The 57331-nt window shown below is 64.7% G+C and carries 49 protein-coding genes and 1 pseudogene (2 of these 50 running past the window's edge); 26 read left to right on the top strand and 24 right to left on the bottom strand.

The genetic code is table 11. The features are described from left to right. Both B9Z01_RS27705 and B9Z01_RS27700 read right to left on the bottom strand, forming a co-directional pair. Positions 1–915: the 5' portion of a type II toxin-antitoxin system HipA family toxin gene (locus B9Z01_RS27705; protein ID WP_085488746.1), read on the bottom strand. 426 nt of this gene lie to the left of the window's left edge; only the first 915 of its 1341 coding nucleotides appear in the window; its start codon is at positions 913–915; the stop codon falls past the left edge of the window. Between the two features lies 1 nt (position 916). Then, the gene (locus tag B9Z01_RS27700) at positions 917–1171 is read right to left on the bottom strand and encodes a helix-turn-helix transcriptional regulator (RefSeq protein ID WP_085488745.1); all 255 of its coding nucleotides are present in this window, start codon (positions 1169–1171) and stop codon (positions 917–919) included. 250 nt (positions 1172–1421) lie between these two features. Here B9Z01_RS27700 and B9Z01_RS27695 point away from each other — a divergent pair, with 250 nt between their 5' ends. The 5 genes from B9Z01_RS27695 to B9Z01_RS27675 all read left to right on the top strand — a co-directional run bounded on the left by B9Z01_RS27695 (position 1422) and on the right by B9Z01_RS27675 (position 7525). Then, on the top strand, positions 1422–2762 hold the full coding sequence (locus tag B9Z01_RS27695) for an NAD(P)/FAD-dependent oxidoreductase (RefSeq protein WP_085488744.1): 1341 nt from the start codon (positions 1422–1424) through the stop codon (positions 2760–2762). Positions 2763–2822: 60 nt separating this feature from the next. Beyond that, positions 2823–3446, top strand: coding sequence for a C39 family peptidase (locus B9Z01_RS27690; protein ID WP_085488743.1), 624 nt, complete (start codon positions 2823–2825; stop codon positions 3444–3446). 127 nt (positions 3447–3573) lie between these two features. Further along, positions 3574–4530, top strand: coding sequence for a bifunctional Delta(1)-pyrroline-2-carboxylate/Delta(1)-piperideine-2-carboxylate reductase (lhpI, locus tag B9Z01_RS27685; protein WP_085488742.1), 957 nt, complete (start codon positions 3574–3576; stop codon positions 4528–4530). A 192-nt stretch (positions 4531–4722) separates the two neighbouring features. Beyond that, positions 4723–6207 carry a glucose-6-phosphate dehydrogenase gene (gene zwf, locus B9Z01_RS27680; RefSeq protein ID WP_085488741.1) on the top strand — a complete coding sequence of 495 codons (1485 nt, stop codon included), beginning with the start codon at positions 4723–4725 and terminating at the stop codon, positions 6205–6207. Positions 6208–6379: 172 nt separating this feature from the next. Then, entirely contained in the window at positions 6380–7525 is a 1146-nt protein-coding gene (locus B9Z01_RS27675) for a nucleoside hydrolase (protein ID WP_085488740.1), read from the top strand. Between the two features lie 91 nt (positions 7526–7616). Here the strand turns inward: B9Z01_RS27675 and B9Z01_RS27670 are convergent, their stop codons facing one another. From B9Z01_RS27670 to B9Z01_RS27655, 3 genes are all read right to left on the bottom strand, one after another. After that, complete coding sequence (locus B9Z01_RS27670; protein ID WP_085488739.1) at positions 7617–8573, bottom strand: LysR family transcriptional regulator; 957 nt, start codon at positions 8571–8573, stop codon at positions 7617–7619. Beyond that, positions 8570–8782, bottom strand: a complete 213-nt coding sequence (locus tag B9Z01_RS36425) for a hypothetical protein (protein ID WP_143809082.1) — start codon at positions 8780–8782, stop codon at positions 8570–8572. The genes B9Z01_RS27670 and B9Z01_RS36425 overlap by 4 nt, the downstream gene beginning before the upstream one ends. A gap of 577 nt (positions 8783–9359) precedes the next feature. Continuing rightward, positions 9360–10412: an NAD(P)-dependent alcohol dehydrogenase gene (locus tag B9Z01_RS27655; protein ID WP_085488738.1), complete on the bottom strand. Its 1053-nt coding sequence runs from the start codon at positions 10410–10412 to the stop codon at positions 9360–9362. A gap of 349 nt (positions 10413–10761) precedes the next feature. Here B9Z01_RS27655 and B9Z01_RS27650 point away from each other — a divergent pair, with 349 nt between their 5' ends. Continuing rightward, a complete protein-coding gene (locus tag B9Z01_RS27650) occupies positions 10762–11730 on the top strand; it encodes an AraC family transcriptional regulator (protein ID WP_085488737.1) in 969 nt (322 codons plus the stop codon). Between the two features lie 14 nt (positions 11731–11744). Here B9Z01_RS27650 and B9Z01_RS27645 read toward each other — a convergent pair whose 3' ends face one another. Continuing rightward, a complete protein-coding gene (locus B9Z01_RS27645; RefSeq protein WP_085488736.1) occupies positions 11745–13223 on the bottom strand; it encodes a sensor domain-containing diguanylate cyclase in 1479 nt (492 codons plus the stop codon). A 234-nt stretch (positions 13224–13457) separates the two neighbouring features. Between B9Z01_RS27645 and B9Z01_RS27640 the strand changes: the two genes are divergently transcribed. Then, positions 13458–14390 (top strand): 2-hydroxyacid dehydrogenase, encoded by a 933-nt coding sequence (locus tag B9Z01_RS27640; protein ID WP_085488789.1) that lies wholly within the window; start codon positions 13458–13460, stop codon positions 14388–14390. A gap of 78 nt (positions 14391–14468) precedes the next feature. On the opposite strand, the gene B9Z01_RS27635 is transcribed toward B9Z01_RS27640, so the two are convergent. Next, positions 14469–15227 (bottom strand): GntR family transcriptional regulator, encoded by a 759-nt coding sequence (locus B9Z01_RS27635; protein ID WP_085488735.1) that lies wholly within the window; start codon positions 15225–15227, stop codon positions 14469–14471. 377 nt (positions 15228–15604) lie between these two features. Between B9Z01_RS27635 and B9Z01_RS27630 the strand changes: the two genes are divergently transcribed. The 8 genes from B9Z01_RS27630 to B9Z01_RS27595 all read left to right on the top strand — a co-directional run bounded on the left by B9Z01_RS27630 (position 15605) and on the right by B9Z01_RS27595 (position 25675). After that, on the top strand, positions 15605–15946 hold the full coding sequence (locus B9Z01_RS27630) for a UxaA family hydrolase (protein ID WP_208626250.1): 342 nt from the start codon (positions 15605–15607) through the stop codon (positions 15944–15946). Between the two features lie 110 nt (positions 15947–16056). After that, positions 16057–17232, top strand: coding sequence for a UxaA family hydrolase (locus B9Z01_RS27625; protein ID WP_085488734.1), 1176 nt, complete (start codon positions 16057–16059; stop codon positions 17230–17232). A 202-nt stretch (positions 17233–17434) separates the two neighbouring features. Then, positions 17435–18772, top strand: a complete 1338-nt coding sequence (gene dctA / locus B9Z01_RS27620) for a C4-dicarboxylate transporter DctA (RefSeq protein WP_085488733.1) — start codon at positions 17435–17437, stop codon at positions 18770–18772. A gap of 42 nt (positions 18773–18814) precedes the next feature. Continuing rightward, positions 18815–19813, top strand: coding sequence for an Ldh family oxidoreductase (locus B9Z01_RS27615; RefSeq protein ID WP_085488732.1), 999 nt, complete (start codon positions 18815–18817; stop codon positions 19811–19813). Between the two features lie 218 nt (positions 19814–20031). Next, positions 20032–22962: a molybdopterin-dependent oxidoreductase gene (locus tag B9Z01_RS27610; RefSeq protein ID WP_085488731.1), complete on the top strand. Its 2931-nt coding sequence runs from the start codon at positions 20032–20034 to the stop codon at positions 22960–22962. Positions 22963–22987: 25 nt separating this feature from the next. Beyond that, entirely contained in the window at positions 22988–23755 is a 768-nt protein-coding gene (locus B9Z01_RS27605; protein WP_085488730.1) for a 4Fe-4S dicluster domain-containing protein, read from the top strand. Between the two features lie 68 nt (positions 23756–23823). Next, entirely contained in the window at positions 23824–24780 is a 957-nt protein-coding gene (locus B9Z01_RS27600) for a dimethyl sulfoxide reductase anchor subunit family protein (protein ID WP_085488729.1), read from the top strand. Between the two features lie 88 nt (positions 24781–24868). After that, entirely contained in the window at positions 24869–25675 is an 807-nt protein-coding gene (locus B9Z01_RS27595; RefSeq protein ID WP_085488728.1) for a Fic family protein, read from the top strand. A 24-nt stretch (positions 25676–25699) separates the two neighbouring features. On the opposite strand, the gene B9Z01_RS27590 is transcribed toward B9Z01_RS27595, so the two are convergent. Both B9Z01_RS27590 and B9Z01_RS27585 read right to left on the bottom strand, forming a co-directional pair. Next, the gene (locus B9Z01_RS27590) at positions 25700–28312 is read right to left on the bottom strand and encodes an adenosylcobalamin-dependent ribonucleoside-diphosphate reductase (RefSeq protein ID WP_085488727.1); all 2613 of its coding nucleotides are present in this window, start codon (positions 28310–28312) and stop codon (positions 25700–25702) included. A 509-nt stretch (positions 28313–28821) separates the two neighbouring features. Continuing rightward, positions 28822–29106 (bottom strand): DUF3331 domain-containing protein, encoded by a 285-nt coding sequence (locus B9Z01_RS27585; RefSeq protein ID WP_085488787.1) that lies wholly within the window; start codon positions 29104–29106, stop codon positions 28822–28824. A gap of 341 nt (positions 29107–29447) precedes the next feature. On the opposite strand from B9Z01_RS27585, the gene B9Z01_RS27580 reads away from it, so the two are divergent. Further along, positions 29448–30542, top strand: a complete 1095-nt coding sequence (locus tag B9Z01_RS27580) for an AI-2E family transporter (RefSeq protein ID WP_085488726.1) — start codon at positions 29448–29450, stop codon at positions 30540–30542. 124 nt (positions 30543–30666) lie between these two features. On the opposite strand, the gene B9Z01_RS27575 is transcribed toward B9Z01_RS27580, so the two are convergent. After that, positions 30667–31539, bottom strand: a complete 873-nt coding sequence (locus B9Z01_RS27575) for an alpha/beta hydrolase (protein ID WP_085488725.1) — start codon at positions 31537–31539, stop codon at positions 30667–30669. Between the two features lie 142 nt (positions 31540–31681). Continuing rightward, entirely contained in the window at positions 31682–32791 is a 1110-nt protein-coding gene (locus tag B9Z01_RS27570; protein WP_085488724.1) for an OpgC domain-containing protein, read from the bottom strand. A 637-nt stretch (positions 32792–33428) separates the two neighbouring features. Between B9Z01_RS27570 and B9Z01_RS27565 the strand changes: the two genes are divergently transcribed. Together B9Z01_RS27565 and B9Z01_RS27560 are read left to right on the top strand one after the other, a co-directional pair. Next, complete coding sequence (locus B9Z01_RS27565; protein WP_085488723.1) at positions 33429–34607, top strand: porin; 1179 nt, start codon at positions 33429–33431, stop codon at positions 34605–34607. A gap of 548 nt (positions 34608–35155) precedes the next feature. Continuing rightward, positions 35156–36139, top strand: coding sequence for a M23 family metallopeptidase (locus tag B9Z01_RS27560; protein WP_085488722.1), 984 nt, complete (start codon positions 35156–35158; stop codon positions 36137–36139). Between the two features lie 560 nt (positions 36140–36699). On the opposite strand, the gene B9Z01_RS27555 is transcribed toward B9Z01_RS27560, so the two are convergent. Continuing rightward, on the bottom strand, positions 36700–37098 hold the full coding sequence (locus tag B9Z01_RS27555; protein WP_085488721.1) for a hypothetical protein: 399 nt from the start codon (positions 37096–37098) through the stop codon (positions 36700–36702). Between the two features lie 367 nt (positions 37099–37465). Here B9Z01_RS27555 and B9Z01_RS27550 point away from each other — a divergent pair, with 367 nt between their 5' ends. The 3 genes from B9Z01_RS27550 to B9Z01_RS27540 are packed head-to-tail and all read left to right on the top strand — an operon-like array spanning position 37466 to position 41518. Continuing rightward, positions 37466–37921: a (2Fe-2S)-binding protein gene (locus B9Z01_RS27550; RefSeq protein WP_085488720.1), complete on the top strand. Its 456-nt coding sequence runs from the start codon at positions 37466–37468 to the stop codon at positions 37919–37921. Position 37922: 1 nt separating this feature from the next. Beyond that, entirely contained in the window at positions 37923–40184 is a 2262-nt protein-coding gene (locus tag B9Z01_RS27545) for a xanthine dehydrogenase family protein molybdopterin-binding subunit (RefSeq protein ID WP_085488719.1), read from the top strand. A 17-nt stretch (positions 40185–40201) separates the two neighbouring features. Beyond that, positions 40202–41518: a c-type cytochrome gene (locus B9Z01_RS27540; protein WP_085488718.1), complete on the top strand. Its 1317-nt coding sequence runs from the start codon at positions 40202–40204 to the stop codon at positions 41516–41518. 9 nt (positions 41519–41527) lie between these two features. Here the strand turns inward: B9Z01_RS27540 and B9Z01_RS27535 are convergent, their stop codons facing one another. From B9Z01_RS27535 to B9Z01_RS27505, 7 genes are all read right to left on the bottom strand, one after another. Further along, the gene (locus tag B9Z01_RS27535; RefSeq protein ID WP_085488717.1) at positions 41528–42181 is read right to left on the bottom strand and encodes an amino acid ABC transporter permease; all 654 of its coding nucleotides are present in this window, start codon (positions 42179–42181) and stop codon (positions 41528–41530) included. A 2-nt stretch (positions 42182–42183) separates the two neighbouring features. Continuing rightward, positions 42184–42963 carry an amino acid ABC transporter permease gene (locus B9Z01_RS27530; RefSeq protein ID WP_085488716.1) on the bottom strand — a complete coding sequence of 260 codons (780 nt, stop codon included), beginning with the start codon at positions 42961–42963 and terminating at the stop codon, positions 42184–42186. A gap of 96 nt (positions 42964–43059) precedes the next feature. Next, positions 43060–43896, bottom strand: a complete 837-nt coding sequence (locus B9Z01_RS27525) for a transporter substrate-binding domain-containing protein (protein ID WP_085488715.1) — start codon at positions 43894–43896, stop codon at positions 43060–43062. Between the two features lie 114 nt (positions 43897–44010). After that, positions 44011–45117, bottom strand: a complete 1107-nt coding sequence (locus B9Z01_RS27520; RefSeq protein WP_085488714.1) for an ABC transporter ATP-binding protein — start codon at positions 45115–45117, stop codon at positions 44011–44013. A 67-nt stretch (positions 45118–45184) separates the two neighbouring features. After that, a complete protein-coding gene (locus B9Z01_RS27515; protein ID WP_085488713.1) occupies positions 45185–46105 on the bottom strand; it encodes an ABC transporter permease in 921 nt (306 codons plus the stop codon). Next, positions 46102–47070 carry an ABC transporter permease gene (locus B9Z01_RS27510; RefSeq protein WP_085488712.1) on the bottom strand — a complete coding sequence of 323 codons (969 nt, stop codon included), beginning with the start codon at positions 47068–47070 and terminating at the stop codon, positions 46102–46104. Before B9Z01_RS27510 ends, B9Z01_RS27515 begins: the two co-directional genes overlap by 4 nt. A gap of 5 nt (positions 47071–47075) precedes the next feature. Then, a complete protein-coding gene (locus tag B9Z01_RS27505) occupies positions 47076–48170 on the bottom strand; it encodes an ABC transporter substrate-binding protein (RefSeq protein ID WP_085488711.1) in 1095 nt (364 codons plus the stop codon). Positions 48171–48667: 497 nt separating this feature from the next. On the opposite strand from B9Z01_RS27505, the gene B9Z01_RS27500 reads away from it, so the two are divergent. Beyond that, positions 48668–49558 (top strand): LysR substrate-binding domain-containing protein, encoded by an 891-nt coding sequence (locus tag B9Z01_RS27500; RefSeq protein WP_085488710.1) that lies wholly within the window; start codon positions 48668–48670, stop codon positions 49556–49558. Between the two features lie 31 nt (positions 49559–49589). Here the strand turns inward: B9Z01_RS27500 and B9Z01_RS27495 are convergent, their stop codons facing one another. Together B9Z01_RS27495 and B9Z01_RS27490 are read right to left on the bottom strand one after the other, a co-directional pair. Then, complete coding sequence (locus B9Z01_RS27495) at positions 49590–50672, bottom strand: calcium:cation antiporter (protein WP_085488709.1); 1083 nt, start codon at positions 50670–50672, stop codon at positions 49590–49592. A gap of 503 nt (positions 50673–51175) precedes the next feature. After that, the gene (locus B9Z01_RS27490) at positions 51176–51535 is read right to left on the bottom strand and encodes a BON domain-containing protein (RefSeq protein WP_085488708.1); all 360 of its coding nucleotides are present in this window, start codon (positions 51533–51535) and stop codon (positions 51176–51178) included. A gap of 549 nt (positions 51536–52084) precedes the next feature. Between B9Z01_RS27490 and B9Z01_RS27485 the strand changes: the two genes are divergently transcribed. Continuing rightward, on the top strand, positions 52085–52714 hold the full coding sequence (locus B9Z01_RS27485) for a DNA-3-methyladenine glycosylase (protein WP_085488707.1): 630 nt from the start codon (positions 52085–52087) through the stop codon (positions 52712–52714). A 332-nt stretch (positions 52715–53046) separates the two neighbouring features. Then, positions 53047–53394, top strand: coding sequence for a DUF4148 domain-containing protein (locus B9Z01_RS27480; RefSeq protein ID WP_085488706.1), 348 nt, complete (start codon positions 53047–53049; stop codon positions 53392–53394). 445 nt (positions 53395–53839) lie between these two features. On the opposite strand, the gene B9Z01_RS27475 is transcribed toward B9Z01_RS27480, so the two are convergent. Continuing rightward, on the bottom strand, positions 53840–54283 hold the full coding sequence (locus tag B9Z01_RS27475; RefSeq protein WP_085488705.1) for a CBS domain-containing protein: 444 nt from the start codon (positions 54281–54283) through the stop codon (positions 53840–53842). A 387-nt stretch (positions 54284–54670) separates the two neighbouring features. Here B9Z01_RS27475 and ribA point away from each other — a divergent pair, with 387 nt between their 5' ends. Both ribA and B9Z01_RS36420 read left to right on the top strand, forming a co-directional pair. Further along, on the top strand, positions 54671–55321 hold the full coding sequence (gene ribA / locus B9Z01_RS27470; RefSeq protein WP_085488786.1) for a GTP cyclohydrolase II: 651 nt from the start codon (positions 54671–54673) through the stop codon (positions 55319–55321). 269 nt (positions 55322–55590) lie between these two features. After that, positions 55591–55719: pseudogene (locus tag B9Z01_RS36420) on the top strand (tyrosine-type recombinase/integrase); the annotation flags it as partial. Between the two features lie 5 nt (positions 55720–55724). On the opposite strand, the gene B9Z01_RS27465 reads toward B9Z01_RS36420, so the two are convergent. Next, entirely contained in the window at positions 55725–56402 is a 678-nt protein-coding gene (locus tag B9Z01_RS27465; protein WP_085488704.1) for an aspartate/glutamate racemase family protein, read from the bottom strand. 59 nt (positions 56403–56461) lie between these two features. Continuing rightward, positions 56462–57331: the 3' portion of an MFS transporter gene (locus tag B9Z01_RS27460; RefSeq protein WP_085488703.1), read on the bottom strand. Its footprint extends 492 nt past the window's final position; only the last 870 of its 1362 coding nucleotides appear in the window; its start codon lies off the right edge, out of view; its stop codon occupies positions 56462–56464.

The raw sequence follows: 57331 nt of genomic DNA, 5'->3' as shown, positions 1-57331 counted from the left end.
ACTCGCCAGCAAGGTTTCGAGGTCCCGGCGCGCGTCGACCGATTGCTGAAGAATCCGCGCAAGATCGCGCACGCCGGGGCCGCCTTCGTTTTCGTATTTACGATGCGACGGCACGCCGTACACCTGGCAGAAATCTTCCTGCGGCAGACGCAGCAGCCATTGGCCGCTCGAATGCATCTGCCGGTCGAAGCGCTCGACGGCGAGCACCCGCTGCTTGCCAAACCTGAGCACTTCCGTATTCGCGACCGGCAGACCGTAGGCGCGCAGAATCTGCAGACACAGCCATTCGTTTTCGACCGACGTGCTGAGGTCGGTGAGCCGGTTGCCGACGAGCCCGAGCGGCAGCTTGAAAATATGCGTGGTCGGCGTCGCGCCGTGCGGCCGCTGCCATTTGCCGTCGTGCCAGAGCAGCGCGGTTTTCTCCTGCGCGCCCGCGAGCGAGATGCGGAAGTCGCCGGTTTCGTCGGGCGCGCCGAGTGCCGGGCTGCCGACCGTTTGCGCGAGCAGCGCCTCGATCTCGTCGTCCGTGAGCGGTGTGCCCTCGATCCGGACGACACCCTGCGGCGTGTCGTCTTCGGCGAGCAACTGGACCGCGCCGACACAATCGCGGCCGATCGCCTGCAGCAGGTCGAACGCCTCGAGCGTTTCGGTCTGGTAGCGCTGCGCAATGCGTTTTCTGATGACGTCGCTGTCGGGCAGCAGGTTGTCGAAGTAGTTGAGCACCCGCGCCCCTTTGTGCGTCATGTTGCCGGGCGTGAACGGCAGCGACAGCGACAGCGGCCGGCCCGCGGGCGAGGCGATCCACGGGAGGTCGTAGGCGAACTCCATCTGTCCGCGTGTGGGCAGGCGCCATACGCCGACGCGCTCGCCGTTGGCCCACACCGACAAGGCCCGTGAGTGAGTAGCGCGCGCCATCTCACCACTCGATGAGCGGCGCCGGTTCCGGGACCGGCTGATTTCTGTCGCGCACCTGCAGTTGCAGACCGTAGGCGCCGCACAGCGCGAGCAACTGGGTGAGGGTGAGCGCGCTCGCGTCGGTTTCGAGCGCCGAAATGCGGCTCTGGCTCACGCCGATGCGCGCTGCTGCTTCGGTTTGCGTGAGGCCGGCCTGCTGCCGGCTGGCCGCGAGCAGTTGGGCCATCTGGTCCGGTTGGGCGATGAGATGAAACATGGCGGATTATCTGTGAGACGAATAAATGCAATTTATGCGTCAAACGAATATTTGTCAAATATTCGTCTCGCAGATATTCGTCAAATATTCGTGTGGCGAATAATTGACGAATGACCGGACAACCCGCTGCGTGCCCGCTGCCGTGGGGTTTCCAGCCCGCGGCATTGCGGACAACCCGCGCGCCTGCGAAGATGACGCCCACACTCAAGATCCGTCCGCCTGATGGCTACGACTCGATGACCACCACTCGATGACCACCACTTACCCGCTGCATTCGAACTTCACTCGCGCCGATCAACCGTTCCCCACTCATGCCGACGTCGTGATCGCCGGCGCCGGCATCATGGGCTGCGCGGCCGCCTATTATCTGGCGCGTCGCGGCCTTTCTGTGGTGGTGCTCGACAAGTCGCGGATCGCCGGGCAGCAGTCGTCGCGCGCGTGGGGCTTCGTGCGCCAGCAGGGCCGCGAAGCCGCCGAGGTGCCGCTGATGATGGCGGGCATCCCGTTGTGGAAAGAACTCGAACGCGAGCTGAATTTCGATCTGGAATGGCGCCAGGGCGGCTGCCTCTACGTCGCGACCGATGAGGAGGACTGGGTCTCGTTCCAGCAATGGATGGACGTCGCGCGCCAGCACGGGCTCGATACGCGCACGCTCGAGCGCCGGCAGATCGATGCGATCGTGACCGGCATGCAAGGCCCCGCGCTCGGCGGCCTCTACACGCCGAGCGACGGCCAGGCCGAACCGCGCCGTGTCGCCGCGGCTTTCGCGGCGCGGGCCGCCGAAGCCGGCGCACTGTTTTTCGAGGGCTGCGGTGTGATCGGCGTCGAGCGTGCGGGCGGCGCGATCAGCGGCGTCGTGACCGAACGCGGGACGCTGCGCACCTCGCGTTTCATCTGCGTGGCGGGGGCGAGCAGCTGGCGGCTGCTCGCAACGCTCGGCCTCGAGTTGCCGCAGCAGGCGGTGCGCGGCACCTGCATGCGCACCAATCCGCTGCCGGCCATTACCGCGTCGACGTTCTGGGGGCACGGCCTCGGCATTCGGCAGCGCGCGAACGGCGCGATCAATCTCGCTGACGACATGCAGGTCGACGTCGACATGACGCTCGGCCATTTCCGCGCGCTCAAATGGTTTTTGCCCGAGCTGTGGAAGCAGCGCGAAAAGTTCAGCTTCCATCTGAACGGCGCCTGTCTGCACGATCTGCGCGAGCGTTTGCCGGGCGGCGTGCCCGAGGCCGAACGGGTGCTGTATCCGCGCGATCCGCAGCCGCAGCCGAACGCGGGCCACGCGCCGCGCGCGCTCGCTAAATTGCGCGCGCTGTTTCCGGTGCTCAAGGACGCCCAGGTGGTCGAAGCATGGGCGGGTTTGATCGACGTACTGCCCGATGGCATTCCGGTGATCGATGCGCCGTCGCAGGTGCCGGGCCTCACGATCGCCACCGGCTTTTGCGGCCATGGTTTCGCGATGGGGCCGATCGTCGGCAAGCTGCTTGCGGACATCAACGATGGCGGCAGCCCGTCGCTCGATCTGTCGGCGTTCCGCTTGCAGCGCTTCTTCGACGGCACGATGCAGCGGCCGCGTAGCATGCTGTAAAACCCGTGCTGTAAAACTTCTCCTCATCCACGAGACCCGCCGATACAACCGCGACGACCCATGACCGAATCCGCACTGCGCCACGCCGGCGTACCGTACTACACGCAATGGGGCAGCCCCGAATGGGTGCGCGACATCGTCGAGCGGCAATGCGATCCGTGCGACGATCCGCACTGGCAGCGCAGCGGTTTCGCCGATCCGCAGCGCTACCGTTTCTGGGCCAGACGGCTGTGCGGGCTCACGTGCCTCGAATCGGCGCTCGACTACTGGCGCATCGATCACGCACCGCGAGCCGCGCTGCTCGACGAAGCCTTGCGGCACGGCGTGTACCGGATGCGCGAGGACGGCGGCGTCGACGGTTTGATCTACCAGCCGTTCGCCCGATGGGCGGGCGCTGCGTTCGGCATCGAGGTCGACGTGCTGCCGCAGGCTTCGCTCGAAGAGATCGCCGCGCGCTTGAATGCCGAGACGCTCGCGATCGTTTCGGTGAGCCCCGAAATCCGCTATCCCGAGCGGCCGAACCAGCGGCAGGGCGGTCATCTCATCCTGCTGCACGGCCGTGATCGCGACGGCGTGTGGTTTCACAATCCGTCGGGCATCGCGCCGCATCAGGCCGACGTGTATCTGCCGTTCGCGACGATGACGCGGTTCTATGCGGGGCGTGGGATGACGCTCATGCGATGATGGCCCACCGGACCGCTCACGAGCAAACGACCCGGCAACGGGCCTCGCCGAGACTCGCCGCTCCCGTGTCCCGCGCCGCTTCAGGCAGCCGAACTCAACCCCTCACCAGGATTGGAACGCCCCGCTCATGACCCGCCCGACCACGCAGATCTTCGACGCCGCCGCCACCGCGCGGCTGATGCCGTACGCAGCGCTTGTCGACGCGCTCGAACGCGCGAGCATCGATTACGCGCAAGAGCGCATCGCGAGCCCCGAACGACTCGTCGTGCCGCTCAACGCAAGCGGCATCATGCTGTCGATGCCCGCCACCGCGCCGGATCTCGCGATCCACAAGCTCGTCAACGTGTGCGCGAGCAACCGCGCGCGCGATCTGCCGACGATCCACGGCCAGGTCATGGCCTTCGACGCCGATACCGGCGAAACGCTGTTCGTCCTCGATGGCCCGACTGTGACGGGCCGCCGTACCGCGGCGATGTCGATGCTCGGCGTCGCGACGTTCACGCAAAACACGCCGCGCGAATTCCTGCTGATCGGCACGGGCACACAGGCGCACAATCATCTCGAGGCGATCGGCGAGCTTTACCCCGACGCGCGCGTATGGGTGCAAGGCAGCGCGCCCGCGCGCGCCGAAGCGTTCTGCGCCGCGCAGCGCGGCAAGGTGCGCGAGCTGCGCGCGTTTACACAACCCGCGCAACCCGTGCAGGGCGGCGCGGCGATTCCCGCTTCGGTCGACGTCGTGATCGCGCTGACCACGAGCCGGCAGCCGGTCTATGACGAGGCGGCGCGCGCCGGACGGCTCGTGATCGGCGTCGGCGCGTTCACGCCGGAGATGGTCGAGATCGGCGCGAACACGCTCGCGGGCAGCGCGCTGTTCGTCGACGATCCGGCTGGCGCGAAGCACGAGGCCGGAGATTTCATCCAGGCGCGCGTGGACTGGGCGCGGGTCGGCGGCATTGCCGCGGTGCTCGGCAATGCCGAACCATTGCCGACGGGGCCGGTGATGTTCAAGAGCGTCGGCTGCGCGGCGTGGGACCTCGCCGCGTGCCGGGTCGCGCGCGAGGTTTTGGCTCACAAAAACCCCTGAAAAACAGGACGCTTTCGCGCCAGATTGGCATCTTGCGCCAACCTGGGGCAGATGTTGCCGTGCAAACTATCTCAAAACGTTGCACCATAGGCGTTTGCCGGAAAAAAACGCCGGCGCGGACTTGCGCTGTTCGTCCCGCTGGCTGCTGATTTTTCATCGATGTCTTTTCCCTTACGACGCTGCGACCGTGCCATGACGATCCAACAAGCTTCCGCCACACCCGAACTGCCGCTCGACATGATCATTTTCGGCGGCACCGGCGACCTGTCGTTCCGCAAGCTGCTGCCCGCGCTCTATATGGCGCATCTGCACTGCAATCTGCCGCCTGACACCCGCATCCTCACTATTGGCCGCAAGCCGTGGTCGCGCGAGGAGTACATCAGCGAATTCATGGAGCAGAAGGCGAAGCCCTTCATCGAGAAGAAGGCGTTCGATGCTTCCGCGTGGGACAAATTTCTCGCGCTCTTCGAATACGTGCGCATGGACGTCGATACGCCCGAGGACTACCAGCGCCTGAAGGAAGCCTCGCGCGAAGGCGTGCGCCGCGTGTTCTATCTCGCAACCTCGCCGGATCTGTTCACGAATATCTGCGAATACCTGACGGCGGCGGGGCTCGTCGACGGTAATTCGCGCGTCGTGCTCGAAAAGCCGCTCGGCCACGATCTCGCGTCCGCGCAGGAAATCAACACGGCGGTCGGCAAGCATTTCAGCGAAGCGCAGATCTACCGGATCGACCACTATCTCGGCAAGGAAACCGTGCAGAACCTGATGGTGCTGCGCTTCGGCAATCCGATTTTCGGGCCGCTGTGGCAGGCGCCGTACATCAAGAGCGTGCAGATCACGGTTGCTGAAACGGTCGGCGTGGGCAGCCGCGCAGGGTTCTACGACAAGACCGGCGCGCTGCGCGACATGGTGCAGAACCATCTGCTGCAACTGCTGTGCATCGTCGCAATGGAGCCGCCTGTGTCGCTCGATCCCGACGCGGTGCGCGACGAAAAGCTCAAGGTGCTGCGCTCGCTGCGGCCGATGACGCCCGAGGACATCGTGCGCGACACCGTGCGCGGCCAGTACACCGCGGGCGCGGTGGACGGCGAGGCGGTCAAGGGCTACCTCGAGGAAGACAACGTGCCGGCGGGCAGCCGCGCCGAAACCTTCGTCGCGCTGCGTGCGCGCATCAACAACTGGCGCTGGGCCAACGTGCCGTTTTTCCTGCGCACCGGCAAGCGGATGCAGAAGAAGCTCTCGGAGATCGTCATCGAGTTTTCCGAGCTGCCGTTCTCGATCATTCCGAGCGGCGGCCGCAACTACGGCAACCGTCTCGTGATCCAGTTGCAGCCGGAAGAGTCGATCCAGCTGCAGATGCTCGCGAAGGAGCCGGGCAGCGGCATGCACATGCTGCCGGTGAGCCTGAATCTGGATCTGCAGCAGGCCTTCACCGAGCGCCGCGCGGAAGCGTACGAGCGGCTGCTGATCGACGTGATCCGCGGGCGCCTCACGCACTTCATGCGGCGCGACGAACTCGAAGCGGCATGGGCGTGGGCCGAGCCGATTCTCAACGGATGGGCGAAGTCGGGCGAGCGGCCGCGCGCCTATACGGCGGGCAGTTTCGGCCCGGCGGCGTCGACTGCGTTGATGACGCGGGAAAACGCGGTATGGGCGGAGGAAGAGTCGCAGTAAGCGGATCGTGGATGGCGTGCCGCAATGCGGCCAGGCAACCTGGCCACGTTGCGGCGGCGCAAGCCGATTCCATGAATGATTCGTTCAGCATGACAATTTGATTTCATCCTGTTTACGCCTATGATAGGTCTCCTTGTCCGCGCGGCTGGCGGCGTTCCAAAGGAGATAATCGATGAGGCGAATTCTCGTGGCATTGACATGGGCAGCAAGCGTCGCAACCGTTCTCAACCTCAGCGCTTGCGGCGGCAGTGATCTGAATGCCCCGGCCGGTCCACCGAAAGTCATCATCGATAGCGACTACAACACGCTCAGCGACGACGGCCAGCTCGGCGTAATGGCCGCGCAATTGCAGGCGCAGGGTTCGCTGAAAGTGCTCGGCATCACCGTCGTGTCCGGCAATCAATGGCTCAAGCAGGGTGTCTCCGATGCGCTGAAATCGGTCGAACGTCTCGGTGTCGAAAAGCAGATCGGCGTGTATGCGGGCGCCAATTACGCGCTCTCGCACGACTTCGCGACGATTCAGGCCGAGTTGAAGGAATTCCCCAGCGGCGACGGTTATCTCGGCGCATGGAACTCGCCCGAGCCGAAATCGGATAGCGACCTCGTCGCGCCGCCGGACGGTTTCGCCACGCACACGAAGGTGCAGAGCGAGAGCGCGGTGGATTTCATCGTCGATTCGGTGAAGCGCTATCCGGGCGAAGTGACGATACTCGCCATCGGCCCGCTGACCAACATCGCGCTCGCGACGCGCGAGCATCCCGAGATCGTGCCGCTGATCAAGCAGATCATCTACATGGGCGGCGCGATCGACGTGCCCGGCAATACCACGGCAACCGCCGAATTCAACTGGTGGCTCGATCCCGAAGCGGCGAAAACGGTCCTGCGTCTGCCGATCAAACAGGTGGTGATTCCGCTCGACGTGACGGACACCGTGCAGATGGACAAGGCGCTTTACGATCGCGTCGCGCATGATCCGACGAAGCAGACCATCATCACGCAACTGTTCAAGACGCTCAACGGCTATGGCTTCGACGGCAAGAACGGCTTCGAGACGAACCCGAACTACACGACGAACATCTGGGACACGCTGACGCTCGCGTATCTGATGCATCCTTCGTTCGCGACGCAGACCGTCGAGGAGTGGGTGGACGTGGATACGAGCTTCGGCGCGAATGACGGCAAGGCCACGGGCTATACGAGTTCGCCGCCGCTGGGTTTGCAGAAGATGACGATCGTCAAGCGCTTTGACAATCCGGCCTTTTTCGATTTCTATGTCGATCTGCTGACGCGGCCGGTGCCGGTCAAGCTACTGGACTGAGACGCGCATATTGCGCGTGTGCCGGGCGCTTTGGCGCACATTGGAGCGCCGCGCGCCTGCAAGCGTGCGCATTGCTGCGCATGCTCCCGCTTCATGCGGGATGCAGGCCGCGTAGCAACTGACGCACGCGCGACAGATCCTGCTCGACATGCCCGGTCTTTTCGAACAGCTCCGCGAGCCAGTCGACGAAGGCGCGCACGCGTGGCGACACGCGGCGGTTTTTCACGTACGCGACCGAGACCGGCATCGGCACCGGTTTCCATTGCGGCAGCACTTCGCGCAGCAGCCCCGAATCGAGGTAGGGCTGCGCGGCGACCCGCGCGGGCTGGATCAGGCCGAGGTCTTGCAGACCGCAGGTCAGATAGGCCTGTTCGTCGCTGACCTTGACGAAGCCTTTGAGCTTGACGCTGAGCGCTTCGCCATCCACTTCGAAATCGAAATCGCATTCGCGGCCGTTATGCGGCGACACGCAGTTGACCGCGACGTGCGCGCGCAGATCGTCGAGATCGACGGGCGCGCCGTGGCGGGCCAGGTAGGCCGGACTCGCGCAGGTCACGTGTTCGAGCGTGCCGAGTTGCCGCGCGACGAGGTTCGAGTCCGGCAATTCGCCGAGCTGGATGCTGCAATCGATTGCTTCGGATACCAGATCGATGGTGCGATTGCTCACGCCGATCGCGAGATCGAGATTCGGGTAGAGCGCGTGAAACTCGTCGAGGGCGGGCAGCACGATGGCGGTTGCGACGGCGTTTGGCATTTCGATGCGTAGGCGGCCGGTCAGGTTGTCGATTGAGTGACGGATGCTGGCTTCCATCTCGTCGATGTCGGCGAGGATTTGGGCGCAGCGTTCGTAATAGGCAGCGCCTTCCGGCGTCACGCTTAGGCGGCGTGTCGTGCGCACGAGTAGTGCGGTGCCTAGCAGTGCTTCCAGGTTCTGGACGATGGTGGTCGCCGTCGCGCGTGGGATGTTCAATGACTCCGCTGCGCGGGTGAAGCTGTTGGTGTCCACGATTCGGATGAATGTGCGCATTGCAGTTATTCTGTCAATCACGGGGCATGCTCCAGTAAAAGTGGTTTTTTTGCATTCGCGGGTGGTTTTTTTTCTGTGTTCTTGTGGTGTTGGTTTTTCCTTGTTTTCTTTGTTCGTGCGGTGTTGGCCTTTCCTTGATTTCTTATTGGTTTATTAGCGTTGCCCCTGTGCGGGGCGGCACCTACTTTCTTTGCGGCTGCAAAGAAAGTAGGCAAAGAAAGCAGCTTCACACCGCCAATTCTTAAGCGGGTCCCCTGGCTCGGAGGGGATAGTGGTGCATCTGGAATCTGTCTCCTCGCGCATTTGCCGTGAGTGACAAGGCAGTCATTCTTCCGGCGGCGCTGCGCGCGCCGAACCCCTGTTCAAAAACCGTCAGTTTTTTCGGCACCTCGCCGAGGCGAAGCCGATGGCCCCCACGGACCAAGGCTCGCCCCACGGGTTTCCCCTGCAGACCCGTCCGCGACGCACGTAGTGCGGAGTGGGAGCGGATGATGGCTTTGTCACCAGCGTGCAATGTGCGGGGGCACAGATTCCAGATGCACCACTGCCTCCTCCAAGCCAGGGGCCCCGCTTAAGAACTGGCGGTGTGAAGCTGCTTTCTTTGCCTACTTTCTTTGCAGCCGCAAAGAAAGTAGGTGCCGCCCCGCACAGGGGCAACGCTAATAGACCGATAAGAAAGCAAGGAAAGGCCAACGCCGCATGAACAAAGAAAAAAACAAAACCAAAGGCAAAAAATAACAACCATAAAACCCGCACGGCCACAGGCATCAAAAACCCAAACCGCGCCGCGCGGGCAAAAAAACCCAGCTACTTCCTCAAAGAATCCAGATCAATCACAAACCGATATTTGACATCGCTCCTGAGCATCCTCTCATAAGCCTCATTAATCTTCTGCATCGGAATAATTTCAATATCAGAAGTAATGCCATGCTGACCACAAAAGTCCAGCATTTCCTGCGTCTCCGCAATACCGCCAATCAACGACCCCGCGAGGCGCCGCCGCTTCAGGATCAGATTGAAGACCTGCGGCGACGGATGATCGTGCTCCGGCGCACCGACCAGCGTCATCGTGCCGTCCCGCTTGAGCAGGTTCAGAAACGGATTCAGATCATGCTGCGCAGCCACGGTGTTGAGAATGAAATCGAAGCTGTTCAGATGCGCTTCCATCTCCTGCGGATTCTTCGAAATCACCACTTCGTGCGCGCCGAGCCGCTTGGCATCCTCGATCTTCGACGGCGACGTCGTAAACAACACGACGTGCGCACCCATGGCGCGCGCAAGCTTCACGCCCATATGACCGAGACCGCCGAGGCCGACGATGCCGACCTTCTTGCCCGGACCCGCGCCCCACGTGCGCAGCGGCGAATACGTGGTGATGCCCGCGCACAGCAGCGGCGCGACGCCGGCGGGGTCGAGATTGTCCGGCACGCGCAGCGTGAACGCCTCGTCGACGACGAGTTGCGTGGAATAGCCGCCGTACGTGATCTGGCCGTCGACGCGATCGACGCCGTTGTACGTGCCGACAAAACCGTTCTCGCAATACTGTTCGAGACCTTCCGCGCAACTCGCACAGGTGCGGCACGAGTCGACCAGACAGCCGACGCCGACGAGATCGCCGGGCTTGAACTTCGTCACGTTCGAGCCGACCGCCGTCACGCGGCCGACGATCTCATGGCCCGGCACCACCGGAAACACGGTGTTTTGCCATTCATTGCGTGCCTGATGCAAATCGGAATGACACACGCCGCAGAACAGGACTTCCATCTGCACGTCATGGGCACGCGGGGCGCGGCGCTGGATGTCGAACGGGGCGAGCGGCGCGGTGGCGTCGGTCGCGGCATAGGCATAAGTCGTGCTCATGGGTAGCTCCAGCAAAGAGGATGATGGCGCAAGGGTGCAAAGCGCCTGCGATGCGCGACGAACGTCGCGGATGCGGCGAACCCCAGCATGAACCCGGATCGTGGCGCGAGCGGCGGCAGGCGCAAGGTGAACGCGGCATTGAAGCAATCCGCGGCACGGCGGCGAATGTGCGGGCGTGCTTCGCGCAACGAAAAAGGTGATCCGGTAGGGTTCCCATCATAGGAGCGCAGCACCGCTCACGGAATACCTGAATGTCTTGAAGATTTGCCTAAAACTCCTGGGTAGAAGCGCAGTAGGCTGTTTGGTGCTAAATTTCAAGCATTATTCTCTTGCTCGTCACCATACCGTCATGTCAACCCAAGCCGCAAGCCCCGTTACGTGTGACCCTTCCCAGCAGCGTGTGCTCGAACTGTTCGACGTGCTCGCACCCAATGCCGGCTTTACGCACACGAGCCTCGAGGGCGTCAACCTGCTGCGCGCGAACAGTCCGATGCCACGCAGGCCGGTGATGTACGAGCCGAGCATCGTGATCGTTTGCCAGGGACGCAAGCGCGGCTATCTCGGCGATCAGGTATTCCAGTACGACGCGCAGCAGTACCTCGTGCTGTCGGTGCCGCTGCCGTTCGAGTGCGAGACCGAGGCGAGCGAGCACGAGCCGTTTCTCGGCATCTCGGTGCGTGTCGATCTGACGATGGTCGCCGAGTTGCTGATGGCGCTCAACGAAACGCAGGGCGTCGCGCAGAACGAGCCGATGGGTGTCTACTCGACACCGCTCGATCCCGCGCTGAGCAACGCCGTGCAGCGCCTCATGGAAGCGCTGGCGTCGCCGCTCGACGCGCGCATCCTCGCGCCCGGCATCGTGCGCGAAATCTGTTATCGCGTGTTGACCGGCGAGCAGGGCGATGCGATTCGCGCGGCGCTCACGCATCAGAATCACTTTGGCCGCATTGCGAAGGCGCTGCGGCGCATTCACGCCGACTACCACGTGTCGCTCGACGTCGATACGCTCGCCGCCGAAGCGGGCATGAGCCTCGCCGTGTTTCATGCGCAGTTCAAGGCGGTCACGGCCACCTCGCCAATGCAGTACGTGAAGACCACGCGCCTGCATCACGCGCGTCTCTTGATGGTGCAGGACGGTCTGAATGCGGGAGCGGCCGCGGCGCGCGTCGGTTACGAAAGCGCCTCGCAATTCAGCCGCGAATTCAAGCGCCTGTTCGGCGTGACCCCGGTCGACGAAATCAAACGCATGCGCGCCGCTTATGACACACCGGCGCCGCTTCCGCCCAAACCGGCGCCGCGCTATGTGACTGCGGTGTGACCGCGGTCTGAAGCTCACTTGCCGGCGCCGTTCGGCGCCGGCTGATTCTCGTAGTGCGCGCGCTTTTCCTCGTACATCCGCAGATCGGCGCGCTGCACGCCCGATTCGAGCCGGTCGCCGCGCTGGCAAGTCGCCGCGCCCATCGAAAAATGCAGCGGCGCGCCCGGATAGAACTGGTTATTCATCTCCACGAGCTGGCGGATCGCATCGATCATCGCGGCGCCGCTGCGCTCGTCGGTATCCGGCATCAGGATCGCGAATTCGTCACCGCCGATACGCGCCGCGTGGAACGGCGGCTCCATCGCCTTCGCGAGCACCTCGCCGGCGCGGCGCAGCAGCGCATCGCCGGCCGCATGGCCGAGCTGGTCGTTCACGCGTTTCAGGCCGTTCAGGTCGGCGATGATGATCGTCACCGGCCACGGCCCCTTGCGTTCGAGCCGGTTCAGTTCGTCCACGTAGAACGAGCGGTTGCGCAGCTTGGTCAGCACGTCGTGCTTGCCGAGGAATTCGAGGTACGCCTCGGCCTTCTTGCGCGCGGTGATGTCCGTGAGCGCGACGAGCACGAGGTCCCAGTTCTGCTCGTGGCCGGGCAGCACCGAGAATTGCAGGTGCACGTGCACTTCGTTGCCGTCGAGCGAATAGTTGAGCACCTCGCGCTGCTGGAACAGCTTGTTGTCCCACAGGTCGATCAGCTGCTCGCGGAAATGCGGGCGCATGTCGTCGCGGAATACCTCGGAGAGACGCGCGAGCAGCGTTTTCTTGTCCTTCGCGGCGAACATCTCGAGCGTGTGCTGGTTCACGTCGAGCACGTGAATTTCCGCCATGCAGCGCTCGACGAACTCGGGATGCACGTCGGTAAACACGCGGAAATCGTTGATGCCCGCCGCGCGCGCGCCATCGAGCAGGCGTTTGACCGTGCTGAAATCCTCGACCCAGAGGGACACCGGCGAATGTTCGAAGAGCCCGCGCGCGTATTGTTCCGCGAGCGCGACGCGGCGCCGCGCGCCTTCGAGTTCGGTGATGTCCTCGGTCGACACCAGCACGCGGTCCCAGCGCTCCTCGTGACCAGGCAGCACCGCGCCCTTGAGCAGCACGTCGAGCCGCCGTCCGCCGAGCGTGTAGTTGACCGTGTGGCTCGTGAAGTGCAATTGCCCGGCCCACAACTGGCACAGCTCTTCCAGGTGGGTCTTGAGCATGTCGTCGCGGAACACCGACGCGAGATTGCTCGTGAGCGTGTCGAAGTCGGAGGCCTCGAACTGGGTGAGGGTCTGACGGTTGACCTTGACGACGCCGATGCGGTGTGCGCATTCAGCGACCCGGTGTGGATCGTCGGCGAAATGGGCACGCAGATCGGTCACGCCGGCCGCGCGCCATTCGTCGAACAGCGCGCGCACACCGCTGAAATCTTCGAGCCACAGCGAGACGGGGGCGAGCTCGAACATCCCGGCGTCTTCGTTGATGGGCGCGGGGCCGCTCGTGAGGGTATCCAGCATGGCGTTCTCGGGGGAGGGGGCGTAGTTGCGGCTATTTTAAGACGGGTTCGTCCGTGCCGAAACGAAAGACTTGCGATGCGTCGTTTTTTGCGCAGGCCTGTTCAGCGAAATAACGGCCGCGCTTGCGCGAACCTGAGGACGGGCCTTCTGCGCGCGAGGCGCAGCCTTGCTACACTCGGGCGCCATGGATTCCATTTGAACTTCATTTATCCCCGCCGTCGGGACAATGCCGCCATGAAGCCATCCCTGCTGGTTCTGATCCATCTGGACGACGCAAGCCGCGCGAGCATCGAAGCCGCGTTCGATGTCATCTACGCACCCGTGCCGGCGCTGCGCGAAGCCGCGATCGCCGCACATGGCGCGGCGATCCGCGCGGTGCTGACCAACGGCACGACGGGCCTCGGCGCCGCGGAAATCGACCGCATGCCGCGGCTCGAACTGCTGAGCGCGCTTGGCGCCGGTTACGAAAACCTTGCTATCGATCACGCGCGCTCGCGCGGCATCGTGCTCGTCAACGGCGCGGGCACCAACGATCATTGCGTCGCCGATCACGCGTTCGCGCTGCTGCTCGCCGTGGTGCGCGACGTGCCGCAACTCGACCGCGCGACGCGCGAAGGCGTCTGGCGCGACCACCTGCCGATGCGCCCGAACGTTTCGAACAAGCGTTTGGGGATTGTCGGGCTCGGCCATATCGGCGCGAAGATCGCGCGCCGCGCCGCGGGCTTCGAGATGGAGGTCGCCTATCACAACCGCAAGCCGCGCGAAGATTCGCCGCTGCGCTATTTCGACAGCGTGGCGGCGCTTGCGCAATGGAGCGACTTCCTCGTCGTGGCGACGCCGGGTGGCGCGGGCACGCGGCATCTGATCGGCGAGACGGTGCTGGCGGCGCTCGGTCCGCGCGGCTTCGTGGTCAACGTGGCGCGCGGCAGCGTCGTGGATACCGCGGCACTCGCCCGCGCGCTTGCCGCGGGAACGATTGCGGGTGCCGCGCTCGACGTCTACGAAAGCGAGCCGGAACCGCCGCAGGCGCTGCTCGGGCTGCGCAACGTGGTGTTGACGCCGCACGTGGGCGGCCGCTCGCCGGAAGCGATCACGGCTTCGGTCGACAACTTTCTGAGTAACGCGCAGCGGCATTTCGCGGGTGAGCCGGTGCTTACGCCGATCTGAGGTCGGACATCGATCTGACTCGCCGCCGCCGGTTTGCGCGGCAGCTTCTGCAGCGCGTTCCGCCGTCTATTCCCGGCTTTACTTCTCATCGTCGCGCGCCGCACGGGTGCCGATGTACTCGTATTCTTCGGTATCGAGCCGCGAAATCCGCAATTCGACCGCGCTGCGGTGATACGAGTACGCGATGCGGCGAATCTCGAGCAGCGGCGCGCCGACTTCGACGCCGAGTTGCGCGCTCTCGAGCGGATTCGCAAGCGCGACGCTCACGCGCTCGTCGGTATCGACGACATTGATGCCGAAACCGTCCTGATAGAAGTTGTAGAGCGTGTTGGGCCGGTTGCGCAGCTTGCTCTCGGTCAAGCCTGGAAACAGCGCCTCGGGCACGGTGATATGTTCGATCAGCACCGTCTTGCCATGTAGCGCGAGGCCATTGACGAACTGCAAAACGCGCGCGCCGGCCGCGATGCCGAGTGCGGCCGCCGCTTCGCGCGACGCGCGTGCTTTCCTGAATTCGATCAGCGTGACGACCGGATAGGCCTTGTCGCCGTCGCGCCGCACGATGCGGAAGAAGCGGAAGAAGTGCCGGTCGCGCTGATGCATCGAGACGAACGTGCCGAGCCCCTGATGACGGACCAGGATGTTCTCCGCGCACAGTTCGTCGATGGCCTTGCGCAGCGTGCCGATCGACACGCCGAAGCGCTCGGCGAGGCGCTTTTCCGAAGGAATGCATTCGCCGCCTTTCCATTCGCCGGCCGCGAGCGCCGCGAGAATCGCGCTCTTGACCTCCTTGTACCGCGTGCCGCCCAGTGCGGGCGCATTGATGGCGAGCGTGCTCATAAAACCTCTGGGATGCGCGAGTCGTGCCGCTCGCTAGGGTTGAACCTGCCCCGATTCTAAACGACCAGATCATCCAGTAGAGCTAGATGAATTGCCGGTGTCGGCGCGTCGCGACAGTGGGGCGGATGCTATCGCCACGCATGCTGCATCCGCAAAAACTGCCTTCATGAGCACGGCACGTGTCGTTTCCGAATTCATCGAACTCTTCTAACACATATAGATGACCTAGTTGACATTGACAAGGTCGGCGCCTAATATCGACTCACCGTGATCGATTCACTGCGATTGATTCACCGCGATCGATTCACAACGGCGCACCTCGCTGCGCTGCCCCGGCGGCACCTCACACCGCATTCAACATACGAACGGAGACGCTAATGAGCAATCCCACGGCAGACATCAACGGCACCGCAGCGGGCGCGGCGGCCGAGCGCAAGACGATCCACATCGTTCTTCACGAGGCAAAAGACACGGTCGGCGTGGCGGTCGTCGAGGGCATCAAGGCGGGAACGCAGCTCAACGCATGGATCATGGACGAGGACGAGATCGTCAGCTTCCCGGCGAAGCAGGACATTCCGATCGGCCACAAGGTCGCGCTCAAGGACATGGCCGTCGGCGACACGGTGTTCAAGTACGGCGTCGACATCGGCAAGGTGGTCGCGCCGATCAAGGCCGGCGAGCACGCACACGTGCACAACATCAAGACGAAGCGCTGGTAGACGCCGCGGCGGGTATTTCCGCGCGTGCTTTGGCGCACGTTCTGTACAGCACCGCTTTGCGGCATCGAGCCGCCTCCACACATCGCATCAACCCGAACGAGAGAGACACCATGAGCGTGATTGACCTGGATACGACTTTCCGCGGCTATCGTCGCGACAACGGCCGCGTCGGCGTACGCAACCACGTGATCATCCTGCCGGTCGACGATCTATCGAATGCCGCGGCGCAGGCGGTCGAACACAACATCAAAGGCACGATGGCGCTGCCGCATCCTTATGGGCGGCTGCAATTCGGCGCCGACCTCGATCTGCATTTCCGCACGCTGATCGGCGCGGGCAGCAATCCGAACGTCGCGGCGGTGGTCGTGATCGGCATCGAGGAAGGGTGGACCAAGCGCGTCGTCGACGGCATTGCGAAAACCGGCAAGCCGGTGATGGGCTTCGGCATCGAGCTGCATGGCGATCACGATACGATCATGCGCGCCTCGAAGGCGGCGAAGGAAATGGTGCAATACGCGACTGCGCTCGATCGCGAGGAATGCCCGATCTCGGAGTTGTGGGTATCCACCAAATGCGGCGAGTCGGATACGACCTCGGGCTGCGGCGCGAATCCGACCGTCGGCAACGCGTTCGACAAGCTCTACGGCCTCGGCACCACGCTCGTATTCGGCGAGACCTCGGAGCTGACCGGCGGCGAGCAGATCGTCGCCGCGCGCTGCGCGAACGATGGCGTGCGCGAGCGCTTCCAGTTCATGTTCGATCGCTATCAGGACATGATCAATCGCTGGAAAACCGACGACCTGTCCGAATCGCAGCCGACCAAGGGCAACATCGCGGGCGGCCTGACCACGATCGAGGAAAAGGCGCTCGGTAACATCCAGAAGATCGGCAAGAAGTGCATGGTCGACGGTGTGCTCGACAAAGCCGAAGAGCCGACGCATTCGGGACTGTGGTTCATGGATTCGTCATCGGCGGCGGCCGAAATGGTCACGTTGTGCGCGGCATCGGGCTTCGTCGTGCATTTCTTCCCGACGGGCCAGGGCAACGTGATCGGCAATCCGATCGTGCCTGTCATCAAGATCTGCGCAAATCCGCGCACGGTGCGCACGATGGGCGAGCATATCGACGTGGACGTGACGGGCATTCTGCAGCGCGAGCAGAATCTCGATCAAAGCGGCGACAGACTGCTCGAAAGCATGATGGCGACGATCAACGGCCGCTTCACCGCGGCGGAAGCGCTCGGTCATCGCGAGTTCGTTCTGACGCGTCTGTTCGAAAGCGCCTGACGCGGGCGGCCTCGCCGCTCCGGCGGGTCGCGTGCGCCGTCGTCGCGAGGCCGGACGGCACGACGCGCCACGCACGGAGCGTCCTCACATACCCGGCGCATGCCGGCACGGAGAATGGCCGAGATGCCACCCGTGACCGGCAAGTCATGCGGCAGTGGCGCCGGTTCGACATCTGGCAGCAGCGAGTGGAGGAGACACCATCTTGCGCGTGCTCAAACATCTCTACGTGCAGGTCCTGATCGGACTTGCGGCAGGCATTCTCGTTGGTCATTTCGCACCCGCGTTCGGCGTGCAGATGAAACCGCTCGGCGACACCTTCATCCGCCTCATCAAGATGCTGATCACGCTCGTGATCTTCTGCACGGTTTCCGTGGGCATCGCGCGCATGGAGAGCCTCAAGCAGGTGGGCCGCGTCGGCTTCAAGACATTGCTGTACTTCGAGGTCGTGACGAGCATCGCGCTCGTGCTCGGTCTCGTGGTCGCGAACGTGCTGCGTCCCGGCGCGGGACTGAACATCGACCCCGCGTCGCTCGACACGCACGCCGTCACGCATTACGTCGCGGACGCGCATGCGGCGTCGTCGAGCTTCATCGACATGATCGTGCCGAACTCGGTGGTCGGCGCGTTCGCGCGCGGCGACCTGTTGCAGGTGCTGCTGTTCTCGGTGCTGTTCGGCATCGCGCTGTCGATCATGTCGCAGCGCAGCCGGCTGCTGATGCGCGGTATCGAGCAGTTCGGCGACACGCTGATGCGCATCGTCGAAATGATCATGCGGCTCGCGCCGCTCGGCGCTTTCGGTGCGATCGCGTTTACGGTCGGCAAATACGGCATCGGCACGTTGCAGCAACTCGGCTTGCTGATCCTGTGCTTCTACATCACGAGCATCCTGTTCATTGCGATCGTGCTCGGCGCGGCAGCGCGCTGGGCGGGCGTGGGACTGTGGCCGCTGCTCAGGTACTTCCGCGAGGAACTGCTGATCGTGCTCGGCACATCCACCACCGAGTCGGTGCTGCCGCGCCTGATGGAGAAACTCGAACGCATGGGCTGCCCGCGCGCGATTGTCGGGCTCGTGCTGCCCACCGGCTATTCGTTCAATCTCGACGGCGCCGCGATCTATCTGACGATGACTTCGCTCTTCATCGCGCAGGCCACCAACACGCACCTGACGCTGATGCAGCAACTCGGCCTACTGGCGATCCTGATGCTGACGTCCAAGGGCGGAGCGGGCGTGGCGGGCGCCGCGCTGGTTGCGTTGACCGCGACGCTGTCGACGCACAACATCATTCCGGTGGCTGGTATCACGCTGATTCTCGGCGTCGATCGCGTGCTCAACGAAATCCGCGCGCTGACCAACATGATCGGCAACGTGGTCGCGACACTGGTGGTCGCGCGCTGGGAAGGCGCATTCGACGCACGCGCGGCGCGCGAGTTTCTCGCCGCGCCGCGCGAGGTGCAGGCTCAGGCCCAGGCGCCAGCGCAGCCGGCGCAGCCGGCGCAGGCCGGTCAGTCTGCCGCGCTTGAAGCTTCGCGCGCTCGATGACACAGTGCTACGTCGATCAACACCAAACCAGAGGAACGCCTGATGGCCCGACTGTTTCCCGACGCGCTCACGACTCTCGCCGTCGCCGCGCTGCGCCGCGCGGGCGCGTTGCCCGGAACCGCCGAATCGACCGCTCGCGCGCTCGTTTATGCCGACGTGCGCGGCCTGTCTTCGCACGGCGTCTCGCGTCTGCCGATGTACTGCGCGCAGTTGCGCAACGGCCGGGTCGATCCCGCCGCGCGGCCGGTCATCGTCGCGGATCGCGGCGCGACAGTCCTGATCGACGGGGCGGACGGCCTCGCCTACCCGGCCTGCGATCTCGCGATCGCGACCTTGACGCAACGCGCGCGGCAATTCGGCAGCGCGGTCGCGGGCATCAGGCGCAGTCACCATTTCGGCGTGGGCGCCGCGCATCTGGCTGCGCTCGGCGCGGCGGGCATGGTCGGGCTTGCGTTCAGTAATTCGCCGGCCGCGATGCCCGCGTGGGGCGGCCGCCGTGCGCTGTTCGGCACCAATCCGATCGCGGCGGTGTTTCCGCGCCGCAACGGCGATCCGCTCGTGATCGATCTCGCGCTGTCGCAGATCGCGCGCGGCAAGATCGCCATCGCCGCGCGCGACGGCGCACCGATTCCCGAAGGCTGGGCCACGACGCGCGACGGTTTGCCGACCACCGATGCGCGCGCCGCGCTCGACGGCATGATGCTGCCGTTCGGCGGCGCGAAAGGCGCGATGCTGGCGCTCGTCGTCGAGCTGTTGGCGGCCGCGCTGACGGGCGCGAACTTCGGCTACGAAGCGGGTTCGTTCCTGACCGAGGAGGGCGAGCGCTCGCGCATCGGCCATCTGTTCTGGGCGATCGATCCGGGCGCGCTGGCGGGCGACGACGCCTATCTCTCGCGCGTCGAAGCGTTGATCGAGATGATGCTGCTGGACGACGATGTGCGTCTGCCCGGTTACCGAAGGGAGCGTCTTGCCGCAACGGCGAGCGACGAGGGCGTGGAGATTCCCGATGCGCTGGTCGCGCAACTGGAAGGGCCTAGTTGAGCTGGCATGAAGGAAATGTGGGCGGGCGGAGCGGAATGGGACGGAACGAACACCGCCGGACACGCGCGCAAAAAAGTGCCCGGCTGAAAGCCAAACGGAAACTATCGGCGTGTCGGATAGTTTTCGTCGAAAATCGCGATTTCCCTTGTGACGCCGACGCGAATACGATGGTCGATACCAGCGCTTCGGCCCACCAGGAACCGCGACGGAGATAGCCCATGGAGCATCACGCCCGAACGCAGAACGAACGGCTCGACATCAAGACCACCACCTGCTACATGTGCGCGTGCCGCTGCGGCATTCGCGTGCATCTGCGCGATGGCGAAGTGCGTTACATCGACGGCAATCCCGAGCATCCGCTCAACCAGGGCGTGATCTGCGCGAAGGGCGCCTCGGGCATCATGAAGCAGTACTCGCCCGCGCGCCTCACCCAGCCGTTGATGCGCAAGGCAGGCGCGGAGCGCGGCAGCGCGCAGTTCGAGCCGGTCTCGTGGGACGTCGCATTCGACGTGCTCGAAAAGCGCCTCGCCACGATTCGCGCGACCGATCCGAAGAAGTTCGCCTTATTCACGGGCCGCGATCAGATGCAGGCGCTGACGGGACTCTTCGCGAAGCAGTTCGGCACGCCTAACTATGCGGCGCACGGCGGCTTCTGCTCGGCGAACATGGCGGCCGGCATGATCTATACAATAGGCGGCTCGTTCTGGGAATTCGGCGGCCCCGATCTCGACAGCGCGAAGCTCTTCTTCATGATCGGCACGGCGGAAGATCATCATTCGAATCCGCTCAAGATCGCGATCTCGAAGTTCAAGCGCGCGGGCGGCCGCTTCATCGCGATCAATCCGATTCGCACCGGCTATGCGGCGATTGCCGACGAATGGGTGCCCATTAAACCCGGCACCGACGGCGCGCTCTTCATGGCGTTCCTGCACGAACTGATTGCCGCCGACGCGTGGGATCACGAGTTCGTGCGCCGCTACACGAATGCCGCGGAGCTGATCGATCTCGACGAAGGCGGCGAGAACTTCGGCCTCTTCGTGCGCGATCCGCAGCGGCCCTTGGGCAATCCGCTGTTTCCGCAGAACCATCTCTGGTGGGACCCGCAGACTTCGCGCGCGGTGCCGCATCACACGCCCGGCGTGACGCCCGCGCTCGACGGCCGCTATACGCTCGATGACGGCAAGCCGGTTACGCCGTCCTTTGCATTGCTGCGCGAGCGTGTCGCCGCTTGCACGCCTGAATGGGCTGCGGAAATCACGGGCATCGCGGCGGACACGATTCGCCGTCTCGCCGCAGAAATGATCGAGACGAGCCGCCAGCACCGCATCACGCTGCCGATCCGCTGGACCGATGCCTGGGGCGAAACGCACGAAACGGTCAGCGGCAACCCGGTCGCCTTTCATGCGATGCGCGGGCTCGCCGCGCATTCGAACGGCTTCCAATCGATTCGCGCGCTCGCCGTGCTGATGTCGCTGCTCGGCACGATCGACCGGCCCGGCGGCTTTCGCCACAAGTCGCCGTTTCCGCGCGCGGTGCCGCCATCGGCGAAACCGCCGAACAGTCCCGACGCCGTCAAGCCGAACACACCGCTCGCGACAGGGCCGCTCGGCTGGCCCGCCGCGCCCGAGGATCTGTTCATCGACGAACACGGCGGCCCGGTGCGCATCGACAAGGCGTTCTCGTGGGAATATCCGCTCGCCGTGCACGGCGTCATGCATAGCGTGATTACCAATGCGTGGCGCGGCGACCCGTATCCGATCGACACGCTGATGATTTTCATGGCGAACATGGCGTGGAATTCGTCGATGAATACGATAAAGGTCCGCGAGATGCTCGCCGACAAGCACGCGAACGGCGAGTACAAGATTCCGTTTCTCGTGGTGTGCGACGCGTTCCAGTCGGAGATGACCGCGTTCGCCGATCTGATCCTGCCGGACACGACCTATCTCGAACGCCACGACGCGATGTCGATGCTCGACCGCCCGATCTCCGAGTTCGACGGTCCGGTCGATTCGGTGCGGGTGCCGGTTGTGCCGCCAACCGGCGAATGCAAGCCGTTTCAGGAAGTGCTGATCGAACTCGCGTCGCGCCTGAAGTTTCCCGCGTTCACGACGGCGGACGGCGCGCGGCGCTTTCGCGACTATCCCGACTTCATCATCAATCACACGACTACCCCTGATTCCGGCGTCGGCTTTCTGATCGGCTGGCGCGGCAAGGAGGGCGACAAGGCGCTCGTGGGCGAGCCGAATCCGCACCAATGGGAGCAGTACGCGAAGAACAACTGCGTGTTCCATTACCGCCTGCCCGAGACCTTGCAGTACATGCGCAATTGCAATGGGCCGTATCTCGACTGGGCGGTCAAGAACGGTTTCCGCAAATTCAGCGAGCCGATTCTGATTCAGCTTTACTCGGACGTGATGCAGAAATTCAGGCTCGCCGCACAGGGACGCACGAGCGGCAGGCAACCGCCCGAGCATCTGCGCGCGCGCCTCGAAACCTATTTCGATCCGCTGCCGTTCTGGTATGCGCCGCTCGAAAGCACGGCCACGGATCTCGATCGTTTTCCTCTGGCCGCGGTGACGCAGCGGCCGATGGCGATGTATCACTCGTGGGATTCGCAGAACGCGTGGCTGCGGCAGATTCATGGGGAGAACTATCTTTATGTGAATCCGCAAATGGCGTTAGCGAATGGCATTGCCGACGGCGGCTGGATTTACGTCGAATCGCAATGGGGCCGCGTGCGCTGCATGGCGCGTTTCAGCGAGACCGTCGAGCCGGGCACCGTATGGACGTGGAATGCGATCGGCAAGGCGGCGGGCGCATGGAATCTCGGTCCCGGTGCGAACGAATCGCAGCGCGGCTTTCTGCTCAATCACCTGATTACCGACGAGCTGCCCGGCCATGACGCAGCGGCTGCGCGTCTGTCGAACTCCGATCCGGTGACGGGCCAGGCCGCGTGGTACGACGTGCGTGTGCGCATCTATCCGGCCGAAGCCGACGCGCGCCACACACTGCCGCAGTTCGATGCGATGCCCGCGTTGCCGGGTGCAGTGGGAACGGGCGGTGTCGTGTCGCGCATCGTGCAGACCTATTTCGCGGGACGCGGTGAATTCGCGGCGCGTTTGCGCGGCGCAGCCCGGCGCAAATGACGTCAATGATGGCAAGGAGTGTCCAATGACCCAGATGGCGTTGGTGATCGACCTGAACGTGTGCGTGGGTTGCCAGGCGTGCGTGACGAGTTGCAAGGAGTGGAACACGTCGGGTGAGTCGGGCAGTCTCGCCGACTTCAATCCGTACGATGCGGACCCGTCCGGCACGTTCTTCAACCGCGTGCAGAGCTTCGAGGCCGGCAGCTTCCCCGACACGGAGATGATCCATTTTCCGAAGTCGTGTCTGCATTGCGAAGACCCGCCGTGTGTGCCCGTGTGTCCGACCGGCGCGAGCTACAAGCGCAAGGAGGATGGTCTCGTACTCGTCGATTTCGACCGCTGCATCGGCTGCAAGTATTGCGCGTGGGCGTGTCCATACGGCGCGCGCGAACTCGACGAAGGGCGCAAGGAGATGACCAAGTGCACGCTGTGCGTCGATCGCATCCACGATGAGAATCTGTCCGAGCGCGATCGCCAGCCCGCGTGCGTGCTCGCGTGCCCGACTTCCGCGCGGCTCTTCGGCGATATTCACGATCCGGATTCGGTGGTCTCGCAAGCGATCAGGGAGCGCGGCGGTTATCAGTTGATGCCCGAGTGGAACACGCGTCCCGCGAATCATTATTTGCCGCGCGTGCCGACCGCGGCCGCCGGTTGCGGCAGCGACGCATGTTCGTGCAAATCGGCCGGTTCGGCGACGGATTCGACTGACGCGCCTGCATCGCCCGATACACAACTCGAAGCGCAGCTCGAACGCGGCGAACTGCATCTTGCGTCGATGGCGACGCGCGTCTGAAACCTGCATCTGAAACCCGCATCTGAAACCCTTATCTGAACTTCACCCGAACGAAGCGGAGCCTCACGATGAATCCGGCATTTTCCGTAGTGTTCCTGACGACTTTGAGCGGCGCGGCGCAGGGCTTGCTGATTGCGCTCGTCGGTGTGGAAAGCGCCGAGCGGCTTGGGTTGCTCGCGCAACCCGCCGTGGCCGCTTCGTTCTACATGACCGGCGCGGCGCTGGCCGTGCTGCTGGGCGGCCTCGGGCTGATCGCGTCGTTCTTCCATCTCGGTCATCCCGAACGCGCATGGCGTGCGATTGCGATGTGGCGGACCTCGTGGCTGTCGCGCGAATGTCTGTGCCTGCCCGCGTTTCTCGGCTGCGCGTTTCTGTATGGCGTCGCGCACTGGCTCGGCTCGCCGTGGTCGCTCGCGCTAGGCTGGCTCGGCGTGCTCGCGAGCGCGGCGCTGTTCGTCTGCACCGCGATGATCTATGCGTGCCTGCGCTTTCTGCAGGAATGGGCGACGCCGCTCACGCTCGTCAATTTCGTGCTGCTCGGCTGCGCGTCGGGCTTCACGCTTGCGACGGCGCTAAGCGCATGGTTCGCGCCCGCGCTGACCATCGGGCTCGCAATCTGCGCGTGCCTGTTGACGCTCGCCGGTTGCGCGAGCCGCTCGGCGTCGCTCGTGCGCAATGCGCGCTTGCGGCCGAAGTCGACTGTGCAGAGCGCAACCGGCATCCGTAATCCGAAGCTCGTGCAGGTGGCGCGCGGCTTCACCGCGGGCGCGTTCAATCTGCGCGAGTTCTTCCACGGCAAATCGGCAGGGACGTTGCGCGGTATCAAATGGGGTTTTCTCGCGGCAGCGTTCGTCGCCCCTGTTCTGTTGATCGTGCTCGCCGCCGGACTGCATTCGATTGGCGCGTCGTTCGGGCTGCTGGCCGCCGCGTGTCTCGTGCAGTACGCGGGGCTCGTGGCTGAGCGCTGGTTCTTCTTCGCCGAGGCGAAGCATCCGCAGAATCTTTATTACGCGAAGGTGGGGTGAGGCGGGGCGCTGTGAGCAGTTCTGATGGGCCACGAGGCGATGCTAAGATAGGCGCTATGCTTATCATGAGTCACGCGCGGGTACGTCAATGACAAATCGGGAGAAATATCTCGCGCTGCTGCAAGCGGTCGACGCCGGGAAGGCGCAACTCGATGCGGCGCGTCCATTACCGCCGCACACGCTTGCGTCGCTGCGCGAAAAACTCTTGCTGGAGTGGACCTATCACTCGAATGCGATCGAGGGCAATACCCTCACGCTGCGCGAAACCAAAGTCGTTCTGGAAGGCATTACGGTGGGCGGAAAGTCGCTACGCGAGCACTTCGAGGCGACGAATCACCGCGATGCGATCCTGTATGTCGAAGAAATAGTCGCGAAGAACGAAACGCTGTCGGAATGGCAGATCCGCAATATCCACGCACTGGTGCTGAAGGCAATCGACGACAAGGAAGCAGGCCGCTATCGCCAGGAGAACGTAGTGATCGCGGGCGCCAGCACGACGCCACCCGATTTCCTGCACGTGCCGGAGGAAATGAAGCGGCTGGTCGAGTGGTGCGAAGGGGCGGGGACATTGCATCCAGTGGAGCGGGCCGCGGAACTGCACACGCGGTTCGTCAAGATTCATCCGTTCGTGGACGGCAATGGCCGGACCGGGCGGCTGCTTCTGAACTTCGAACTGATGAAGGCCGGATACCCGCCGGCGATCATCCAGAAAGAGGATCGGCTCGCCTACTACGACGCATTGGACGAAGCCTGCGCGAGCAGTAACTATGATGCTATCTTCACGCTGGTCGCCGGCTCGGTGTTGCGTTCGCTGACGACCTACCTCGATGTGCTCGGACTGCGAGGCGAACCTCGTCAGGATGATCGATCATCGGTTCGGGGTTCGGCGCCGTAACGCGGGAAAGAACCTCCCCCCTCATCACCCGCACGCCCCCACCTCCCCACACGCCGTACAAAAGTCGCACCCATCCTTGCGAATCACCGCATTCGCGCCGCACGAGCCGCATTTGCGTCCGAGCATCGTATGCAGTCCTTGCGCGCCGCCGGGTTGCAGCAACGTGTCGGTGGCGTCGTCGGGGTTCGGGCGGATGCCGAAATCGGCCGATAACGCCGTGTCCACTTTCATCTGCCCGCGCGGCAAGCGCGCGAGCATCCGCGATGCGACCTGATTGCCCTCGGCGTCGAGAAAGCCGCGCCGATACAGAATCTGCTGGATCGCGAACGCGAGCGCGGCCACTTCCGAATCGTGCCAGCGCGGCGCGCGATGACCGTCGAGCCGCTGCACTTCACCAAACCGCACCTGGCCGCGATCCCACGAAACCTTGCGCATGTCCTGCAGATTGCGCGCGACGAAGCCGCCGCGCGCGGCCAGCGAGAGCGAGCGCATCGTCGCCGTGATCCACTGCTGCGACTCGTCGCGTTGACCGGTCGGGATGAAGAATTCGATCGGCCGCTCGATCGTCACGTCCTCGCCGCCAAGGCGCCCCGTCACCTCGATGAACGACACCGCGACGTACAGCGACTTCTTGCCCGCCTGCGTCAGATACTCGACCTTTTCGATGATCGCCGGCAATTCGCCCTTGGGCCGGTGATCGATCGCGATACGCAGCGGGTCGAGGTCAAGGTCGGCGAGCGTGTCGTCGGTTGCCGGCGGGGCGACGCTCAGCACCGCGCCGAGTGTGTCGTTCGGGCGATAGGTCGCGAGTCCCTTGAGGCCGCCTTTCCAGGCATCGAAATAGAGGCTTTCGAACGCGTCGAACGGATAGTCGGCGGGCACGTTGACGGTCTTCGAGATCGACGTGTCGACGTACGGCTGCACGGCCGCCATCATGTCGAGATGATCGCGCGCCGACATCTGCAGCGCGCTGACGAAATAGTCGGGCAACCGGTTCACGTCGCCGCCGAGTTCGCGGTAGAGCCGGTACGCGTAGTCTTCGACGTCGAACGATTCGCGCCCGCCGTCGGCCATCACCTTCATGCGCTTGTAGGTCCACGAAAAGGCTGGCTCGATGCCGTTCGATGCGTTGTCCGCGAACGCGAGGCTCACGGTGCCGGTCGGCGCGATCGACAGCAGATGGCTGTTGCGGATGCCGTCGCGGCGGATCGCCTGCTGGATGTCGTCGGGCAGGCGCGACGCGAAGGTGCCCGCTTCGAGATAGCGTGCGGCGTCGAATAACGGAAACGCGCCGCGCTCCTTCGCGAGTTCCACCGACGCGCGATACGCCTCGTCGCGCATGAGCCGCGCGATGCGCGCCGAGAAATCGCGGCCTTCCTGCGAGTTGTAGCGCAGGCCGAGCATCACGAGCGTGTCGCCGAGACCGGTGAAGCCGACGCCGATGCGCCGCTTCGCTCGCGATTCATCGTATTGCTGCGGCAGCGGCCAGAGCGTGACGTCGAGCACGTTGTCGAGAAAGCGCACCTGCGTGCGCGTGCGTTGCGCGAGGCCGTCCCAGTCGAACGACGGCTCGCGGCCGTGCAACTGCGCAAACGGATCGACGACGAAGCGCGTCAGATTGAGCGGGCCGAGATTGCAGCAGCCGTACGCGGGCAGCGGCTGCTCGCCGCACGGGTTGGTCGCGCGGATCGTTTCGATCGCGCGCAGATTGTTGTCCTCGTTCATGTGCGAGATGAACACGATGCCGGGCTCGGCGACGTCGTAGGTCGAGCGCATGATGCGCTCCCAGATCGCGCGCGCCGGGTGCTCGCTGTAGACCCACATGCCGTCCTCGCGCTGCCGCACGTCGCCGGCCGCGCGCATGGCCGGCGACGGCTCGGCGCGGTGGACCAGTTGCCAGGTTTCGTCGTCCTCGACCGCGCGCATGAATTCGTCGGTGACGCCGACCGACACGTTGAAGTTGTTCCAGCGGCCCTTCGAATGCTTGGCCTCGATGAATTCGAGCAGGTCGGGGTGGTCGCAGTCGAGCACGGCCATCTGCGCGCCGCGCCGCGAGCCCGCGCTTTCGACGGTGCGGCACGAGGCGTCGAACACGTCCATGTAGCTGCACGGTCCCGATGCCGACGAACTGGTCGTGTGCACGCGCGCGCCTTTGGGCCGGATCGCGGAGAAGTTGTAGCCGACGCCGCCGCCACGGCGCATCGTTTCGGCCGCCTGCAACAGGGCCACGTAGATGCCGGGCAGGCCCTGTTCGTCGACGCCCTGAATCGAGTCGCCCACCGGCTGCACGAAGCAGTTGATCAGCGTCGCGGCGATGCCGCTGCCCGCCGCGCTCATGATGCGGCCCGCGCCGAGCGCGCCGTGGCGCAGGTTGTCGACGAACAGCGCCTCGACCGAGGCGCGCAACTCCGGCGGCTCGGCCTCGGCGACACCGCGCGCGACGCGGCGCAAGACATCGTCGGCCGATTGCTCGTCGCCTTTCGCGTATTTCTCGAGCAGCACGTCGAGCGAGAACTGCTGCGGCGCGATGAGCGCGATCGGCGCAGCCGGCGGCGTGGAAGGAGCGGGTGGGGTGGATGGTGCGGAAGCTGCTGAAGTTGCTGAAGCCGCGCGGGTTTGCGGCGTATCTTCTGCCATGATCTGCCCTCAAACGGCGTCGCGGCGGGCGCGGCGCGGTGGGTGGAAGGTGCGCGAGGAGCACGCCGGGCCGTAAACCGGCGTCAACGCGGGCGCAATCAGTCCACCTTAGCGCACGAGGCGCCCAGCCGCAATCGGAGGGTGGCGGTGGCCCGCGGCACGGCGCATCCTCCGATGCTGCGGCTTGCAGGCACAAGCGGGCGCTATGGGCGCGCGGGCAAGGGGGGAGTCGAGGCGGGTTGAAACAGAGTCAAGGCAGAGTCACAAGACGGCGTCAAGACAGCCAAAGCGGCGCGACCCGACGCCGCCGCGCCGGATGCTACGAAATCGGATGCGGCGGGATCACGGACAGAATCGCAGGTGGATTCACAGGAAAAATCACAGGAAGAATCAAAAACGGCGGCATCACAAACCGCACGAGCACCGGAACCACCGGCAGAGGCAACGCAAATCGCCAAAACCGGTCAAGCCACAACCAGCCGCGCGGCAGCGGGCTTTCGCTCCAGCCATCAAGCCTCGACCAGCGGTTCGAGAACTTCAGCGCAGATCATCGCGGACCCATTCGACGGCGTTGGCCGCTCGGCGGGCTTGTACACCGCGTCGCCGCGGCGGATCTTGCGACGCGACACCGCGCAGGTCCCGGAGGTATGCGCCGAGCGCCGCCGCCAGCGCTGCTCGCCATAGTGGCAGCGTCCAGGCTCAACCCAGCGGATCACCAGCGTCGTGTCGGAGCGCTCGAGAATCTCGATGCGTACGCCATTCGCACCGTCAAGAAGGATGGACTCTATGGTCATCATCATCGGCTCCGTATTATGAAGAGCCGAATTTAGTCCCGCGCGCGCCGGAGAGCCATTGTGCCACCGTTGAAACACTGTTCTCTAAACAGAAATAATCGCTCGCCACTCGTGCGATTGACTGAAATGACAGATGTTGCGCGCTTTTTTATGTGATTTTTTAATAGTGCGGATTTTTGCAACGCTGTGTTGCCTGAAGCGCGACGAGGACGCCACCTGCAAGGGGAAGCGGCGCTTCCTTTAAGATGTGACTGTCGTTCGGTGACCGGAGCCGCCAGTGTAGCTGGTTTGAAATTTTCAGGCCGGCTCGCGCGCACATCCTCAAAGAGATAAGAGTTCACATGATTTCACGCCCACCCGCCGGACCTCCCGCCTCTCCTGAATCGTCGTCCGCCGTCCCGGAGTGCCTGAAAAAGCAGAAGGCCGCCTCGCTCGCGCTCTATATCGGGCTGGTGCTGCTCGCGTTGTGGGTGGTGCGCGATTTCATCGTAGTGGTCGCGTGGGCGGGCGTCGTCGCGATCGCGCTGTGGCCGCTGCTGCACAAGATTGCGGGCAGCCGCTGGTTCAAGGGCCGCACGACGCTGCTCGCCGCCGTGTTGACGCTCGTGATTGCGCTGCTCGTGGTACTGCCGGTCGGGCTTGGCATCGCGCAGGCGCTGCACGAGGCGCTCGAGCTCAGGGACTGGTTCAGGGGCGTGCAGGAAACCGGCATTGCGATGCCGGGCTTCATCGAGCGTCTGCCGTTCGGAGTGCAGCAGATCAGCGCGTGGTGGCAGGCCAATCTCGCGCAGCCGCTGCGCGACTCCGCCGCGATGAAGGGGCTGCACAGCAACACGGTGATGACGCTCGGCCGTCATTTCGGTGCGCGTGCCGCGCATGCCGCGATGGTGTTCGCGTTCATGCTGGTCACACTGTTCGTGATTTTTCAGGCGGGGCCGCGTTTATCCGGCTCGCTGATGAAGGCCGCGCGGCGCGGTTTCGGCGATAGCGGCGCGGACCTCGTTCAGCACATGGCGACCGCGGTGCGCGGCACGGTAGCGGGGCTGGTCGTGGTCGGCCTCGGCGAGGGCGCGCTGCTCGGCATCGCCTATTTCGCGACCGGCGTGCCGCATGCGGCGCTGCTTGGCTTTGTCACGGCGATCGCCGCGATGCTGCCGTTCTGCGCGCCGATCACGTTTGGTCTGGCCGCGTTGTGGCTGCTCGCGCAAGGTTCGGTTGCCGCCGCGATCGGACTCGCCGTGTTCGGCTCGGTCGTCGTGTTCGTCGCCGAGCACTTCGTGCGGCCGGTGCTGATCGGCAACTCGACGCGCCTGCCGTTTCTGCTCGTGCTGTTCGGCATACTCGGCGGCGCGGAGACGTTCGGACTACTCGGTATTTTCATCGGCCCCGCGCTGATGACCGTACTGATGGTGCTGTGGACCGATCTCATGCAGTAGCGCGCGAGGACACGCGCCCCGGCAGACGCCCGGCGCATCGCCCATGCCGCTTCACGGCGGCGCGGGGTTAATGCTTTCCAGCGGCCAGGGGGCAACGATCAAGGGGCAAGGGTCAAGGGTCAAGTCAAGGCCGGTGATCCGACGGATGCTCCAGCGCCGGCGGCCTCACGCAGCCTAGCGTGTACTTCAGGGCGGCGGGCAGCAGCGTGCTCCACACATCCCACGTATGGCCGCCGTCGATGATGCGCAGCGCCGCCGGATTGCCCGCGAGCCGCAGGTGCGTGTACAGCAGCGACGCATCGGCCTGGATCGTGAGGTCGTCGTCGCCGGATGCGATGAAGATCGGCAGGCGGTACGGCTGGCTCATGTAGCGGTCCCATTGGGCCGGATAATTGAGTTCGTGCCAGACACGCGGATCGAACTGCCGCTCGCCGAAGACGCCGACGCGGCGCGCCGCCGACGCGCGCGGCGGCTCGCTCGCATAGATCGCGGGGCTCAGCAGCAGCGCGCCGCAGAACAGTTCCGGTTGCGTCAGCGCATAACGCAGCGCGCCGAAGCCACCCATCGACACGCCGCCGATCATCCGGCCGCCGCGTTGCGTCGCGACCGCATAGTGCGTTTCGATTTCGGGCAGCAGATCGTCGAAGAACGCCGTCTCCATTTTTTCCTTGCGATCGACGTACCAGTCCGTGCCGCCTTGCGGCATCACGATCACGACGGGCGGGATTTCCTTGCGCTCGATCAGCGCGTCCACCGTGTTTTGCAGATGGCCTTGCGTGAGCCAGTCGTTGGCGTCGCCGTTATTGCCGTGCAGGAGGTAGAGCACCGGCAGGCGCGGGCCGTCCGCGCGATAGGCGCCCGGCAGATAGATCGTGTAGTGCCAGTCGCGGCCGAGCGCTTCCGCATGGAAGCTGCGGCTCGCGACTGTGCTCGCGAACGCGGGCGCACCGCTGACGACGCAAAGCAGAACGAGGGCGAAGCGAAAGAGTCGACGCATGTCAGTGTGGAGGGCCGGCGCGCGGTTCGCGCGCGGCCGTCATGCTATCAGCATTTGCGTCGGATTTGAGTTGGATGCGGGGCGTGGCGATCGCCGCCGGCAGCGTATGAAGTGTCCGGGTTGCGGGCAGCGCCAGGAGCGCTCAGGACGAGGTGCCGAGCCGCCCGGCGACAAACCGGCCGACAAAGCGCTTGAGCGGTTCCACGCCGAGCGCGACCGCGAACAGCGCGCCGACCGCCGCCGCATCCGCAAGCAGCCCGAGCGGATAGTTCAGATAGCCGTCGGTGGCCGCGTACAGCACCGAATCGATCACGAGCGAGATCACCGCGCCGGCGACAAAGCACAGCAACCCCTGACGTCCGATCAAGCCGATCCACGGCAGCCGGCGCGCGAGCTTTTTCGCCCAGCCGAGCTGGATCAGATTCGCCACGAGCCACGCGATCGCGAGGAAGTTACCCGCGCGCAGATACGACAGGTTCTGCTTGAGGCTTCCGGCGAGCGGCGCATGCGCGAGAAAGAGCTGGTAGTACGCGGCGAGCGCGACCACCGCGAATGCGAACACGCTGACGAGCCAGCCGAGCCGATGCGTGCTGACGCGCTGATAGACCGGCTGGCAGCGTGCGAGCACGCCGAGCACGAACAGCAACTGCCACGCGAACGGGTTGAAGTCCCAGTGCATGTCGCGCGCGGCGGGCAGATAGGTGCCGATGACCGGGGCGCCCGCCCACAGCGCGATGCTGCCGGCGAGCAGCAGCCACGGCTTGCTGCGCGCGAGCGGCAGGATGGCCGGCACGAACAGCGCGAAGAACGCGTACATCGGCAGCACGGAGGCCAGATACGGCTGACGGCGCAGCAGCACGATGTCGCGCAGCGCGGCGAGCGGCGCGTCGATGAGGTCGTCGAGGTCGGTCGTGGCGAGATTCGGCCCGTCGATGCTGAACGCGCTCAGCACGGCGCTGACGAGCAGCATGAGCCCGGCGGTGACGAGAAACGCGCGATAGATCTCGAGCGAGCGCCGCAGAAAGCGGCTGCGCGCGATCGTTTCGTTGCGCCGCTCGGCGAGCGCGGCGTAGGCCGTGGCGGTCGCGAAGCCGCCGAGGAACACGAAGACTTCGGCGGCATCGCACAACGCGTACGCGTGCAGCGTGACGCGCGACAGAATGCTGCCGCCAATGTGATCGACGACGATGACTAGCAGAACGAGTCCGCGGAAAAAGTCGAGTTCGATCAGACGGGACGAGGATTGTTGCATTGTTTGCGTCAAAAGCAGCCTTGTGCGACGGCGCGCTGATGTAGCGCGGCGGGCGTTTCACAAGGCTTTTTAATATGGAATTGGGCGCCAGGCCGGACATACGATCTTCACGCACCCGCCATGCGCCCTGCATAGCCGCGCTCGACCGGCTATGCAATACGCGGTGTTAGCGAGACGTAAACATGACCCCCGGCACGGCGCGGAGTTCCGTTGCGTTGCAGCAAGGGCGGTCGATTATATTTCTTTTTGTGACAAATCCGCTCGGAAGGGGCGCAAGCCGGCGCAGTCGCACACCTTGCCGAATGCGAATCCTGCAACGATGCGCGGCCACGGCAGCCGGCCGTTTACCCGAACCCGGCTTACGAAAAAAGGGGCTGCCGCACGCAGTGGAGAATTAGCAACATTCTCGAAGATCGGCGCATCCACTCATGGACGGCCAGCCGCCGCCGTGTGACGATTTCTGAAAAGTGCAGGGCGGCGCAACGCAAGCGGAGCAGCCGGCAGAACTGCCTGAAAGGCCCGGGAGCAGGCCCAAGCCCAAGCCCAGCAACCAGCATCAAGAAGAAAGCATCGGGAAGCACAAGAACAAGGCGGCCGGATCGAGTTGTCCGATTACTCGAGGTGCAGGGAGATCATCATGAACAAGCAAGTGTTCTCGCTCGCTGTCTCCGTTGCTGCGTCTGCCGTTTCCATCGCGCCCGCCTGCGCGCAAACCAGCGTCACGCTGTATGGCGTGATCGACGAAGGTATCAACTACACGAACAATGTCGGCCGCGGCCACGTTTATGAGCTGGCGAGCGGTCTTGCGCAAGGCAGCCGCTGGGGCCTCAAAGGCGCCGAGGACCTGGGCGGCGGTCTCAAGGCGATCTTCCAGCTTGAAAATGGTTTCGACCTGAATTCCGGGCGGCTCGGGCAGGGCGGCCGCATGTTCGGCCGCCAGGCGTTCGTCGGTTTGAGTTCGCAACCGTACGGCACGTTGACGTTCGGCCGCCAGTACGATTCGGTCGTCGACTATCTGGCGCAGACCACGGCCAACGGCAGCTGGGGCGGCGAGCTGTTCTCGCACCCGTACGACAACGACAACACCGACAACACGTTTCGCCTCGACAACACGGTCAAGTACACGAGTCCGTCGATTTCCGGCTTCCAGTTCGGCGGCACCTACAGCTTCAGCAACGACACCGGCTTCGCGAACAATCGCGCGTACAGTTTCGGCGGGCAGTACGCGTACGGCGGTTTGCTGGTCGCGGCGGCCTACCTGCAGGCTGATAATCCCGGTAATGGCTCGAACGGCGCGATCACCGCGAACGACGCCGGTTTCGTCGCGACGCGCATGCGCGTGTTCGGCGGCGGCCTCACCTATACGTTCGGCCCGGCGACGGCCGGCTTCGTCTACAGCAACTCGAACTATCTCGATCCGACCGGCAACGGTTATCTCGGCATTACGCCACTCGTGCCGCTCGTCCCCGTCACGCCGCCGGGTGTGCTGCTGAACTCGCTCAAGTATCAGAACTTCGAGGTGAACGGCAAATACCAGATTTCGCCGATGCTGTTCGTCGGCGCGCAGTACGTGTACACGATGGAAACCTACGACGCGTCGAACGGCGGCGTGAAGCCGCGCATCCACACGTTCGGCCTGATGGTGGACTACAACCTGTCCAAGCGCACCGACGTCTACCTGCAGGGCGAGTATCAGCAGGTCACGGGGGACTCCACGCTGTCCATCCTCGACTACGCGTTTATTCCCGGCACGCAGTCGCCGTCGTCGACGTCCCGGCAGGTCGTGGTGCGCGCGGCGATCCGGCATAAGTTCTAGCCCGCGGCGCGCAACGCAAATACGTCTCCGAAGCTGGTGCGCGCCAGCTTGCGTGGCAACACCCATCCCGCCAGATTTGCCGCCGCGCTTCGCGGCAATTCAAGTCCCGGCCGTGTCTGCCGATAAGGCAAATGTTAAATGAAGGCGAATCGTGCGCCGGAAGGCGACTCTTGCGCTTCCGTCCGCGCCGGATGCAGGCGCCGCCGTGCGGGGAAGACCCCCCGTGGAAATACGGCTGGTAACGGTTGTATCAGAGTGTGTGAGGCGGGGCGTTTTGATTAAAAGGCATTTTACAATTCCGCGAGAATTTTTGATCGGCAATCTGGCCCCAATCTGATCTTTTTCACTGAAGTTGCGTGGTTTTAATGTTCGGGACACCCGGCATGACCCGCATGCACGGGATGGGAGCAGACGAGCCGGGCGCCGGGTCAGCGCCATACGAGGCGGCCTCGCGGTGCCGCTGACGATGCGCAGCCATGAGAGCACGCGCGTCGCATGCGGCATGGCGGCATCCGGCCCGTCCATGAATCAAGCAGGAGTCGAACAGAATGAGAAAACGTTCCGACAGAACGATGTTGGCCTGTCTCGCCGGCGTGTGCGTTGCGCTGGCGGTCAGCGGTTGCGCGAACGTTGGGCAGCAAAACCCGCAGAACGGTGTGGCCCCGGACCCAATGGCCGCTTCCGGCGTGCCGGCGACAAGCGCGACAGCAGCGGGCGGCTCTGCCAATGCCGCGGCGTCCACACCGCCCACATCGCCCACGGTCGATGCCGACCAGAACGCACCTCTGCAAAAGTCACCGCCGCTCGTTTATCGCGTCAAGCGCGGCGACACGCTCACGGGCATTGCGCAGAACTACCATCTGAGCGTCAAGCAGTTGCAGGCGTGGAATGGGTTGAAGCCGTCGTCGTATCTGAAGCCGGGGCAGGTGTTGCATGTCTCGTCGCCGGACACGGTGCAGGCAGCGAAGCAGGATAATGCGGCGGCGACGAAGTCCGCGGCGGGTGCCGCGCCGGCGCCGTCGCAAAATTCGACGCAGGCACAGGCATCGGCACAGGCATCGGCACCAGCGCAGGCGCAATCATCGGCGCAGTCCGCAACGCCAGCTCCCGACGCCGCCGCGATTCGCGAAGTCACGCAGGAAACCCGCCGGCACGCGAACAGCGTGAAGCTCGCATGGCCCGCCTCGGGCAGCGTGGTCGAAGCGTTCCAGCCGGGCGAAACGCGTGGTATCGAAATCGGCGGCAAGTCGGGTGATCCGGTGCGGGCCGCCGCCGACGGCAAGGTGATGTACGCGGGCACCGGACTGAACGGCTATGGCAGCCTGATCATCGTTCAGCACAACAAGGATTTTCTGACCGCTTATTCGCATAACCGCAAGCTGCTGGTCAAGATGGGCGACGTGGTTCGCAAGGGGCAGCAGATCGCGGAAATGGGCGACGAGAGCAATTCGCGCGTTTCCCTGGGCTTCGAGGTGCGCCGCGACGGCAAGCCGGTCGACCCGCTGCCGTATCTTCCGCAGGGGCGCGGCTAAGCTCGGGCGCTCTCCGCGCCGATCGTCTGGGCGCCGCGGCGGCAATCGCTCGCGGCGCATTTTCGTGCATCGCTTCGTGCCTCGCAATGATTGGCGTTCACGTATCGCAGCGAAAATCCGCTTGCATCGGCAAGCCTGCGAAGCGGGTGCGACGCGCGTCAAGCCGCTTGTCGTTGCACGATCCAGGCACATCCCGCAAAAGCTCACCTTTGTCTCATCTCTGTTTTAGTCAGCAAAGCCAGGTAATGGCGTGGCGGTTCATGCGAGAAGGCATTCGATCGACGCAAACGCAATGCCGCTCGCCCGCATTCTTACGCGCCGGGTACGAACGGCCTTCAAACAAAGGGGTATTCGTGCTGGTGGCAGATGTAGATCGAGGTCATCCATCACTCATACGTCACTCGCGAGCGATGGCCGTGCCCCAATGAACGGCGCATGATCGACCCGCAGCCATTTCTTCAATGGTGAGGAAGTACGGGAGCCGGCGGCGTACCGCTCTCACGCGAATCAACGCACAATTCAACGCGCCACTCAACGCAAGCACGCCGCTGCGGCCCGGTCTATTTCACCTGCACGTCACGCAGCAACTGCGACACCTGGCCGTGGTGATGCAGGATCGCCGGATCAGCCTGCAGCAGCGGCAGATAACGCGGCAGGAAGCTGTTGTTCGGCTGATCGGCCGAGAAGAGGCCCACGACGGCTTCGGCCGCCGCGAGGCGGTCGCCTGCATCGGCTTCCTCGTCGTCGAGAATTTCGTCGACGCTCGCAATCACCGTCGAAAGCGGCGTGAGCCAGCGAAACCCCGAGCCGTTGATAAGCACCTGCAGAAATGCCGCTGGCGTCACCGGGCCGAATTCCTTTTCGTAGGCTACGCGCTCGTGATCGAGAATTGCCTTGTGCAGCGCAAGCAGCGGCTTGCGAATGTCCGAGAGGAATTGAGTGCATTGCGGGTCGTTCATCTGCGGCTCCTTCGGATCGGGTGACTTGCCGGAATCGCGCGCCGCGACCCAAGTCGCAAGATAACGCGCCGGCTCCTGCCCGTCAGGCTAACGGGCTGATGCGTCGATGGTAACGCATTGATTTGCATCCCGTTACCAAACGTCGGGACGCGTACCCTGTACACCTACAAGGCGAACTTCCTTTTCCACGACTACAATCAGCCGGACTGCCAGCGACGCTCGCTTGACTCAATCGCTCGACCCAAGCCGTCTCGCATTGCGTGATTAGCGCGGCATGCTGAACAAACCCGGCAAGCTTTCGCGTTCTGATGCGACGCCGCTGTCTAAACAGCCAGGACCCCACAATAAATCCCACCCGGAGCCGCGTATGACAACGTTCAATATCAACGGCCAAAGCCATACCGTCGATGCACCACCCGACATGCCTTTGCTGTGGGTGCTGCGCGATCTCGTCGGCCTGACCGGCACCAAGTTCGGTTGCGGCATCGCGCAATGCGGCGCATGCACCGTGCATCTCGACGGCGTCGCGGTGCGCTCGTGCGTATTGCCGGCGGCGGCGGTCGGCGACCGCAAGGTCGTCACGATCGAAGCAGTCGGCGGCACACCCGTGGGGCAGAAAGTGCAGGAGGCCTGGCGCGCACTCGACGTCGTGCAGTGCGGCTACTGTCAGTCGGGGCAGGTGATGTCGGCGGCGTCGCTGCTCGCGCGCAACCCCAATCCGAGCGACGCCGACATCGACGCCGCGATGGCCGGCAACATCTGCCGCTGCGGGACGTACAACCGCATCCGCGCGGCGATCAGGCACGCCGCGAAGGAGGCCTGACATGTCCCGGGGATTGCTCGATGCACAGAACGGCGCGCGGCCGTCGAACGCGCAAGCGAACAACGCGCACGGCATCTCGCGGCGCGGCTTTCTGAAATTCGGCGTGACGGTCGTGACGGTTGGCTCGGCAGCCGGCGGCGGTCTGCTGCTCGGCTTCAGCCTGCCGGCTTCCAGCCAGGATCAGAAGACCGGCAAGAGCGTGATCGGCGGCGATGCCGATGAGGCGCAGCAAAGCGGCGTGTTCGCGCCGAACGCCTTCATCCAGATCGATACCGCGGGCAAGGTGACGCTCGTGATGCCCAAGGTGGAGATGGGCCAGGGCGTCTACACGTCGATCCCGATGCTGATCGCCGAAGAACTCGAAGTGCCGCTCGACGCGGTCACGCTCGATCACGCGCCGCCCAACGAAAAGCTCTTCATGGATCCGCTGCTCGGCGGCCAGCTCACGGGCGGCTCGACGTCGATCCGCTTCGCGTGGGAGCCGATGCGACGCGCGGGCGCGACCGCGCGCGTGATGCTCGTCAACGCGGCCGCGCAGCAGTGGCAAGTCGATCCGGCCACTTGCCATGCGCAGGCGGGCCAGGTGATCCACGCGGCCAGCAATCGCAGCGCGAGCTACGGCCAGCTCGCGCAGGCCGCGTCCGCGCTGCCCGTGCCGCAGAACGTGCCGCTCAAGGACCCGAAAGATTTCAAACTGATCGGCACGCCGGTGAAGCGCCTCGATTCGCCCGAGAAGGTGGATGGCACCGCGCTCTTCGGGCTCGACGTGCGCTTGCCCGGCATGGTCTACGCGGCGATCGCGAACTGCCCGGTGTTCGGCGGCACGCTGGCGAGCGTCGACGATACGCATGCGAAGACGATCCCCGGCGTGCGCGAGATCATCAAGCTCGACAACGCGGTCGCGGTGATCGGCGATCACACGTGGGCCGCGAAGCGCGGCGTGCAGGCGCTCGACATCAAGTGGAACGAAGGCGCGGGTGCGCAGGTGTCGATGAAGACGATCGTCGGCGATCTCGCGGCGGCGTCGCAACGCAACGGCGCGGTCGCGCGCAAGGAAGGCGACGTGGGCCGCGCGTTCTCCGACGCGAAGACGCGCGTCGATGCCGTGTACCAGCAGCCGTTTCTCGCGCACGCGACGATGGAGCCGATCAACTGCACGGTCCACGTGCGCGCCGACGCATGCGAAATCTGGCTCGGCTCGCAGGTGCCGACGCGCGTCGTCGATGCGGCGGTGGCTGTCACGGGCCTGCCCGCGGACAAGATCATCGTGCACAACCATCTGATCGGCGGCGGCTTCGGGCGGCGCCTCGAAACCGATATGGTCAGGCAGGCGGTCAAGGTCGGCAAACAGGTGTCGTCGCCGGTCAAGGTGCTGTGGACGCGCGAGGAAGACATCCAGCACGACATGTACCGGCCGTACTACTACGACACGATCTCGGCCGGGCTCGACGCGAACGGCAAGCCGCTCGCGTGGCAGCACCGTATCGCCGGTTCGTCGATCATGGCGCGCTTCGCGCCGCCCGCGTTCAAAAATGGGCTCGACCCCGACGCGGTGGAAGTGGCCGCCGATCTGCCTTACGACCTGCCGAACCAGTTGGTCGACTACGTGCGCGAGGAGCCGCATGCGGTGCCCACCGCGTTCTGGCGCGGCGTCGGACCGACGCGCGGCACGTTCGTCGTGGAGAGCTTCATCGACGAACTCGCCGCGCACGCGAAGATCGATCCGGTCCAGTACCGGCGCAGCCTGCTCGGCAAATCACCGCGCGCGCTGAACGTGCTCAACACCGCCGCGCAGGCCGCGAACTGGGGCAGCGCCTTGCCCCAGGGGCAAGGACGCGGCGTCTCGGTCATGCATGCGTTCGGCAGCTTCTTTTCGATCGTCGTCGACGTCGCCGTCGATCAGGGCGAAGTGGCCGTCGAGCGCATCACCTGCGCGGTCGATTGCGGGATGGTCGTCAACCCGAACACGATCGAAGCGCAGGTGCAGGGCGGCATCATCTTCGGCATCACGGCGGCGCTTTATAGCGAGATCACGATCAAGGACGGCCGCGTCGAGCAGAACAACTTCACGGACTACCGGATGCTGCGCATCAACGAGACGCCGCCTATCGAGGTGCACATCGTGAAGAGCGGCGAAGCGCCCGGCGGCATCGGCGAGCCGGGCACGGCGGCGCTCGCGCCCGCGCTGACCAATGCGATCTACGCGGCCACCGGCAAGCGGCTGCGGCAATTGCCGGTTGGCCGTCAACTGCACAGCGCGTGAGGCGCAGGAGCCCGGATATGAAAACCACTCTGAAGGGTCTCGGCGCAGCGTTGTGCGTTGCGTTGCCGTTCATCGCGCAAGGACCGGCTGATGCCGCAACTCTGGCAGCAAACTCGGCGGCAACTCCGGCGGCCGATCAGTCGCTCGTGCAACGCGGTGCCTATCTCGCGCAGCTCGGCGATTGCGCGGCCTGCCACACGGCGCCAAAAGGCAAGCCGTTCGCGGGCGGTCTGCCGATGAACACGCCGATGGGCCGCATCTACACGACCAACATCACGCCCGACGCGCAGACCGGCATCGGCGGCTATACCGAGGCGGAGTTCGCGCAGGCGCTGCGCGAAGGCGTCGCGAAGGACGGCCACAACCTGTACCCGGCGATGCCGTATCCGTCCTACGCGAAGGTCAACGACGACGACGTGAAGGCGCTCTACGCGTTTTTCATGCACGGCGTCACGCCCGTGCAGCAGGCGAATCGCGAGCCTGACATCAAATGGCCGTTGAATATGCGCTGGCCGCTCAAGCTCTGGAACATGGCGTTTCTGGAGAAGGGCGCGTATCGCGACAAACCGGGCAAGGACGCCGCCTGGAATCGCGGCGCGTATCTGGTGCAGGGACTCGGGCACTGCGGCTCGTGTCATACGCCACGCGGCGTCGCGTTCCAGGAGAGCGCGCTCGACGAAAGCGGCAGCGCCTTTCTGAGTGGCGCGCCGCTCGACGGCTGGTTCGCCGCGAACCTGACCGGCGAGCACAACGCGGGGCTCGGGCGCTGGAGCGACGAAGATCTGCGTACCTTCCTGAAGACCGGTGCGAATCGCCATGCGTCGGCGTTCGGCTCGATGACGAGCGTCATCAACAACAGCACGCAGGGCATGAGCGACACCGACGTCGCGGCGGTCGCGACGTATCTGAAGTCGCTGCCGTCGGTGGGCGGCAACGGCGCGCCGCCGTACACGTACGATCCGAAGGCGACGAAGGTATCGCTCGATCGTCCCGCGAACGATGCCGGCGCGCGCGTCTACACCGCGTATTGCATGCATTGCCACGGCGCTGGCGGACAAGGCTTCGCGCCGATGCTCGCGCCGCTCGCGGGCAATCCGAACGTGCTCGCGAAGGATGCGTCGTCGCTGATCAACGTCACGCTGAATGGCACGGGCGATCTCGTCATCAACGGCGTGCCGTCGCCGTTCCCAATGCCGGGCTTCGCGGCCGTGCTCGACGACCAGCAGATCGCCGACGTGCTGAGCTTCGTGCGCGCCGGCTGGAACAACGGCGCGCCGGCGGTCGGCGCGGCCGAGGTCGCGAAGCTGCGCCAGTCGACGCAGGCGGCGCGATGACCGTCGACTTCAGCGATGTCCTACCTTCTGACGCTTTTCGAGCACGCGCGCATACCAGGTCAACGGGAAGCACATCGCGAAGTAGATCATCGCGACCATCGCGTAGATCGGGAACGGGCGGAACGCCGCGTTGGTAATCATCGTGCCGGTCTTCGTCAATTCGGTGAAGCCGATGATCGACGCGAGCGCGGTGCTCTTCACGACCTGCACGAGAAAACCGACCGTCGGCGCGACCGCGATCTTCAACGCCTGCGGCCAGACGATGTAGCGCAGCTGCTGGCCGAACGTCATGCCTAGACTCGCGCCCGCGGCCCACTGGCCGCGCGGCACCGCCTCGACGCAGCCGCGCCAGATGTCGACGAGATACGCGCTCGTGTAGAGCGTCAGCGTGACCGCCGCGGCGGCCCACGGCGAGACGTCGACACCGAGGAGCGGCAGGCCGAAGAACGTGAGAAAGAGCTGCATCAGGAGCGGCGTGCCCTGAAACACTTCGACGTACAGCACGACGATGCGGCGCAGCCACGCGATCGGCGAGACGCGCAGCGCGAGCAGCACGAGCCCGACAATCCCGCCGCCGACGAACGCGATCAGCGACAGCAGCACCGTCCAGCGCGCGGCGAGCAGCAGATTGCGGGCGATGTCCCATAGCGTGAATTCGACCATGATCAGTGCTCCGTCGGCAGGGTGCGCGCGCCGCGCCACGTCAGGCGAGTGCGCCAGTTGCGCGGCGCGTTGCCGCTGTCGTTGCTGCCGCTGTTACTGTTGTTACTGTTGCCGCGCGCCGCGCGGCCCGCGAACAGACCACGGCCGAAGCGGTTGAGCAGTTGCCGCAGCACGATCGACATCAGCAGATAGGTCGCCGTGATGATGAGGTAGCTTTCGAACGAGCGGAAGTTGCGCGACTGGATGAAGTTCGCCGCATAGGTCAGGTCGGGCACCGAGATCTGCGAGACGACGGCCGAGCCGAGCATCACGATCAGCACCTGGCCGAGCAGCGCGGGAAACACGTTGGCGAGCGCCTGCGGCAGCACGACATGGCGGAACACCTGGCGTCCGTGCAGGCCGAGTGCCTGGGCCGCCTGCACCTGGCCGCGCGGAATCGAGTCGATGCCGGCGCGCACGATCTCGGTCGCGTACGCGCCGAGATTGACCGTCATCGCGAGAATCGCGGCCTGCACTTCGTCGATATGAATGCCGAGGCTCGGCAAGCCGAAGAACACGAAGAACAGTTGCACGAGGAACGGCGTGTTGCGGATCAGCTCGACGTAGCTCGCGACCAGCCAGCGCGCCCATTTCGGCCCGGCCGCCGCGATGCTCGCACCGGCGATGCCGACGAGCCCGCCGAGCAGCGTGGACACGGCCGTGAGCCCGAGCGTCACGGCGGCGCCGTGCACGAGCATGTCCGCGTAGAGGCCGAAGCCGCTGAAATCGAACGTGTAGGTCATGGCTTCGTGCTCATCGTAGGATCAGATTCCGGCGCGGCCGCTCGCCGCGAAGTCCCTCACGCGAGAGGGACTTCGCAGCGGTTCGCGCAACAAGGTTCAGAGATCGGCCGGCAGCGGCGCGCGCAGCCACTTCTGCGAAATCGCGTTCATCGTGCCGTCCTTGCGGGCCTTGGCAATCGTATCGTCGACCTTCGCCTTCAGGCGCGGCTCGTTCTTGTTCAGGCCGACGTGATCGGGCGAGCTGAAGAGCGAAAACTTCTGCTCCGGATCGTTCGCGGGATGCCGCGCGAGAATCGTCGCGCCGACGTCGTTGCCGACCACCATCAACTGTGCCTGACCGGACAGGAACGCCGATATCGCGCCGTTCGGATCGTCGAAACGTTTGATGTTCGCGGTGGGCGGCGCGATTTTCGTGACGCTCAGATCTTCGAGCGTGCCGCGTGCGACTGAGATCGACTTGCCGGCGAGGTCGGCGGCGTTCTTCACGTGCAGCGATTTCGGGCCGAACACGGCGAGGTAGTACGGCGCGTACGGCTGCGAGAAGTCGATCACCTTTTTGCGCTCGGGTGTCTGGCCGACCGACAGCAGCATGTCGGCCTTGTGGTCGGCGAGATACGCCATGCGGTTGTCACCCGTCACGGGCACGAGTTCGACCTTCGCGTTGAGTGCTTTGCCGATCAGGTTCGCGACGTCGATGTCATAGCCGACCGGTTTCATGTCCGGACCGATCGAGCCGAACGGCGGATAGTCCTCGAACACGCCGATGCGCACCGTGCCGGACTTCGCGATGTCGTCGAGCGCGTCGGCATGCGCGGCCGACGGCAGCGCGCACAACGCGCCGAGTGCGGTGAACGCGAGCGTCGCGGCGAGCGTGGCGAACCCGCGGCGGGGCTTCACGTGGCGATTCGGTTGGAAAGCGGGGCGCTGGTTCATGATCTTCCTCTGTCGAAAAGCGTCGTTATTGAAGTGAAGCGTGTGCGTGATGTGTGCGTGAGCCGTTCGGGGCATCGGGCGGCCGGCGTGCGTGTCAGCGCGTGTCAGTGCATGTCAGTGAGCGGCGCGCGCGGCGATCAGCTTGCACGCGTGCGGCGGCAGTTCCGCGAGCACCGGCATGCCGAGCGCGAGCCCCGGCGTTTCGCGCGGCGTGGTCGCGGCGGTCAGCGTGAAGCCGCTGCAATCGATCGTGGCTTCGAGCGACGCGCCCACGTCGCGGATGAACGTGACGGTGCCGGGCAGCCGGTTCGGGCTCGCGGCGTCGGTGGCCGCCTTCACGCAGATGTCCTCGGGCCGGATCAGCAGACGGATCGCGTCGCCGGCCTGAACCGGCTGCCCGGCGCCGGTGAGCGGAGCGCGCGGCGCGCGTGGGTTTTGCGCGACCTCGATGCGCCGTCCGCCCGGCAGGCTCACGCCGCCCGCGCCGTCGTACTGGACCGGCAGGATGTTGCCGAGCCCGATGAAGTCGGCGACGAACTCGCTGACCGGATCGCGATAGATGTCGAGCGGCTTGCCGACCTGGGCAATGCGGCCTTTCTCCATCACGACGATCTCGTCGGCCATCGTCATCGCTTCGCGCTGGTCGTGCGTGACCATGATCGTCGTGATGCCGAGGCGTTGCTGCAGCAGGCGGATCTCGACCTGCATCGCTTCGCGCAGCTTCGCGTCGAGTGCGGACAGCGGTTCATCGAGCAAAAGCAGTTGGGGCTCCGAAGCAATCGCGCGCGCGATCGCGACGCGCTGGCGCTGGCCGCCCGAGAGCTGCGTGACCGGCCGGTTCGCCATATGCGGCAACTGGATCAGTTCGAGCAGTTCGGCGACGCGGCGCGTTTGCTTCTCCTTCGCGACCTTGCGCAGCTTCAGCGGATACGCGACGTTCTGCGCGACCGTCATGTGCGGAAACAGCGCCAGCGACTGGAACACCATGCCGAAGTCGCGCCGGTTGGCGGGCAGCCGCGTGATGTCGCGGCCGGCGAAATGGATGCTGCCCGAGCTGGGCGTCTCGAGCCCGGCGATCATCCGCAGCAGGGTAGTCTTGCCGCAGCCGGACGGGCCGAGAAAACAGACGAGCTTGCCGTCGGGCACGCTCAGGTCGACGTTGTCGATGGCGTGCACCGCGCCGAAGCGGCGCGTTATGGCTTGCAAGGTCAGATGGGTCATCAGAGGCTCCAGCGAAAGGGCGTCGTGTGCGCCGGGGCGTGAGCGCGCATTGGCGTGCTCAGCGTGCTCACAGTGCGACTCCTTCGTCGCCGATCAGCTTTTCGAGCAGCCAGATCAGCGCGAAGTCGATCGCGACGATGACGACGGCGAAACAGAACACGGTCGGGTCGAGCGACGACACCGTGCGGCTGTAGAGCCACACCGGCAGCGTCATCGTATCGATGCTGTACAGGAAGAACGTCACCGTGAACTCGTTGAACGACACGATGAACGCGAACAGCATGCCGGCGAGGATGCCGGGGCGCATCAGCGGCAGCACCACGTCGATGAGCGCGCGGCCGGGGCTCGCACCCATCACGCAGGCCGCTTCCTCGAACTCCGGGCCGATCGAGGCGACCGAAGCCGCGCAGTTCTTCACCGTGAACGGCAGCGCCAGAATCACATGCGCGACGATCAGACGGCCCATGCCGAGTTCGACCGGCAGCACGTTGAAGACGAGCAGCAGCGACAGGCCGAGCATCACGAGCGGATAGACGAGCGGCAGCGCGACCAGTTGCTCGACCACGGGCTTGCCGCGAAAGCGGTAGCGCGAGAGCGCATACGCGGCGGGCACCGAGACGAGCGTCGCGATGAGCATCGTCGAGAACGCGACGATGAGACTCGTGGTGAGCGCGGCGCCCATCGACAGCGTGTCGGTCGCATCCGGCGACACGAAGCTGTGCCACGCCGCGCGATACCAGTGCAGGCTGTACGCGTGCGGTGGAAATTCGAGCGTGTCGGCCGCGCTGAACGACATCACGATCATCGTGAGGATCGGCAGCGCGGCGAGGAACAGCACGATTGCGGCGACGAGCGCGGTGGCCTTGCCGAGCTGGCCGGGCATCGTATGCGGCAGGCGCGGCAGACGTAGCGAACGTGGCGAACGTGGCGCCCCCGGGGAGGGCGGCGCCGGTTGCGGCATGCGCGAGGTCGGCAGTGGCGTGCTCATGCGTGGGGCTCCCCGGTCAGACGTTGCGTGCGGCGCACGAGCCGTTGCGACAGCGCCATCACCGTGAGCGTGGCGATCATCAGCACGACACCGGAGGCGGAAGCCGCCGGCCAGTTCAGGAGCGGTGCGACCTGATCGTGGACCAGCACCGCGAGCATCGGCACGCGGCGCCCGCCGAGCAGCAGCGGCACCGCGAACGCGCTCGCGTTGTAGGCGAACACGAGCAGCGCACCCGACACGAGGCCGGGCATCGCGAGCGGCAACAGCACGTGACGCAGCGTTTGCCAGCGCGTCGCGCCGAGCGTCGCGGCGGCCTCCTCGTACGAGATCGAGACCGCGCGCATTGCGCTGGAGAGCGGCAGCACCGCAAGCGGAAACGCGGTCTGGATCAGGCCGAGCAACACGCCATGTTCGCGATACAGCCACATCACCGGACGCTCGACGAGGCCGCTCGCGAGCAGCGCGTGATTGAGCAGGCCGGCCGGCCCGAGAATCACGAGCCAGCCATAGCCTTGCAGCAGCAGGTTGACGAGCAGCGGCAGCAGCACACCCGCGAGCAGCAAGCGCCGCGCGAGCCGCGACTTCGTGCGTGCCATCGCGAGCGCGACCGGAATCGCCAGCACGACCGCGCAGAGCATGCTCTGGAACGCGAGCCGCAGCGTGAGCCACAACGACTTGATGAAGTAGCCGTCGAGCAGGTCCGCGTAGTTCTGCAGCGTGAAGCTGCGCCATTCGTTGCCGGACACGCCGAAGCTCATGCGCAGCACGACCAGCGCCGCCGCGCCGAGCACCGCGAGAAACAGCAGGATCGGCGCGAGCAGCAGCCATGGCCCTGTTTTCGCGAGCGCGGCCGCGGCGGGTTCGGGCGGGTGGCTGGCGGCAACGGCGGCCGCGGCGCCGGGCGCGGGGCCCGGCGCCGCCCCGTCCGGCACCATCGCGGCACGCTGCGAGAAACGCGCGAGCATGGGCGTCACGCCGAGAAGATTTCGGTGTAGCGCTTGATCCACGCCGGCTGCACGGCGGCGAGCGCCTTGTCGTCATGCAGCACGGCTTTCTCGGCGATCTGCTGCGGGCTCGGCACGAACGCGCGGCTTTCGGCCGGAATCACCGCTTTCGAATTGACCGGGCCGTTCAGCACGTCGGCGGCCATGCGGCCTTGCACGCCCGCGTCGAGCGAATGATTGATGAACGCGTGGATCAGGTCGGCGTCGCCGGGATGCGCTTTCGGGATCACCGTGAACATCAGTTGCGTGGCGAAGCCTTCCTTCATGCCGTAGGTCACGCCCATCTTGTACTCGGGCTTGCGGATCTGCTCCGGGAAGAACGCCGGCGAGTAAATGCCGCCGATATCGAGCGAGCCGGTGCGGAACAGATCGGCCACCTGGTTCGGATTCTCGCCGAGCGTCATCACGTGGTCTTTCAGTTGCGCGAGCTTCTTGAAGCCGGGCTCGATGTTCTGCTGCGAGCCGCCGCTCATCTTCGCGGCGATGATCGCGAGGTCGACCGCTTCGGCCCATTCGGGCGGCGGCAGGAACACGCGGCCGGTGTACTTCGGGTCCCACAGCGCTTCGTACGACGCAGGCGCGGTCTTGACCGTCGCGGTGTTGTAGATCAGCCCGTCCGACCACAGCAGATAGCCGATGCCGAAGCCGTTCGCGCCCGTGCGGTATTGCGGCGCGACGTCCTTGAGATTCGGCAGGCGGTCGAGGTCCGGCTTCATCAGCAGGCCCGCGTCGGCGAGGCCAGATGCGCCGACACCAGCGAGTGTGATGACGTCGTAGGTGGGACGATCGCCCGCGGCCTTGAGCTTGGCGACCATGCCGGAGGTGCCGTCGGCGCGATCGGCGATCACTTTGGCGCCAGTCTTCGCGGTGAAGGTCGCGGCGATGTTGCGCAGCGCGGCCGTGCCGGTATCGTCGGACCACGTCAGGATGCGCAGCGTCTTGCCGCTGAAGTTGTGCTCCTGCGCGCGCAGATTGAGGAACGGCATCGGCAGCGCGGATGCCGCGAGCGCCGTACCGATCGTCTTGATGGCCTGCCTTCTACCCCGTTTGATCTGCTGCATGGCGGTCTCCCTGTGTTGAACGCCCGTTGCCCATGTTTCGCCGTGACCGCTGCCGGATATCCCTATACCGCGCGTGGATGCACTGTAGGTTTGCCAAAATCCCGCAACAATCGAAATATGCGCATGGATGGCATGACGTAGGCTCATGGCTCGAGGCTGGCGGAAACGGCGCGGCGCGGCTGAGCGGATCGCCGGGAAGGCGCAGGCGATGGCGTATGCGGGTTAACGTCCATATTGCGCCCGTGGATGCGGCTTGCCGCGAGGTATGAGGAAAGCTCGGTTCTGGTGCGGCGGCCGCGCGATTGCCGCACCACGGCGGTGCAGCACGGCCGGGGCAGCCTGTTTTCGTGCTCGCCATGAGCCGAATGCATACGGGTTTGCCCGCGAACGGGCTCGTGCGGACACGGCCGATCGCGTATGCTGTTGGCTTGACGGGCAGGGCGGCGATGGGCGCCGCCACGTCCGTGCAATGACTTTTTCTGATCCCGGATATGCCGATGCGACGCCTCCCGCCGCTCAACGCGCTGCAGATTTTCGAAACCGTCGCGCGCCATCGCAGCTTTACGCGCGCCGCCGACCATCTGTGCCTCACGCAAGGCGCGGTCAGCCGGCAGATCATCGCGCTCGAGGACTACTACAAGTTCCCGCTCTTCAAGCGTCACGCGAAGGGGCTCACGCTGACCGCCGAAGGCGAGATGCTGCTGCCGGCCGTCAAGGAGAGCTTCGCGCGCATCGAGGAGATGTCGCTGCGGCTGACCAGGCAGCGCACCGATCTCGCGCTGAAGGTGCCGACCTGCGTGATGCGCTGGATGCTGCCGAAGATCATGCGCTTCCAGTCCGAGTACCCCGATCTGCATGTGCAGATCACCACGACCTGGCAGCACGACGTCGATTTCCAGAGCGAGCCGTTCGACGCGGCGATCGTCTACGGCCCATCGCCGGGCGCGGACGTGCAGGCGGTGTCGCTGTTCGAGGAGCGGCTGACGCCGGTCTGCACGCCCGAGCTGCTCAAGGACAAGCCGCTCGCGCAGGTGGCGGATCTCGCGCGCCACACGCTGCTGCATCCGACGCGCGATCACCGCGACTGGAAGATGTGGCTCGCCAGGGTAGCGGAGGTGGAGGCGGCCGCGGGTGAGATCGACGCCGAACTCGGCCCGAGCTTCGACACGCTCGACATGGCGACCAACGCCGCCGCGCAGGGCTTCGGCGTGGCGATCAGCGATCTCGCGCTGATCGACGAGGACGTGGCGGCACGGCGTCTCGTGCGGCCGTTCGACACCGTGCTGAAAACCGGCTGGCGCTATTACTTCGTCTATCCGGATTCAGTCGCGCAACAGCAGAAGCTGAACCTCTTTCGCGACTGGATCGTCGAGCATTGGGAAGAGTGAGGCGGGACGCGCGTGGTTCACCTGAAGCCCGTCACGGTGCAAACGACAGAAACAGATACGCGGCGAACAGCGACAGATGCACGGCCCCTTGCAGGATCGTCGTGCGTCCCGTGCTGAGCGTCAGCGTGCCGACCACGAGCGTGAGCGCGAGCAGCACCATTTCCTTGCCGTTGATGCCGAGCACGATAGGCTGGCCGATATACAGGAACACGCCCGCGACGGTCGGAATGGTCAGGCCGATACTCGCGAGCGCCGAGCCGAGCGCAAGGTTCAGGCTGGTTTGCAGGCGGTCGCCGCGCGCCGCGCGCAAGGCGGCGAGCCCCTCGGGCAACAGCACCAGCGACGCAATCACGATGCCGACCACCGCCGGCGGCGCACCCGCGTTGAGCACCGCGGTCTCGACGACCGGCGAGAGCACCTTCGCGAGCAGCACCACGGCGACGAGGCTCACGAGCAGCAGCACGGCGCTGATTCCGGCGAGGCGGGCGCTCGGCGGCTCGGCGTGAACGTCTTCGTCGGGTACGTCGGCGAGGAAGTAATCGCGGTGGCGCACGGTTTGCACGAACACGAACACGCCATACAGCACGAGCGACGAAGCGCCCGCAAACGCCAGCTGCGAAGACGAGAGAATCGGGCCGGCGCTCGTGGTCGTGAAGTTCGGCATGACGAGCGTCAGCACCGACAGCGACGCGAGCACCGCAAGCGCGGCTGCCGCGCCGCGGCTCTGGAAGTCCTGTTCGAGATGGCGGATGCCGCCCACCAGCAGGCACAGCCCGACGATCCCGTTACAGACGATCATCACGGCCGCGAACACCGTGTCGCGCGCGAGACCGGCTTTTTCGGGGCCGGACGTCAGCATCACCGAGACGATCAGCGCCACCTCGATCACGGTGACGGCGACCGCGAGCACGAGCGTGCCGAACGGCTCGCCGACGCGATGCGCGACCACTTCCGCGTGGTGCACGGCGGCGAAAACCGCCGCGCACAGCGACACGCCGACCAGCGAGAGCATCAGTGCGTTGCCGGGAATCGCATGGGCCGCGCCGAGCACGATCCAGCCGACGAATGGCACGACGAGGGTCCAGCGCGGCAAAACGGTCGTGGGCGAGGTCATTCGGGCTTCCTTTTAACGCGGGTGGATGGCTGGGTGAAGCGGTGACGGCTGTTTTTCGCTGCGGGCGCGGAGTTGGAGCGATGTCTCAATAGAATGCTCTAAGCCATTAAATTATAAGGGATAGCTGAACTTGAGGTGGAGCGTTGCAAGCGCGGCGAACGCACTGGCGTGACGGACGCTGCGAAGCCGCGAGCGCGATGTGCCCGATGTGTCGTCCGGCAGGAAGTCATTGTGCCGTGGCGGGACCGGTTGCACGCTATCGTGCGCGCCTTGCGCTGAAAGTATGGCGGTTCCGGGGACACAGGGGAATCACGGCGGCCGTGCCGCGGGAGCGCGTCGCCGAAGTGGAAACGGGGCGAATGAGCAGCTCGGACAGACGAGCCGGATTGCGTGTCGAGCCGGGCTGAACGGCAAGCTGGCGTCGATGCCGTTTGTCTGGACATCGGCGCCAGCGTTTTTTCTATTGCGGGATCACGTGCCTACTGGCCGGCTGACTGGCCAACTTACTGGCCGAGTGCGCGGATCGTCAGCGCGTTGCGCACCGACGTCACGCCGGCCACGCCTTGCGCGGCTGTCGTCGCAAGCTCGATCTGCGACGCCTCGGGCACCGAACCGGCCAGCGTGACAGCGCCATCGCGCGCGCGCACGGTGATGTTCGCAACGGACAGGCCTTTGGTCTTCGCGAGCGTGCCGCGGACCTTGCGCTGCAGCGCGCGGTTGGCCGCGCGAACCTGCTTGGTGGTCGGCGCCGTTGCGGCGGGCGCTGCCGTGGCGGCTGCGTCGCTGCTTTGCGCGTATGCGTTGAGGGAGGCGAGCACGATCAGTGCGCCGCCGATCACCTTGATTGCCGGAAATGCTTTCATTCAACGTTCTCCTGTTGTCGTAGTTACGTCGGTCCCTGGCGGGGACCATGGTTACACCAGCGGGTACAGCGAGATTCAATCTGAATGGCACGGATACGGCAGCCGCGCAACCGCTCCCAGCCGGGATGCCGCTGCCGGAAATCGCGCGGCGCGCGGGCTGCAAAGGCTGGGTGGCAGCCAGAGCACACAATACAACAATTAGTTCCATGTCGACTCTGAAGCGGCGCGAAAGTGAGGTTTTGGCACAACGAACAGACGCGCCAGGACGAAGCGATGGCGTGCGATTGGTGTGTCCATGCGCTGCGGTTAGCGGGCGGTACGCGTGATCTGTGGGCTTTGTTGCGGCTTTGCCGCGCCGATGTTGGTTGCCAGTAGCCGGTAGTCGATTACTCGGTTGTCGCTTGTCGCTTGTCGGTAGCTCGGTGCCTCTGCCGTTTCACCGGGAAGGGCCCCTTTGCGGCTTCTTTTGCCACGCCTTGCGCTGGACCTTCGGCCGGTTTTTGCTCATGCTTCAAGGCCCACGCGATACGTATCAGGAAGGCCGAACGCATGCGAAACGAGCTTCTCCCCATCCGGCCACTGCGCCGCGGCGATCTGCCTGTCGACACGGTCGAGCTGGCGCGTTTCATGGTCGGCAAATACCTCGTGCACGAGCTGCCCGAGGGACGCATGAGCGGACGCATCGTCGAGACCGAGGCCTACCCGGTCGGCGATTCGACGAGCCATGCGTTTATCGGCCGCCGCTCGTACAACGGCTCGATGTTTCTCGCGCGCGGCCACGCCTATGTGAGGCTGACTTACGGCGTGTCCTACATGCTCAACATGTCCGCCGAAGCGGAAGAGGTCGGCGCCGGCATCCTGCTGCGCGCGGTCGAGCCACTCGAAGGGCTCACGCTGATGGAAGCGCGCCGCCCCGGTGTGCCGCTGCGCGATCTCGCGCGCGGACCCGGCCGGCTGACGACGGCATTCGGCATCGGCCAGTCGTTCGACGGCTGCGATCTCTGCGCGGGGCGAGGCCTGTGGATCGGCATGATCGAGGCGGGCGAAGCGCCAATCGGCGTGACGACGCGCATTGGCCTATCGCGCGAGATGCATCGGCCGCTGCGTTTTTTCGAGCCAGGCAGTGCGTTCGTGAGCGGGCCGCGCAAGCTGCTGCTGATTCCGCATTCGGGGGCGTGACAGGGGGCGGAAGGGGGCGTGAAATACCTGCCGGCGCGACCGCTGAATCCCGCCGTTCGGACCGCGTGTCATGGCAGAACTTCCTCAGATCAGACGTATTTCGGAAACATCAGACGCAAAGGTTACGATCCCGACAATTATTACTGCAAAGTTCATGCTCGATAGATAAAAGGCGATAAATTCCCAATCATTATTGCGAAGTGAACAATTATTAATCTCGAAATTAAGGGTTTTCCCTTGAAGAAGCGGTGACTAGACTGAAACCAATCGCTCCACGACACACAACCGCGTGGCGAGCGATGCAGGTAAAACCAGATTGGAGGTAAGTCATCATGAAATCGCTCTTCAAGGCAGTAGCCATTGCAGCCGTTCTCGCCGTACCGGCCGTTTCGTTCGCTCAATCGAGCGACCAGCCAGTCACCCGCGCGCAAGTTCGCAGCGAACTGATCCAGCTTGAACATGCGGGCTATAACCCGTCTACGTCGAACGACCCGAACTATCCGGCCGACGTGCAGGCCGCTGAACAGCGCGTGCAAGCGCAGAATCCGGCCCTCGCGCAGACGCAGGTCCAGCCGACCGCCGACACGAGCGGTTATGGCGCGCCGATGAACGGCTCGTCGCAGTCGGGCGGCGTGGTCCAGCCGACGAGCGGCGCGCACAGCATTTACTTCGGCAACTGATTGCCTGTGTGGCGGTCGCGCTTGCTGTGCGCAGGCAGGCCGATACGGTTTGCCTTCATGGCCCGGCCTCGATTGAGGCAGACACGAATAGTTTGAGCTTTGCGCTTCGAGCCTTGCCGCCACAGGTCGGGCTCGAAGCGGCGGTCTGATCCGTCGGCGAGGCAATCCGTGAACGCAGCACGGCAACCTGTGCGCCAGAAGCTCCGGCGCACAGGTGTTCCACCACGAAGTGTTCCATTCCAGCGCGACGCACGTGTGCTACCCGGCGTGTCGTTCGTGCGCGCGTTGTGTTCCGGTCTGAAGGAACCTCCGCTGCCGCAAGGTAGCTTCGCCCAAGCTTTTCGAGGTTTGGGCTTTTTTTGCGTCCGCTTGGGCGTTCGCCTGCGCGGCCCGTGCATTCAGCGAAGCGCGCACACAGCCGACGAATGACGGCCGCGCACCTCGCTCAGGGCCGTTCGCCGTGAATATAGAACTCGAGTTGCTGAATGGTGAACTGCTGTTCCGCGATGATGTTCTTCACGAGGTCCCCGATCGACACCATGCCGACGAGGCGGTCGTTCTCGATGACCGGCAGGTGACGCATGCGCCGTTCGGTCATCAGGGCCATGCACTCGTCGGTCGTCTGGCTGGGACGAACGAAGCGCACGGCCTTGCTCATGATGTCGCGCACCGGCGTTGCCTTCGACGAGCGATCCATCAGCACCACCTTGCGTGCATAGTCGCGCTCCGTGACGATTCCGGCGATGCTGTCGCCGTCCGTCACCACCAGCGCGCCGATGCCTTTTTCGGCCATCAGCCGGATCGCCTCGTAGACAGAATCGTCGGCGCCGATCGTGTAGACGCCAGTGTTGTTCGGTTTCGTTTTAAGAAGCTGGGCAACGCTTGTCATGGAGCGGCTCCGTTTCGCAATGCAGCACGCCGACGCGGCGTGCTGTCGTGAGGGACAGGCCATTGCAGTATAGGCGCGACGTGTGCCCGCGGTACACCGGGAATACGCGTGACGGGCCGCGCGATGCGCGCCGCATCGGCGTGGCCGCGCGGGTGTGCGCTTTTCTGTGTGTCCTGGCTGCGTGCCGCTGCTTGTCACTCCTCGTCGCTGCTCGTCACCGCTTACCATCGTTCGTCACCTTCGGTCACTGCTGGTGCCCCCGCTTCGCGCCGCTTTTCGCTGTCGTGAAGGGGCATCCGCGTGCGGCGTGTGGATTAGCGGTAAACTCGCAGTCCACACCTTATCCCCGGCTCGCCCGGGTTCATGTCAGCACCACTGTTCAACGCCATGCTCACGTCTCACGATCCATCGCCCGCAGCGGACGGCGCCATCACCGGCGAATGCGTCGTTCTCGACGCCACCGCCACGCTTCCCACGCGCTACGGCACGTTCACTTCCCATGTGTTTCGCGTGGTCGAAAGCGGCGCCGAACATCTCGCGCTCGTGATGGGCGATGTCGCTGGCAAGTCGTCCGTGCTGACGCGCCTGCATTCGGAATGCCTCACCGGCGACGTGCTCGGCTCCTATCGCTGCGACTGCGGCGAGCAACTGGACCTCGCGCTGCGCTATATCGCGGCCGAAGGCTGTGGCGTACTGCTGTATCTGCGCGGGCACGAAGGACGCGGCATCGGCCTGTCGAACAAGATTCGCGCGTATGCGCTGCAGGAGCAGGGACGTGACACCGTCGAGGCCAATCTCGACCTCGGCCTGCCCGACGATTCGCGCGAATACGATTCGGCCGCGGGCATTCTACGCACGCTCAAGGTCACCTCGGTGCGGCTCATGAGCAACAACCCGGAGAAGTTTGACACGCTGTCGAAGCACGGTATTCCCGTGTGCGAGCGCGTCGCGCTCGCCATTCCGATGCGCGAGGAAAACGAGCGTTATATCCGCACGAAGCAGGTCAAGTTCGGGCATTACTTCGAAGAGAACGAGTAGTCGAAATTCCGGACTTGTATGGAGTCGTGCAAGGAAGGCTGGGAACGGCGGAAAACTACTGAATTTTAAGAAAAATATTGCACCCTTCGTTGCCTGGCCCAACAGATCCACGTTTGTCTTCGCTTACCTGAACTTGCCGACTCAGCGTAGGTTTTTCTCGCGTCGTGCCGAAAACCTACGCCGTGCCTTCTTCTCTCGGAAAGACCTATGCCGAGGGAAGAAGGCGCTTTGATGCACGTGTCGTGGCCGAGCTGCCGGGCGGCGAGCCCATGACGTTCGATGGATTTCCGGGACTACGTCTCCAGGTTTAGACGAGCCGCAAGTCGTGGACGTATCGTTACAAGTCGCCGGTCGATGGCCGCATGCGGCAGGTGAAACTCGGCGAATGGCCCGCCGTGTGCGTCTAACGTAGTGCCGCTTGCCCCATCGCCATGGCCACCGCCGCCTGGGTGGGATCGACCACCGGCATGCCCAGGTGCTCGGCCAGCGCGGCCCGGTAAGCCGCCATCCCGGCGCAGCCCAGCACCAGCACGTCAGCGCCTTGCCTATCGCGCAATTCCTCGCCTACCGCGCATAGGCGCGCAAACGTACGTTGCTGATCTGCCAGTTCGGCCACGCTCAGGCCGATGGCGATATCGCCGGCCAGCCGGCCCGTCACGCCCATCGACGCAAAGTAGCGCCAGTGGCGGCCGATCGAGGCCTGCAGAATCGAAACCACGCCGAACTTCTGGCCCAGCGTCATGGCCGTCAGCACACCACACTCGGCGATACCCAGCACCGGCCGGTCGGTGCTCTCACGGGCCGAATACAGCCCGGGGTCGCTGAAGCAGGCGATCACGAAAGCGGCCGCCGTGCCGCCGCGCTCTTCGGCATCGCGCTCGCTGCGCGCGATCTGCGTGCACAGTGGCGTGACCACGGCATCGACGTCGCGCTGCGTCTGAATGCCGGCAGGGCCGTCGGCCAACGTTACGCAATGAATCTGCGGACCGTCGGCAAAGCGCAGCGGCGCCAGAGCCTGATCGATTGCCGCGGTCACAGCAATCAGCGAATTGGGATTGATAACGTAAATATGCTTGGACATGGCGAGATGGAGGCTCGAAGAGGATGCCGGGTTAAGCCTGGCGAATGCACGACGTTACTTCAGGCGCTCACCGGCGCCTTCGGCCGTAACTTGTCGATGCGGCCAACTGCGAACAGACCGATCAGCGCGGCGGCCATCACATACCAGGCAGGGGCGAAGGGGCTGCCGGTCTCGTTGTAGAGCCACGTCAGTATGGCTGGGGCGAAGCCGCCAAACACAGCAGAGGCGGTGTTATAGGCGACCGACATGCCGGTCGCCCGCACGCGTGTTGGAAACACTTCCGACAGGGCCGAGGGCGCCACTCCCGAAAACAGTGATACCAGCACGCACAGGAGCGACTGCACGATGATCAGCACCATTGGTGTACGTGCAGCATCGAGCCACATCAGCGCCGGATACACGGTGACCAGCAGCAATAGCGCCGCAGTGGTCAGCACGCGCGCCCGTCCGAACCTGTCGGACAATGTGCCTGCAAACACACATCCGCCCACCAGCAGGCAATTACCGACTAATGAGGCGCGAAACGCTTGCGCCCCTGTGAAGTGCCAGGCCCGCTGCGCATGGGTCGGCAGGAAAATGATCAGCACATACACCGACACGACCCACAGGATCGACAGGCCGACGCCCGCCAGCAACTGGCGCGGGTAATCACGCACCACCTGCAGCAAAGGTGCGCGCTCCGTGCATCCGTCATGCTGCTGACGAAGCTTCTCCGCCTCGAACGCTGGCGTTTCATGCAGTGTCCGGCGCAGCCACAATCCGACGGGCAGAATGGACAGACCCAGCAGGAAGGGAATGCGCCAGGCCCAGTCGTTGATTTGCTCCGACGTGAAGCTCATGGTGACGATCGTTGCCACCAGCGCCGCGAGGATATTGGTGATGCCCATACTGGCTTGCAGCCAGGAGGCGTACTTGCCCTTCTTCTCGGG

Source organism: Paraburkholderia susongensis (genome assembly GCF_900177725.1).
GTDB classification, from domain to species: Bacteria; Pseudomonadota; Gammaproteobacteria; order Burkholderiales; family Burkholderiaceae; genus Paraburkholderia; species Paraburkholderia susongensis.
Note: the sequence above shows the minus strand (reverse complement) of the source record. Positions and strands in the feature narration are given on the sequence as shown.

Bases quoted from the DNA above. Each gene is read 5' to 3' on its own strand.
- B9Z01_RS27700 (WP_085488745.1), bottom strand. From the start codon at position 1,171: ATGTTTCATCTCATCGCCCAACCGGACCAGATGGCCCAACTGCTCGCG.
- B9Z01_RS27695 (WP_085488744.1), top strand. From the start codon at position 1,422: ATGACCACCACTTACCCGCTGCATTCGAACTTCACTCGCGCCGATCAA.
- B9Z01_RS27690 (WP_085488743.1), top strand. From the start codon at position 2,823: ATGACCGAATCCGCACTGCGCCACGCCGGCGTACCGTACTACACGCAA.
- lhpI (WP_085488742.1), top strand. From the start codon at position 3,574: ATGACCCGCCCGACCACGCAGATCTTCGACGCCGCCGCCACCGCGCGG.
- zwf (WP_085488741.1), top strand. From the start codon at position 4,723: ATGACGATCCAACAAGCTTCCGCCACACCCGAACTGCCGCTCGACATG.
- B9Z01_RS27675 (WP_085488740.1), top strand. From the start codon at position 6,380: ATGAGGCGAATTCTCGTGGCATTGACATGGGCAGCAAGCGTCGCAACC.
- B9Z01_RS27655 (WP_085488738.1), bottom strand. From the start codon at position 10,412: ATGAGCACGACTTATGCCTATGCCGCGACCGACGCCACCGCGCCGCTC.
- B9Z01_RS27650 (WP_085488737.1), top strand. From the start codon at position 10,762: ATGTCAACCCAAGCCGCAAGCCCCGTTACGTGTGACCCTTCCCAGCAG.
- B9Z01_RS27645 (WP_085488736.1), bottom strand. From the start codon at position 13,223: ATGCTGGATACCCTCACGAGCGGCCCCGCGCCCATCAACGAAGACGCC.
- B9Z01_RS27640 (WP_085488789.1), top strand. From the start codon at position 13,458: ATGAAGCCATCCCTGCTGGTTCTGATCCATCTGGACGACGCAAGCCGC.
- B9Z01_RS27635 (WP_085488735.1), bottom strand. From the start codon at position 15,227: ATGAGCACGCTCGCCATCAATGCGCCCGCACTGGGCGGCACGCGGTAC.
- B9Z01_RS27630 (WP_208626250.1), top strand. From the start codon at position 15,605: ATGAGCAATCCCACGGCAGACATCAACGGCACCGCAGCGGGCGCGGCG.
- B9Z01_RS27625 (WP_085488734.1), top strand. From the start codon at position 16,057: ATGAGCGTGATTGACCTGGATACGACTTTCCGCGGCTATCGTCGCGAC.
- B9Z01_RS27615 (WP_085488732.1), top strand. From the start codon at position 18,815: ATGGCCCGACTGTTTCCCGACGCGCTCACGACTCTCGCCGTCGCCGCG.
- B9Z01_RS27610 (WP_085488731.1), top strand. From the start codon at position 20,032: ATGGAGCATCACGCCCGAACGCAGAACGAACGGCTCGACATCAAGACC.
- B9Z01_RS27605 (WP_085488730.1), top strand. From the start codon at position 22,988: ATGACCCAGATGGCGTTGGTGATCGACCTGAACGTGTGCGTGGGTTGC.
- B9Z01_RS27600 (WP_085488729.1), top strand. From the start codon at position 23,824: ATGAATCCGGCATTTTCCGTAGTGTTCCTGACGACTTTGAGCGGCGCG.
- B9Z01_RS27595 (WP_085488728.1), top strand. From the start codon at position 24,869: ATGACAAATCGGGAGAAATATCTCGCGCTGCTGCAAGCGGTCGACGCC.
- B9Z01_RS27590 (WP_085488727.1), bottom strand. From the start codon at position 28,312: ATGGCAGAAGATACGCCGCAAACCCGCGCGGCTTCAGCAACTTCAGCA.
- B9Z01_RS27585 (WP_085488787.1), bottom strand. From the start codon at position 29,106: ATGACCATAGAGTCCATCCTTCTTGACGGTGCGAATGGCGTACGCATC.
- B9Z01_RS27580 (WP_085488726.1), top strand. From the start codon at position 29,448: ATGATTTCACGCCCACCCGCCGGACCTCCCGCCTCTCCTGAATCGTCG.
- B9Z01_RS27575 (WP_085488725.1), bottom strand. From the start codon at position 31,539: ATGCGTCGACTCTTTCGCTTCGCCCTCGTTCTGCTTTGCGTCGTCAGC.
- B9Z01_RS27570 (WP_085488724.1), bottom strand. From the start codon at position 32,791: ATGCAACAATCCTCGTCCCGTCTGATCGAACTCGACTTTTTCCGCGGA.
- B9Z01_RS27565 (WP_085488723.1), top strand. From the start codon at position 33,429: ATGAACAAGCAAGTGTTCTCGCTCGCTGTCTCCGTTGCTGCGTCTGCC.
- B9Z01_RS27560 (WP_085488722.1), top strand. From the start codon at position 35,156: ATGAGAAAACGTTCCGACAGAACGATGTTGGCCTGTCTCGCCGGCGTG.
- B9Z01_RS27555 (WP_085488721.1), bottom strand. From the start codon at position 37,098: ATGAACGACCCGCAATGCACTCAATTCCTCTCGGACATTCGCAAGCCG.
- B9Z01_RS27550 (WP_085488720.1), top strand. From the start codon at position 37,466: ATGACAACGTTCAATATCAACGGCCAAAGCCATACCGTCGATGCACCA.
- B9Z01_RS27545 (WP_085488719.1), top strand. From the start codon at position 37,923: ATGTCCCGGGGATTGCTCGATGCACAGAACGGCGCGCGGCCGTCGAAC.
- B9Z01_RS27540 (WP_085488718.1), top strand. From the start codon at position 40,202: ATGAAAACCACTCTGAAGGGTCTCGGCGCAGCGTTGTGCGTTGCGTTG.
- B9Z01_RS27535 (WP_085488717.1), bottom strand. From the start codon at position 42,181: ATGGTCGAATTCACGCTATGGGACATCGCCCGCAATCTGCTGCTCGCC.
- B9Z01_RS27530 (WP_085488716.1), bottom strand. From the start codon at position 42,963: ATGACCTACACGTTCGATTTCAGCGGCTTCGGCCTCTACGCGGACATG.
- B9Z01_RS27525 (WP_085488715.1), bottom strand. From the start codon at position 43,896: ATGAACCAGCGCCCCGCTTTCCAACCGAATCGCCACGTGAAGCCCCGC.
- B9Z01_RS27520 (WP_085488714.1), bottom strand. From the start codon at position 45,117: ATGACCCATCTGACCTTGCAAGCCATAACGCGCCGCTTCGGCGCGGTG.
- B9Z01_RS27515 (WP_085488713.1), bottom strand. From the start codon at position 46,105: ATGAGCACGCCACTGCCGACCTCGCGCATGCCGCAACCGGCGCCGCCC.
- B9Z01_RS27510 (WP_085488712.1), bottom strand. From the start codon at position 47,070: ATGCTCGCGCGTTTCTCGCAGCGTGCCGCGATGGTGCCGGACGGGGCG.
- B9Z01_RS27505 (WP_085488711.1), bottom strand. From the start codon at position 48,170: ATGCAGCAGATCAAACGGGGTAGAAGGCAGGCCATCAAGACGATCGGT.
- B9Z01_RS27500 (WP_085488710.1), top strand. From the start codon at position 48,668: ATGCGACGCCTCCCGCCGCTCAACGCGCTGCAGATTTTCGAAACCGTC.
- B9Z01_RS27495 (WP_085488709.1), bottom strand. From the start codon at position 50,672: ATGACCTCGCCCACGACCGTTTTGCCGCGCTGGACCCTCGTCGTGCCA.
- B9Z01_RS27490 (WP_085488708.1), bottom strand. From the start codon at position 51,535: ATGAAAGCATTTCCGGCAATCAAGGTGATCGGCGGCGCACTGATCGTG.
- B9Z01_RS27485 (WP_085488707.1), top strand. From the start codon at position 52,085: ATGCGAAACGAGCTTCTCCCCATCCGGCCACTGCGCCGCGGCGATCTG.
- B9Z01_RS27480 (WP_085488706.1), top strand. From the start codon at position 53,047: ATGAAATCGCTCTTCAAGGCAGTAGCCATTGCAGCCGTTCTCGCCGTA.
- B9Z01_RS27475 (WP_085488705.1), bottom strand. From the start codon at position 54,283: ATGACAAGCGTTGCCCAGCTTCTTAAAACGAAACCGAACAACACTGGC.
- ribA (WP_085488786.1), top strand. From the start codon at position 54,671: ATGCTCACGTCTCACGATCCATCGCCCGCAGCGGACGGCGCCATCACC.
- B9Z01_RS27465 (WP_085488704.1), bottom strand. From the start codon at position 56,402: ATGTCCAAGCATATTTACGTTATCAATCCCAATTCGCTGATTGCTGTG.